The sequence below is a fragment of the Methylobacterium sp. JK268 genome, from assembly GCF_054052225.1.
Genome location: NZ_JBSVZN010000045.1, coordinates 1 through 57671, shown reverse-complemented (window position 1 = coordinate 57671; position 57671 = coordinate 1). Strand labels below are relative to the sequence as shown.

Here is a 57671-nt window from a genome sequence, read left to right as displayed (position 1 = left end):
GTCCGAGGCCGTCCGCTTGAGGTGGTCCGCCGCCGCGTCGGCGGTCTGGCGGAGCTGCTCGGCCGTGCGGCCGGCCGTGTCTTTCACCGTGGAGGCGAAATCCTGCGCCGTCCCGGCCGCCTCGGCCCCGGCCGTGCCGGCCTGTGCCCGCACCGTGTCGTGGTCCTGGTGGAGGTTGCGCTCCGGTCCGGCGCCCGGCCCCTGGCCCGGAATATGGGCGGAGGGCGCGTCGGGGGTGGCGGGCTTGATGGTGTGATCGGCCATGGCATGCATCCTTGCGAGCGAGCGGGCGGGCGCGAACCCGCGTCAGATCTGGGCGGCCTCGGGACGGGCGATCCCGTCGGCGGCCGGGTGGTCGGTGGGGCGGTCCGGGTCGTAGACCCGCGCGGCGCCGTCGTTGCGGACGAGCACGCGCGCGGCACGCTCCGCGGTCTCCTCCTGGTGCTGGCGCCGCCGCGCATCCTCCGAGACCCGGTGCAGCAGCCAGCCCACCCCGGCGACGATCAGCATCACCGGCACCGGGTTGCGCCGCACCGCCGCGAGCGCGCCGTCGTAGAGGCCGCTCATCGGCGACTGGCGCACGGTGCCGAGCATCTCGTCGACGATGCTCGCCGGCGAGAGGCGGTCCTGGATCCGGTCGATCGTCTGATCGAGCCGGGCCCGGGTCTTCTCGATGTCCTGCTCGAGATCCGAGATCGACTGGGTCATCCGGACACCCTCTCGGACAGGACGCGCGCATCCTGGCGCACCTGCCGGGTCGTGCGGGTCGGCGCCAGCGTGGAGAGCGACATCGCGCGGCTCCCCGCCAGCGCGAGGCCCACCGCCACGATCAGGAAGACGCCGCCCACGATCAGCGCGGCGAGCGCTTCCGAATGCACCACCGTGGCGAGCCACTTCACCAGCGCGTCCACCAGGACGAGGAGCGCCACCACCGCGAACACCGCCGCTCCCACCACCATGCCGAGCCCGAGGAACAGCGTCCTCAGGTTGGTCGACATCTCGGTGCGGAAGAGGGCGATCTCCTTGCGCGCGAGATCGGTGGTCTCGCGCAGGGCCTCGGCCAGGAGCCCCTGGATGCTGCCGTTGCCGGGTTCGGCCATCGCTGCCTCCTCAGAGCGGGGTGCGGCCGCCCGGGCGCCGATCGGCCTCGAAGGCCTCCCGACCGGGGATCGCGTGGGCCGGGTGCGCCGAGGAGCGGATGAACCGGGCGGCGAAGAAACCGGCCACGAACGTCGCCACCGCGAAGGCGGCCGGCCGGCGGCGGGCCACGTGCTCCAATTCACCGTAGAAATCCTCGAAGCTGCGGGCGCGGATCGAACCCGAGAGCTGCTCCAGCCCCTCGGCGGCGCTGTCGAAGAACGCCTTCACGTTCGGCTGCTGCTCCAGGCCCTTGCCGGACTCCCGCAGCGCCTTGGCGAAGTCGTCCACGGATTGCGCCGCGTCGTCCTTGCGCTGCGCGACGTAAGTGTTGACCTGCTCGCGCGCCGCCTCGACGAGGCCGTAGCCGCGCTCCACGGCGACGTCGCCGAGCTGGCGAACGTCGTCGCGCAGGTCCGACCAGCCGGCCGGATGGTCGGCGGACGGCGCGGCCCGCTCCGTGTTGTGCTGCCCGTTCTGATAACCCGCGCTCATCGATGGTCACTCCTCAAGGGCATCGCCCACGGGCATCCTCAAGGCGCGTCGAAGCCTTGCGCCCGGCATGGATCGGCTGTGCGGGTAACCGCAACCGCCCCGCCGGGTTCCGGCGCATCGCCCTCCTTCGCGCCGCCCGATGACGGAAACGCGAAAGCGGCCGGGTTTCCTGTGGAGCGCGGTGCCCCGGACTCTGATCCGCCGTGCAACCGATGGGTTCGGCGAGGGTTGACCCGAGAGCCCGGATCGCGCTTGCATCCCGGTCGTTTCACGCTCGTGCCGTGAGGAAGGGACCGGGGGCCGGAACCCTTCCCCGCTAGGGAGTCGGTAACCGCCGTGTCACGCCTGATCATCGTCTCGAACCGCGTTGCCGTTCCGGAAGCCGGGTCGAAGGCCGTCGCGGCGGGCGGCCTCGCGGTCGCGCTGAAGGAGGCCTTCACCGCGTACAGGGGTCTCTGGTTCGGGTGGAGCGGCAAGATCGCGGAGACCCCCTCCGACAGCCCGACCATCGCCGATCGCGGCCGCGTCCGCTACGCGGTGATGGACCTCTCGCCCCAGGACCATCGGGAATACTACAGCGGCTTCGCCAACCGGGCGCTGTGGCCGATCATGCATTACCGGCTCGGCCTCGCCGCCTATTCGCGAGCCGATTACGCCGGTTACCAGCGGGTGAACCGCATCTTCGCGCAGGCGCTGGCCGGCCTGATCGAGCCCGGCGACCTGATCTGGGTGCACGACTACCACCTGATCCCGCTCGCCTCGGAACTCCGCGGCCTGGGCGTCGCCAACCCGATCGGCTATTTCCACCACATCCCGTGGCCCTCGGGCGAGGTGTTCAACACGCTCCCGGCCTCGACCGAGCTGCTGCGGGCGGTGGCCGATTACGACCTGATCGGCCTCCAGACCGAGAGCGACGTCCACAACCTCTCGCGCAACCTCGTCGACGAGCTGCGGGCGATCCCGCTCGGGGCCGGCTCGCTAATGGTGGACGGGCGCCGCACCCGCATCCGCAGCTTCCCGATCGGCATCGACGTCGAGGGCTTCCGCCAGGCGGCGGACCGGGCGGGCATGAACCGCACCGTGCGCGACACGGTGGCGGGCCTGCGCACGCGCAAGCTGCTGATCGGCGTCGACCGGCTCGACTACTCGAAGGGCGTGCCCGAGCGGATGGAGGCGGTGGACCGCTTCTTCGCCTCGAATCCCGACCAGCGCGGCAACGTCGTGTTCCTGCAGATCGCCCCGAAGTCGCGCACGGAGGTGCCCGAATACGAGCAGCTCAGCCGCGACGTGAACGAGGTGCTCGGCAACATCAACGGCTCGCTCGGCGAGCCGTCCTGGACGCCGATCCAGTACGTCACCAAGGCCTACCCGCGCGCCGTGCTGGCGGGGCTGTACCGGGCGGCCCGGGTCGGGCTGGTGACGCCGATGCGCGACGGCATGAACCTCGTCGCCAAGGAGTACGTGGCGGCCCAGAGCGAGGACGATCCCGGCGTGCTCGTCCTGTCGAAATTCGCCGGCGCCGCCCGCCAGCTCCCGGAGGCGCTGCTGGTGAACCCTTACGACCGCTTCGAGGTGGCCGAGGCGATCCGGGCCGCCCTCTACATGCCCAAGGCGGAGCGCCTGGAGCGCTGGAAGCCGATGGTCGAGCGCCTCGCCCGCGAGGACGTGGATTGGTGGGCGCGCACCTACCTGACGGAGCTGGAGCAGTTCCGCACCATCGAGCGCGAGCCGCCGGCCGCCGCGGAGGCGACGTCGTAATCCCGCGGCCGCCGGGCCGGACCGGACGGGAGCCGCGCGCGGGGAGAGGCTTGACCATACCCCGCGGCCCCGTGGATGAAGGCGGCATGATCGCCCTCGACGACGGCCAGCCGGCGCCCCTCGGCGCCCATTTCGATGGGCGCGGGGTCAACTTCGCGCTGTTCTCGGCCCACGCCACCGCGGTGGATCTCTGCCTGTTCGACCCGGTCGGGCGCCAGCAGACCGCCGTCATCCGCCTGCCGCGGCGCACCGACGATGTCTGGCACGGCTACGTCGCCGGGTTGCTGCCGGGCCAGCTCTACGGCTACCGCGTGCACGGGCCCTGGGACCCGGCGCAGGGCCACCGCTTCAACCCGCACAAGCTCCTCCTCGACCCCTACGCGCGGGAACTCGCCGGCCGGCTGCGCTGGCACGACGCGCTCTACGCCTATCGGCGCGGCCTGAACCGGGACGACGTGATCGACCGGCGCGACAGCGCCGCTATGATGCCGAAGGGCGTGGTGACGTCACCCGAGGCCGCCGTGCCGGACGATCCGCCGCTGCGCCGCCCCCTCGTCGACAGCGTGATCTACGAGGCCCACGTCAAAGCGCTGACCCAGACCCATCCGGGCGTGCCGCTGCCCTGGCGGGGCACCTACGCGGCCCTCGGCCACCCGGCCGTGATCGAGCACCTCGTGCGGCTCGGCGTCACCGCCATCGAGCTGCTGCCGGTCCAGGCCTTCCTCGACGACCGCTTCCTGGTGGACAAGGGCCTGTCCAACTTCTGGGGCTACCAGCCGATCAACTACTTCGCCCCGGAGCCCCGCTACCTCGGCCCCGCCGGCATCCCGGGCCTGCGGGCGGCGATCCGCCAGCTCCACGCGGCCGGGATCGAGGTGCTGATCGACGTCGTCTACAACCACACCGGGGAGGCCGACCGGCTCGGCCCGAGCCTGTCCTTCCGCGGCATCGACAACGCCTCCTACTACAAGCTGCGTCCCGAGGACCGGCGGGAGACCCTCGACGTCACCGGCTGCGGCAACACGCTGGACGTGGCCCATCCGCGGGTGATGCAGATGGTGCTCGATTCCCTGCGCCACTGGGTCGAGGCCTACCGGGTCGACGGCTTCCGGTTCGACCTCGCGTCGAGCCTCGCGCGCAGCCCGCACGCATTCAGCCCGCGGGCGGCCGTGTTCCAGGCGATGCTGCAGGACCCGGTCCTGTCGCGGGTGAAGCTGATCGCCGAGCCCTGGGACCTCGGGATGGGCGGCTACCAGCTCGGCGGCTTCCCGATCGGCTGGAGCGACTGGAACGACCAGTTCCGCGACGCCGCCCGCGGCTTCTGGCGCGGCGACGACGGCACCCTGCCGCGGCTCACGCAGGGGCTGACCGGCTCGCGGGAGATCTTCGCGCCGTCGGGCCGGGGACCGGGCGCGAGCATCAACTTCATCACCACCCACGACGGCTACACGCTCGCCGACGTCGTCTCCTACGAGCAGAAGCACAACGAGGCGAACGGGGAGGGGAACCGCGACGGGCACGGGCACAACGTCTCGTGCAATTACGGCACCGAGGGTCCGACCACCGACCCCGCCATCCTGGCCGTGCGCGCCCGCCAGAAGCGGAACCTGCTGGCGACGATCCTGCTCGCGCAGGGGGTGCCGATGCTGCTGATGGGCGACGAGCGCTCCCGCAGCCAGGGCGGCAACAACAACGCCTATTGCCAGGACAACGCGATCTCCTGGGTCGACTGGGAGGATGATGGCAGCGATCCGGCCCTGGCCGATTTCGTCGCCAACCTGCTGGCGCTTCGCCGCGCCCACCGGGCCCTGCGCCGCCGCAAGTTCCTCACCGGCGAGGCGGTGACGCCGGCGGGCCTGAGGGACGTGCACTGGCTCTCACCCGACGGGCAGGAGATGGACGCCGCCGCCTGGGCGGACGGGGCGCGGCGGACCTTCGGCATGCAGATCGGCAACGACGCGCCGGACGGCAAGCGCCTGCTGCTTCTCGCCCATGCGGGGCCGGAGCCGGTGGTCTTCCACCTGACCCGGGTGGTCGGCGGGCCCTGGACGCCGCTCTTCGACACCACGGCGGCGGACGGGCTGCCGGTGGGGCGGGAGCCCCTGCGGACGGGCGGGAGCGTGACGCTGGCGGGCCGCTCGCTCCTGGTTCTCGGCCGGGCGATGGCGCGGCCGGGGCGCAGCGCGGGGGTATAAGAATGGGGGTAAGCCCTCCCCCCTCTGCGGGGGAGGGTGCCCCGCGGAGCGGGGTGGGAGAGGGGAACCACGGTTCCGAAGAAGGCGGAACGGTTCTGACGGCCGCTCGCTCGAGAAACGTCGCGCCAGCCCCTCTCCCGGCTCACTCCGTTCGCCACCCTCCCCCGCAGAGGGGGGAGGGTTCATGCGCGCGCCGCCCACCACGCCCGCCGTTGCCTTACGGCACCACCGCCATAGCTCCCCGCGCGAGCCCGATCCGGGCGCGGAACCGCGGCAAGCTCGGCGGATTGCCTCGTCGAGAGGCCGCGTCCCCGGCCTTCCGCCCCGGGCGGCACGAGGAATGGTGGATTCGATGCGGCGCGCGCACAGCATGCCTTTCGGCGCGGAGATGGGACCGGAGGGCGTGCGCTTCGCGCTCTGGGCGCCGAGCGCCCGCGAGGTCGCCCTCGTCCTCGACGGGACCGAGCACCCGATGCCCGACACGGGCGAGGGCTGGCGCCGCCTCACCCGGAGCGAGGCCAGGCCCGGATCCCGCTACGGCTTCCGCATCGACGGCACTCTCGTGGTGCCGGACCCCGCCTCGCGCTTCCAGCCGGAGGACGTGTCGGGCCTGAGCCAAGTGATCGATCCCGGCGCCTTCGCGTGGAGCGACGGCGCCTGGCGCGGCCTGCCCTGGGAGAAGGCGGTGGTCTACGAGGCCCATGTCGGCACCGCGACGCCGGAGGGCACCTATGCGGGGCTGACGGGCAAGCTGGAGGCCCTGCGCGACCTCGGCATCACGGCGATCGAACTCCTGCCGCTCGCCGACTTCAAGGGCAGCCGCAACTGGGGCTACGACGGGGTGCTGCCCTACGCGCCCGATTCCGCCTACGGCACGCCGGACGATCTCAAGCGCCTGATCGACCGCGCGCATGCGCTCGGGCTGATGGTCTTCCTCGACGTCGTTTACAACCACTTCGGACCGGCCGGAAACTACCTTCACGCCTACGCCAAGAGCTTCTTCACCGAGCGCCACCAGACGCCCTGGGGAGCGGGCATCAACTTCGACGGGCGCGAGTCCGGCCGGGTGGTGCGGGACTTCTTCCTGCACAACGCCCTCTACTGGCTGGAGGAGTTCCACGTCGACGGCCTGCGCTTCGACGCCGTGCACGCGATCCTGGACGATTCCGACACGCACTTCCTGGAGGAACTCGCCGCCCGCATCCGCGCCGCGACGCCGGACCGCGAGGTGCACCTGATCCTGGAGAACGAGGCCAACCAGGCCCGCTGGCTGGAGCGCGGCGAGGGCGGCCGGGCCACCCGCCACTCCGCGCAATGGGCGGACGACCTGCATCACGGCTGGCACGTGCTGCTCACCGGCGAGGAGGCCGGCTATTACGGCAGCTTCGCCGACAGGCCGGTCGAGCACCTCGCCCGCAGCCTCGCGGAGGGCTTCGCCTACCAGGGCGAGCCCTTCGCGACCCTCGACAACCACCCCCGCGGCGAGCCCTCCGGCCACCTGCCGCCCTCCGCCTTCGTGACCTTCCTCCAGAACCACGACCAGGTCGGCAATCGGGCGATGGGCGAGCGGCTGAGCCACCTCGCCGACCCGGAGCGCCTCGCGCTCGCCCGCGCCGGCCTCCTCCTCGCCCCCCAGATCCCGATGCTGTGGATGGGTGAGGAATGGTCGGCCTCCGCGCCCTTCCTGTTCTTCGTCGATTTCGCGCCCGACGAGGAGCTGAACAAGGCCGTGCGCGAGGGCCGCCGCCGGGAGTTCCGGCACTTCGCCGAATTCGCCGATGCCGAGAAGGCGAAGGCGATCCCCGATCCCACCGCCGAGGACACCTTCCGGCGCTCGAAGCTCGACTGGGCCGAGCGCGAGCGCTCGCCGCACCGCGAGGTGCTGGCCGACACCAAGGCGCTGCTGGCGTTGCGCGCCCGCGAGGTGGTGCCGCTGACCCTGTCGGGCTGGGAGGGCGGTTCCGCCACCCTGCCGCGGCCGGACGTGATCGACGTGACGTGGCGCTTCGGCGGCGGGCGGCTGCGCTTCGTCGCCAATGTGGGTGCCGACGATTTCGCCCTGCCGAACCCGGACGGGCGGACGATCTGGGTCTCGCCCGGTGCCACCTGCCGCGAGGGCGGCGAGGTCGTCCTGCCGGCCTGGACCGGCCTGTTCGCGAAAGAGGTGGCGTGATGACGGTGTCCGAGGCCATGGTCGCGCGGCTCGCGGATCTCGCGGGCGTCGCCGCCAGCTACACGGACGCCTTCGGGCAGCGGGTGGAGACGCCCGTCGAGGCGCGGAGCGGGGTGCTGACCGCCCTCGGCCTGCCCTGCGGCAGCGAGGAGGAGGCGCGGGCGAGCCTCGCGCGGGTCGAGGCCCTGCGGCACGGGCTCGTCCCGCCGCTCCTGCCCGTCGAGGCGCGACGCGCCTCCCGGATCCCGGTGCGCGCGCGGGGCGGCACCCTCAGCTGGCGCATCGTCGACGAGCGCGGCAGCGCCCGCGACGGCCGGGCGCTCCTCACGCCGGGCGATGCCGCCCCGGGCTTCGACCTGCCGCCGCTCACGCCCGGCTACCACCGGCTCACCGTCGCGCTGGGCGAGGACAGGGCCGAGGCCACGGTGATCGCCGCGCCCCAGCGCTGCTGGCGCCCGCGGGCGCTCGGCGAGGAGGGCGCCCGCGACTGGGGCCTCGCGGTGCAGCTCTACGGCATCCGCTCGGCGGAGAACCTCGGCATCGGCACCTACGCGGATGCTGGGCGGGCGGCGCGGGACGCGGGCGCGCGGGGCGCGGCCTTCCTCGGCCTCAGCCCGGTCCACGCGCTGTTCCCGAGCGACCGCCACAAGGTCTCGCCCTACTCGCCCTCCTCGCGGCTCTTCCTGGAAACGCTCTACATCGACCCGGCCGCCGTGCCGGGCTTCGCCGGCAGCCGCGCCGCCGCCCTGCTGGAGGAGCGCCGGCCGGAGATCGCGCGCCTGCGCGACGCCGCCCTCGTCGACCACGCGGGCGTCTGGGAGGTGCTCGGGCCGGTGCTCGACGCCCTCTGGCAGGAATCCCGCGCCCGGGCCGGGCAGGATCCCGAGTTCCTGGCCTTCCGGGCCGCCGGCGGGGAGAGCCTGGAGGCGCACGCGACCTTCGACGCGCTCGCCGCGCATTTCCGCGCCGAGGGCGCCCACTGGCTCGGCGACTGGCCGGAAGCCTACCGCCGCAGCGGCACGCCGGAGGTGCGGGCCTTCGCGGCGGCGCATCCGGAGCGCATCGCCTACCACGTCTGGCTCCAGTTCGTCGCCGACCGGCAGCTCGGCGAGGCCGCCGCGGCCGCCCTGGGCGCGGGCATGCGGCTCGGCCTCTACCGCGACCTCGCGGTCGGCGCCGACCGCGGCGGCTCGGAGGTGTGGTCGCACCCCGAGCGCTTCGCGACCGGGCTGTCGATCGGCGCGCCGCCGGACCTCCTCGCCCCCGCGGGCCAGGATTGGGGCCTGCCGCCCTTCGATCCCCTGGCGCTGGAGCGCGACGGGCTCGCGGCCTTCCGGGCGCTGGTCCAGGCCAACATGCGCCACGCCGGCGCGATCCGCATCGACCACGCCTTCCAGCTGGCGCGGCTCTACCTGATCCCGGTGAGCCAGGGCGCGAAGAACGGCGCCTACGTGGCCATGCCCTTCGAGCCGATGCTGGCGGTGCTGCGGCTGGAGAGCCACCGGGCGAAGTGCCTCGTCATCGCGGAGGATCTCGGCACAGCACCGGAGGGCTTCTCCGACGCCCTGATGCAGGCCGGGATCCTGAGCTACCGCATCCTCGCCTTCGAGCGCGGGGAGGGCGGGAGCTTCAAGAGCCCGGAGGCCTATCCGCGCGACGCCCTCTGCGCGATCACCACCCACGATCTGCCGACCTTCGTGGGCTGGTGGCGGGGCGTCGACACCGACCTGCGCCAGTCGCTGGGGCTCTACGACGCCGAGCGGGCGGACGGGGAGCGGGCCGAGCGCGTGAACGAGCGCCGCCGCCTCGCCGAGGCGCTGCACGGCCAGAACCTGCAGCCGGGCAGCGAGCCGCCGGACCTGCCGCCCTTCGACGCCGCCGCCCGCTACCTCGCCCGCGCGCCCTCAGTCCTCACCGCCGTGCAGTACGAGGACGTGCTCGGCGAGGTGAGCCAGGCCAACATGCCGGGCATCACCGACGGCTACCCGAACTGGCGGCGCAAGCTCGACCGCGACCTCGACGCCATCGCGGCGCCCGGCGGTCCCCTTGCCAAGCTCGCGGCCTCGCTGGCCTCGGAGGATCGCGGGCCGCGCTCGGGCGCCGCGCGCCTCGCCTCCGAGCCGCCGCGAGCGACCTACCGCCTGCAATTCCACAAGGACTTCACCTTCGACGACGCGGTCGGCATCGTGCCCTACCTCGCCGCTCTCGGCATCAGCCACGTCTACGCCTCGCCGATCCACAAGGCGCGGCCCGGCTCGACCCACGGCTACGACATCGTCGACCACCGGGAGATCAACCCGGAGCTCGGGGGCGAGGCGGCGTTCCTGCGCTTCAGCGACGCCCTGAAGGCGCACGGCCTGAAACTGCTCCTCGACATCGTGCCCAACCACATGGGGGTCGGGGGCGCCGACAATCCCTGGTGGCTCTCGGTCCTCGAATGGGGGCCGCTCTCGCCCGCCGCCCAGGCCTTCGACATCGACTGGGAGCGGCTCGGCGCCCACAACAAGCTCGTCGTGCCCTTCCTCGGCGACCGCTACGGCGAGGCGCTGGAGAAGGGCGACCTCAAGCTGACCTTCGACCCGGCGGAGGGCGGCTTCTCGGTCTGGCACTACGAGCACAAGTTCCCGATCTGCCCCTTAAGCTACCCGATCATCCTCGACCGGGCGCTGGCGGCCCTGCCGGAGGCGGAGGACGAGCCCGCGGCGGCCGTGCTGTCGATCTCCGAGCGCCTGCGCCGGATGAGCGAGGAGACGGATGCGGAGCGGCTCTCCGGCTTCCCGGCGGAGGCGGACGGGCTCAAGCAGCGCCTCGCCGAGGCGGTGGCGCATGCGCCGGGGCTGGGGCACGCGATCGAGCGCGCCGTGACGCTGGTGAACGGCTTCAAGGGCCACCCGGACAGCTTCGGGGCGCTCCACCGCATCCTGGAGGCGCAGTCCTACCGGCTCGCCCACTGGCGGGTGGCGGCGAGCGACATCAACTACCGCCGCTTCTTCGACGTGAACTCCCTCGCCGGGCTGCGCGTCGAGCGGCCGGCGGTGTTCGAGGGCGCCCACGCGATGCTGTTCCGGCACATCCGCGAGGGGCGGATCGACGGCTTGCGCATCGACCACATCGACGGGCTCGCCGATCCCGCCGGCTACGTCCGGGCGCTGCAGGCGGCGGTCGGGCCGGGCTTCTACATCGTGGTGGAGAAGATCCTGGAGCCCGGCGAGCGCTTGCGGCCCTGGCCGGTCGCCGGCACCACCGGCTACGACGTCCTCAACCAGATCGACGGGCTCTTCGTCGACCGGAGCCAGCGCGAGGCGGTGCACGCTAGCTACGCGCGGGAGACTGGCACCGACGAACCCTACGGCCTGCTCCTGCGCCAAGTTAAGGCCGAGATCCTGGAGACGAGCTTCGCGAGCGAGCTGGAGGTGCTGACCTCCGACCTCAAGCGCGTCGCCGACGCGGACCGTCGCACCCGGGACTTCTCCGTCAATGCCCTGCGCGAGGCGCTGACCGAGATCGTGGCGCGCTTCCCGGTCTACCGCAGCTACATGCCGGCCGACCTGGACGAGGGTGAGCTCGAACCCGAGGACGTCCGCCTGATCGAGGGGGCGGTGCGGCGGGCCAAGCGCCATTCCCGCCTGCCGGACCGCTCGGTGCACGACTTCGCCCAGGCCGTGCTCCTCGGGCGCATCGACACCGACAGCCCCGGCCGGCCCTCGCCGGAGATCGTGCGCCGGGTCCGCCGCCGCTTCCAGCAGCTCACCGGCCCCGTGATGGCCAAGAGCCTGGAGGACACCTTGTTCTACCGGTTCGCGGAACTCCTCGCCCTCAACGAGGTCGGCGGTGATCCGGGCGAGTACGGGCTCACGGCGGAGCATTTCCACGCGCTGCAGGCCGCCCGCGCCCGCGACTGGCCGAACGCCCAGATCACCACGGCGACCCACGACACCAAGCGCGGCGAGGATGCCCGCGCCCGGCTCCTCGCTCTGTCGGCGATGCCGGAGGCGTGGCGGGAGGCGTGGATGCGCTTCCTGGAGATCGCCGGGCCGCACCGGCGGGAGGTCGAGGGCGAGCCGGCGCCGGATGCCAACGACCTCTGGATGTTCTTCCAGGCGATCCTCGGCGCGTGGCCGCTCGATCTCCTCGACGCCGTCTCGGACGAGGCCGCGACGAGCGACTTCCGGCAACGGCTCGGGACCTACGCCGAGAAGGCCCTGCGCGAGAGCAAGCGCTGGTCGAGCTGGGTCAACGTCGACGCGGATTACGAAGCGGCGGTGGCGGGGCTGCTGGACGCGCTGATCGCGCCCGACTCGGCCTTCCTGACGGCGTTCCGTCCTCTGGCGCGGCGCCTCGCGGCGGCCGGCATGGTGACGGGACTTGCCCGCACGGTGCTCAAATGCACCCTGCCGGGCCTGCCCGACACCTACCAGGGCACGGAGTTCTGGGACTTCTCCTTCGTCGACCCCGACAACCGGCGGCCGGTCGACTACGCGGCGCGGGCACGGGCGCTCGCGGAGGAGGGCGAGATCGAAACCTTGCTGGCGCGCTGGCCGGACGGGCGGATCAAGCAGCGGGTGCTGGCGCGCCTCCTCGTCGACCGCGCGGCGGCCCCGACCTTCTACGCGGATGCGGATTACCAGCCGGTCGAGGCCGAGGGCGCCCGCGCCGGACAGGTGCTCGCCTACCTGCGCGGGGAGGCGGCGACGGATGGCGAGCTGCTGGTCGCGGTGCCGCTCCACGTGGAGGATCTCGCGGGCGACCCGGCGCAATTCGGCGCGGCCTTCGCCGGCACGGCGGTCCCGATCGAGGACGGCTCCGCCTGGCGGGATCTTCTCACCGGGGAGGAACTGAGGGCGGAGGGCGGGCGTCTTCCGGTCGACCGCCTCTTCCGGCGGTGTCCCGCCGCGGTCCTGCGGCGGGTGACCTAACAGGTTTCGACGGCTGGCGCGGGATCCCCTCTCCCGTGCGGGAGAGGGGTAGGGGTGAGGGTCCAGGTGGTTCCGCACGTTAACTGACCCGTCCCACTGCCCGCACTGCCGCTCAGCTCGATTGCGGCACGGTTCGGGACCCTCACCCCTGCCCCTCTCCCGCACGGGAGAGGGGTTCCCCGCGCAGCAGCCCGCCAAGGTCACCGGAGCGTCGCGGCCCTCGGGCAGACGACGCCCCACGAGAGGATGCAGGCAGGATCGGTCCGATGAACGCACCCCGCACCAGCACCACGCCCGCCGAGCGCGCCGTGACGCCGCTGCCCGCGACCCTCGCGCCCCCGGCCACGGGGCCCCGCATCTACAACCTGTTCCCGCTCCTCGTCGGCCGGGTGCGGGACTGGACCGCGGAACTGCCCCGCATCGCCGCGATGGGCTTCGACTGGGTCTATCTCAACCCCTTCCACCAGACCGGCGGCTCCGGCTCGCTCTATGCGGTGGGCGATCCCGACCGGCTCGACGAGCGCTTCCGCGATCCGGACGGGACGCCGGACGACGACCAGATCCGGCGCTTCGTCGCCGCGGCGGGCGAGCACGGCCTGCGGGTCATGACCGACCTCGTCGTCAACCACGCCGCCAATGACGGTCGCCTCGTGCGCGAGCGGCCGGACCTCTTTCTGCGCGGCGCGGACGGCACGCCGGTCAGTCCCTCGGCGGTTGATCCCGACGACCCGACCAAGGTCACGGTCTGGGGCGACCTCGCCGAGTTGGACTACCACGCGGAGGCGCCCCGCGCGGCGCTCACCGCGTACTGGGACGGCTATGTGGGCCGCCTCCAGGCGCTCGGCGTGAAGGGCTTCCGGGCCGACGCCGCCTACAAGGTGCCGCCCGACGTGTGGCGCGCGCTGATCGGCCGGGCCAAGGAGCGCGACCACGGCGTGCTCTTCGCGGCCGAGACGCTGGGCTGCACCTTCGAGGAGGCCCGCGCCACGGCCGGCGCCGGCTTCGATTACCTGTTCAACAGCTTCGCCTGGTGGGACCTGAAGGCGCCCTGGGCGCTGGAGCAGTACGAGCGCCTGCGCACGATCGCGCCCTCGATCGCCTTCCCGGAGAACCACGACATGGCCCGGCTCGCCGCCGGGGTGGACGGGGGTCCGGAGGCGGTGGCGCAGCGGCTGAAGACCCGCTACGCGCTCGCGGCCTTCTTCTCGGCCGGCGTGCTGATGCCGATCGGCTACGAGTGGGGCTACCGGAAATCCCTGCACGTGGTCGAGACCAGTCCCGCCTCCCGCGAGGCGCAGAGCGGCATCGACATCTCGGATTTCGTCGCCGCGGTGAACCGCCTGCGGGCGGACCTGCCCGCCGCCAATGTCGAGGGCGCGCAGTGGCGGCTCTCGGCCCCGGATGCGCCCTACGTGGCGCTGCTGCGCCTCGATACCGGCCATCCGGGCTCGGCGAACCACGCGGTGATCGTGCTGTTCAACCCCGGCGACCGGAGCGTCGCGGTCGATGCCGGGCCGCTGATCGCCCGCACCGGCGGCGAACTCGGCCCCTTCGAGGACCTGACGCCCGAGGCGGCGCCGCTCGCCTTCCGGCCGGACGTGGCGATCGACCTTCCCCCCGGCGCCGTGCACATCCTGGCGGCGCGGCGCATCGCGGCGCCCGCGCTGCCCAAGCGAAGGAAATCGGAGCCCTCCGGCGAGGGGAGGATGATCATCGAGGCGGTGACGCCGGAGATCGACGGGGGCCGCTCGGCGGTCAAGCGCGTGGTCGGCGAGCGCCTGCGGGTCGAGGCCGACATCTTCACGGACGGCCACGACGTCATCAACGCGGCGGTGCTGTCGCGCCTGGCGGGCGAGCGGGAGTGGCGCCGCGACCCGATGGTGTTCACCGACAACGACCGCTGGGGCGGGTCCTTCCCGCTCGCCCGCAACGCCCGCTACGAGTACACGGTCGAGGCGTGGCGCGACGACTTCTCCACCTGGCTGCGCGGCCTGGAGAAGAAGCGCCTCGCGGGCGTCGACGTGCATCTCGAGACCATCGAGGGCGTGGCGCTGGTCCGGCGCGCGGCCGAGCTCGCCGAGGGTGCCGACGCGGAATTGCTGAAGGGGCTCGTCGCTGCCCTGGAGGCGGACGCGCCGGGCTCGGAGACGCAGCGGGTGCGGATCCTGGAGCACCAGCGCCTGATCCACCGCAATTCCGAACGGGTGAACCTGTCGCGCTACCCCGTCGTGCTGGAGGTCTTCGCCGACCGGCTCGCGGCGCGGTTCTCGGCCTGGTACGAGATCTTCCCGCGCTCGCAATCCGGCGACCCGAACCGCCACGGCACCTTCGACGACGTGATCGCGCGGCTCCCCGCCATCCGCGAACTCGGGTTCGACGTCCTCTACTTCACGCCGATCCACCCGATCGGCCGCAAGAACCGCAAGGGCAAGAACAACTCGCTCAAGGCCCGCGAGGGCGACGTCGGCTCGGTCTACGCGGTGGGCGCGGAGGAGGGCGGCCACGACGCGGTCCATCCCGAACTCGGGACGATCGAGGATTTCCGGCGCCTCGTCGCGGCGAGCCACGCCTACGGCATGGAGATCGCCCTCGACTTCGCCATCCAGTGCTCGCCGGACCATCCCTGGATCAAGCAGCACCCGGAATGGTTCGACTGGCGGCCGGACGGCACCATCAAGTACGCCGAGAACCCCCCGAAGAAGTACGAGGACATCGTCAACGTCGACTTCTACCGGGAGGGCAGCCTGCCCGCGCTCTGGATCGCCCTGCGCGACATCGTGGTCGGCTGGGCCGACCTCGGCGTGCGGATCTTCCGGGTCGACAACCCGCACACCAAGCCGATCCCGTTCTGGGAGTGGATGATCCGCGACGTCAACGAGCGCTTCCCGGACGTGCTCTTCCTCGCCGAGGCCTTCACGCGGCCGAAGATGATGAAGAAGCTCGCCAAAGCCGGCTTCCAGCAGAGCTACACCTACTTCACCTGGCGCAACACGAAGCAGGAGCTGATCAGCTATTCCGAGGAGCTGGCCGGCGAAATGGGCGAGTACTACCGCCCGAACTTCTTCGCCAACACCCCGGACATCAACCCGTTCTACCTGCAGACCAGCGGGCGGCCGGGCTTCGTCGTGCGCGGCACGCTGGCCGCCACGCTGTCGAGCGTCTACGGGATCTACAACGGCTTCGAACTCTGCGAGGGGACCCCGATCCCGGGCAAGGAGGAGTACCTCGATTCCGAGAAGTACGAGATCAAGGCCTGGGACTACGAAAGACCCGGCAACATCCGCGACCACATCATCAAGCTCAACCGCATCCGCCGCGAGAACCCGGCGCTCTGGGACTTCCGCAACGTGGTGTTCACGCCGGCCTGGAACGACCAGATCCTGGCCTACCTGCGGGCGACGCCGGAGCGGGACAACGCGGTGTTCGTGATGGTCAACCTCGACCCGAAGAACCGGCAGGAATGCACCTACGATGTGCCGCTCTGGGAACTCGGCCTGCCCGACGACGGGGCGGTCGACGTCGAGGACCTGCTGCAGGGCTACAAGTTCCAGCTGCGCGGGAAGACGCACCGCATCGCCCTCGACCCGGCCGAGCGGTCGGTCGTGATCTGGCGGTTGCGGCGGGTTGCGGTCTGAGGCCGCCCGTGGCAGCACCACCGGCGGCCGGCGCGGGCGGCTCCCGCCTCCCGCCGGCCGCAACCCGCCGTCTCCCGAACTCCCCCCGGCATCAGGCGTTCACGCGGGACCCGACCGTCCCCAGCCCGGCGTCGGATTCCGGTCGAACGAGGCTCTGACGCGATGATCGATCGCAGCGATCCGCAATGGTACCGTGACGCCATCATCTACCAGGTCCACGTCAAATCCTTCTTCGACGCCAACAACGACGGCATCGGCGACTTCGACGGGCTGACCGCCAAGCTCGACTACATCCGCGACCTCGGGGTGACGGCGATCTGGCTGATGCCGTTCTACCCCTCGCCGCTCAGGGACGACGGCTACGACATCGCCGACTACAAGGGCATCAACCCGTCCTACGGGACGATGCGCGACTTCCGGCGCTTCGTGCGCGAGGCCCACGAGCGCGGGCTTCGCGTCATCACCGAGCTCGTCATCAACCACACCTCGGACCAGCATCCCTGGTTCCAGCGCGCCCGCAGCGCCCCCAAGGGCTCGAAGTGGCGCGACTTCTACGTCTGGTCGGACACGGACGAGAAGTACCGCGACACCCGCATCATCTTCCTCGACACCGAGGCCTCGAACTGGACCTGGGACCCGGTCGCCAAGGCGTATTACTGGCACCGATTCTACTCGCACCAGCCCGACCTGAACTTCGACAACCCGCGGGTGCTCGAAGCGGTGATCGAGGTGATGCGCTACTGGCTCGACATGGGGGTGGACGGGTTGCGCCTGGACGCGATCCCCTACCTGATCGAGCGCGAGGGCACGAACTGCGAGAACCTCCCCGAGACGCACGTCGTCATCAAGAAGATCCGCGCGGCCCTCGACGCCGGCTACCCGGACCGCATGCTGCTCGCCGAAGCCAACCAGTGGCCGGAGGAGACCGCGCAGTATTTCGGCGACGGGGACGAGTGCCACATGGCGTTCCACTTCCCGCTGATGCCGCGCATGTACATGGCGATCGCGCAGGAGGACCGGCACCCGATCACCGACATCATGCGGCAGACGCCGGAGATCCCGGAGGGCTGCCAGTGGGCGATCTTCCTGCGCAACCACGACGAGCTGACGCTCGAGATGGTCACCGACAAGGAGCGCGACTACCTCTGGAGCTTCTACGCCGCCGACCGCCGCGCCCGCATCAACCTCGGCATCCGCCGCCGCCTCGCGCCGCTCCTGGAGAACGATCGCCGCAAGATCGAGTTGATGAAGTTCCTGGTGCTGTCGATGCCGGGAACCCCCGTCCTCTACTACGGCGACGAGATCGGGATGGGCGACAACATCTATCTCGGCGACCGGGACGGGGTGCGCACCCCGATGCAATGGTCGCCCGACCGCAACGGCGGCTTCTCCCGGGCCGACCCGGCGCGCCTGTTCCTGCCCACCATCCAGGACCCGATCTACGGCTTCGACGCCGTCAACGTGGAGGCCCATAGCCGCGCCCAGACGAGCCTGCTCAACTGGACGCGGCGGATGATCGCCATCCGCAACAACCACCGCTCCCTCGGGCGCGGCACGCTGCGCTTCCTCTACCCGTCGAACCGCAAGGTGCTGGCGTGGCTGCGCGAGATCGACGACGAGCGGGTGCTCTGCGTCGCGAACCTGTCGCGGGCGCCGCAGGCGGTGCAGCTCGACCTCTCGGAGCTGCGCACCTCGGTGCCGGTGGAGCTGACCGGCGGCACCGCCTTCCCGCCGATCGGCGACCTGCCCTACCTGCTGACCCTGCCGGCCTACGGCTTCTACTGGTTCAACCTCGCGCAGGGGGCGGCGGAGACGGCGCCGCGCGCCGAGCCGCCGGAACTGTTCACGCTGGTCCTGACCGGCGGCGTCGACACGCTGATCCGAGGCCGCGAGCGCCAGGCCTTCGAGCGCACCGTGGCGCCCCGCTTCATCAATTCGCGGCGCTGGTTCGGCGCCAAGGGCTCGCGGATCCGCGCCGTGCAGGTGGTCGACAGCGCCACGCTCCCGGCGCCGTCGGGCAAGACCGGGTACCTGCTGCCACGGATCGCCGTCTCGCTGGCGAATGGCGAGCGGCAGGATTACTTCGTGCCGCTCGCCGTCGACGAGGGCCGCGAGGACGAGGCGCTGCTCGAACACGCCGTCGCCCGTGTCCGACGCGGGCCGCGGATCGGCCTCCTCTACGGGGCGGCCTCCGCGCCGGACTTCGCGCTGGCGATGGTCGATGCCATGCGGCAGGGCCGCGACCTCCCCTCCGAGGCGGGGCGGCTGGAATTCCGCACCACGTCGCTGTTCGATCCCGACCTCGACCTCGACCCGGCCGATATCCGCCGCCTCTCGGCCGAGCAGAGCAACACCTCGATCGCCTTCGGCTCGCGGCTCATGCTCAAGCTCCTGCGCCGCCTCCAGACCGGGACCCATCCGGAGGTCGAGGTCGGCCGCTTCCTCACCGAGGTGGCGGGCTTCCGCAACACGCCCGCGCTGCTGGGCACTGTCGAGCACGTGGCGCAGGACGGCACCCGTACCGCGCTCGCCCTGCTCCAGGCCTTCGTGCGCAACCAGGGCGACGCGTGGCGGCTGATGCGCGAGTACCTGCGCCGCGACCTCGACGCGCTCGTGCTCGCGCCCGAGAGCGAGGCGCCGCCGCCCGAGGAGGTGTTCGGCACGCATCTGCGCTGGGCGAGCCTGCTCGGCCAGCGCACCGCCGAGATGCACCGCGCCTTCGCCACCGAGACGGACGACCCCGCCTTCGCCACCGAGCCCTTCATGGCGGAGGACCTGGCGGCGCTGGCATCCGACACCCGCCGCCAGGCCGAGAAGGCGATGCGCGGGCTGGACGGCCTCCCCCGCACCGCCTCCGAGAGCGCCCGCGAGGCCGCCGCCGCGATCCTGGGGGCGCGCCGCGAGATCGACGGGGCGATCGAGAGCCTGTCCCGCCACGCGCCGGTCGGGGCCTTCAAGACCCGCATCCACGGCGACTACCATCTCGGCCAGGTGCTGGCCTCGCAGGACGACCTGATCATCGTCGATTTCGAGGGCGAGCCCTCGCGTCCCGTGGAGGAGCGGCGCGCCAAGGCGACGCCCCTGCGCGACGTGGCGGGGGTGCTGCGCTCCTTCGCGTATGGCGGGGAGACCGTCACCCGCGAACTCGTCTCCCGCTTCGCGGAGGCCGAGGGGCGCACCGTCGCGGCGGTGGCGGCGTGGCGGACCTTGATCGAGGGGGCGTTCCTGGAAGCCTACGGCCTCACCGTGCGCGGCAGCCGCGCCGCCGTGACGGACGACGCCACCCATGATCGCCTGCTGCGGCTCTGCCTGCTGAACAAGGCCCTCTACGAGATCGATTACGAGGCCAACAACCGCCCGGACTGGATCGAAATTCCCGCCCGCGGCGTCCTCTCCCTGCTCGACGAGATGAGAAAGGTGCCCGAATGACGGTCGACGCGACCCGCGCCCCCTCGCCGGCCCCGGCCGCCCGGACCTCCCAGAGCGCCGCGATGCCGGCCGCTCCCGAGACGTCCCGCGCCGCCGTGCCGGCCCGCCACGCCGGGCTGCACCCGGACGCCATCGAGGCGATCATGGCGGCGAACCACGGCGATCCCTTCGCGGTGCTGGGGCCGCACGAGGTGGCGCCGGGCCAGTGGGAGGTGCGGGCCGTGCTGCCGGAGGCGCGGGCCGCCGCCCTGGTGATCGGCGACACCCGCGTCGAGATGGAGCGCCGCCACCCGGCCGGGTTCTTCGTCGGCGCCGTCGCGCATAGGGGCCGCCCCGATTACCGCATCGCCGTCGAGGCCTGGGACAACACCGAGCGGGTGCGGCGCGACCCCTACGAGTTCGGCGCGACGCTGGCCCAGGACGAGATCGCCCTCCTGCGCGACGTCGGCAACGACGCGGTGCAGCGGGTGCTCGGCGCCCAGGCGGTCACGATCGGCGGCGTTGCGGGCTTCCGCTTCGCGGTCTGGGCGCCGAATGCGCGCCGGGTGAGCGTGGTCGGCGACTTCAACGACTGGGACGGGCGCCGCCACCCGATGCGCCTGTGGCAGGACGGCGGCGTCTGGGAACTGTTCATCCCCGACCTGCCGGCGGGCCGGCACTACAAGTTCGAGATCCGCGGCCCGGACGGGTCGCTGCTGCCGCTCAAGGCCGATCCGGTCGCCTTCGCGGCCCAGCAGCCCCCCGAGACCGCCTCCCGCCTCGTCGGGCGCCCGCAGCCGCACTGGCGCGACGGCGCCTGGATGGGGAGCCGCGGCAAGGCCGACCACCGCAACGCCCCGATCAGCATCTACGAGGTCCATCTCGGCTCCTGGGCGCGGGTGCCGGAGGAGGGGAACCGCTACCTCACCTATCGGGAACTGGCGGCTCGGCTGATCCCCTACGTGAAGGAGATGGGCTTCACCCATATCGAATTGCTGCCGATCACCGAGCACCCGTTCGACGGCTCCTGGGGCTACCAGCCGGTCTCGCTCTTCGCGCCGACGAGCCGCTTCGGGTCGCCCGAGGACTTCGCGGAGTTCGTGAACGCCGCCCACGAGGCGGGGATCGGCATCCTGCTCGACTGGGTGCCGGGCCACTTCCCCCTCGACGCGCACGGGCTCGGCCTCTTCGACGGCACCCACCTCTACGAGCACGCCGACCCCCGCCAGGGCTTCCACCAGGATTGGGGCACCTACATCTACAATTTCGGGCGCACGGAGGTCTCGGCCTTCCTCGCCGCCAACGCCCGCTTCTGGCTGGAGGAGTACCACCTCGACGGCCTGCGCGTGGATGCGGTCGCCTCGATGCTCTATCTCGACTACTCGCGCCGGACGGGCGAGTGGATCCCCAACCAGTACGGCGGGAACGAGAACCTCGACGCCATCAACTTCCTGCGTCGGACCAACGAGGCCACCTACAGCCACGCGCCCGGCACCATGACGGTGGCGGAGGAATCGACCTCCTGGCCGGGCGTCTCGCACCCGACCTACACCGGCGGCCTCGGCTTCGGCTTCAAGTGGAACATGGGGTGGATGCACGACACCCTGCGCTTCGTCTCGAAGGACCCGGTGCACCGCCGCTACCACCACAACGACCTGACCTTCGGGCTGCTCTACGCCTTCTCGGAGAACTTCATCCTGCCGCTCTCCCACGACGAGGTCGTGCACGGGAAGGGCTCGCTGCTTGGCAAGATGCCGGGCGACCGCTGGCAGCGCTTCGCCAACCTGCGCGCCTATTTCGGCTTCATGTGGGGCCATCCGGGCAAGAAGCTGCTCTTCATGGGCGGCGAGTTCGGCCAGGAGCGGGAGTGGAACCACAACACCAGCCTCGACTGGCACCTGCTCGACGATCCCCTGCATCGCGGCGTCAAGGACCTCGTGCGGGACCTCAACCGCCTCTACGTGTCGACACCGGCCCTGCACGCGCGGGACACGGAGGCCGCGGGCTTCCAGTGGCTGGTGTCGGACGACGCCGACAACAGCGTCATCGCCTGGGCCCGCAAGGGCCGCAACGAGGGCGAGGTGGCGATCGTGGTCTCGAACTTCACGCCGATCCCGCGCCACGGCTACCGGATCGGCGTGCCGGCGCCCGGCTTCTACCGGGAGGCGATCAACACCGACGCCGAGGCCTATGGCGGCGGCAACGTGGGCAATTACGGGGGCGTCGAGGCCTCCTGCGATCCCTCGCACGGGCAGGCCTGCTCGCTCACCCTGTCGCTGCCGCCCCTGGGGACGGTGATCCTGGTGCGGGAGGGGTAGGACCGGGGGCGCGTTCATCACGGATGAGATGTGCGCGTCCATCCCACGTGGTGTGAATGGCACTTCGCACACCGACGAGGCACGTCTCTCCTCTCCCGACTGGGCTTGCGGATTCACACTTCGGGTGGTGCGCATGCCCTCTCCCCGCGTGCGGGGAGAGGGCCGCGACGACCTCGCCGTCGGCGCGGCGAGGCGGCGCACCGATCGCGGAGCGATCGGCCCGAGGGTAAGGGGGCGCTTCAGGACAGAGCACACCCGGAACCGCCCCCTCACCCTCGCCCTGCGGGCTCGCTGCGGACCCGACGAGGGGTCCGCAGCCCTCTCCCCGCACGCGGGGAGAGGGGAAACCCGCGCCTCATCCGGCGACGTGTGAATGAGCAAGCCCGAGTGGGAGAAGGGCCGGGAATCGAAGATCCCGCGTGAGGGTGGCTCGGCTTCAGGAAGTCTCCAGAACCGTCCCGTTTCCAGCGGCACGGCGCCCTCTTCTTGCGGAAGCGTCCGTCCCTCACCCCTACCCCTCTCCCACCCGGACTTGCGGATTCACAGAACGCGAAAAATACAAACAGGGTAGATACTTACGTCGGCACACGAGGGTTCCCGGGTATGGCGTGGGGAACCCCTCTCCCGTGCGGGTGAGGGGCAGGGGTGAGGGTCCAGGTGGTTCAGCAAGTATTCTGAAGCGTTCCGCTGCCAGCACCACAGTCGCCGCTTGATGACGGGACGGTCCGGGACCCTCACCCCTACCCCTCTCCCGCACGGGAGAGGGGATCCCGCGGGTCTCCTCGGTTCCGTTCAAGCGACTGTGAAAGAAGACATTTTTCATGTCGATAGGCGAAGTGTGAACACGCTAGCCCACCCGGAAGAGGGGATCCCGCGCCCCTGGACCCTGAGGGAGCCGAGTTGCGTCGCACGCCTGGTGCCGTGTCCGCCCAGAGGCTTGAGTCGGGGCAGGGAAGCGGGCAAGGCTCGGGGACGTCCCCGAATCCCGCCGCGAGCCGCCGCCCGATGATGTCGATTCCGAAGCCCTCGCGCCTGCCGCCCATGAACCCAACGGCGGCCGGCGTCCTTCCGAGCGGCATCGGCGAGCTGATCGCGTACGGCGCCGACCGCGAGGGCCTGATCCCGCTCTGGGTCGGGGAGGGCGACCGGCCGACGCCGGCCTTCATCGGCGAGGCCGCCGCCCGGGCGATCCGCGACGGCCACACCTTCTACACCCGCATGCTCGGAATCCCGCCCCTGCGCGAGGCGATCGCCGCGTACCTGGCGGGCGTCTACGGCGGGCGGGCTGAGCCCGAACGGGTCTTCGTCACGGTCGGCGGCATGCAGGCCTTCCAGGTCGCCCTCGCGGTCGCGACAGCGCCGGGCGACGAGGTGGTGATCCCGACGCCCGCCTGGCCGAACTTCTTCGGGGCGATCGAGGCTCACGGCGCCCGCCGGGTGATGGTGCCGATGCAGTTCGATCCGGCGGCGGGGTGGGCCCTCGACGTCGAGCGCATCGCCGCCGCGGTGACGCCCGCGACGCGCGCCATCGTGCTGAACTCGCCCGCCAACCCGACCGGCTGGACGGCGAGCCACGACGACCTTCGCGCCGTCCTCGCCATGGCCCGCCGCCACGACCTCTGGATCATCGCCGACGAGATCTACGGCCGCTTCAGCTTTGACCCGGCCCACGCGGCGCTCGGGCGCGGGCCCTCCTTCCGGGACGTCTGGGAGCCGGAGGACCGCGACCGGGTGCTGTTCGTCCAGACCTTCTCGAAGAACTGGGCGATGACCGGCTGGCGCGTCGGCTGGCTGGAAGGGCCCTCCGCCATCGCACCGATCGTCGACGGGCTCGTGCTCTACGGGACCTCGGGCGTCGCGACCTTCCTGCAGCACGCCGCCGTGGCGGCGATCCGGGAGGGCGGCGCGCTGGTGGAGGCGCAGATCGCGCAGGCGCGCGAGGGGCGGCGCATCCTGGCGGAGGGGCTGGGGCGGCTGCCGGGCGTCGAGCTGCCGCCGCCGGCTGGGGCTTTCTACGCCTTCCCGCGCGTGCCCGACGAGCCCGACGCCCGCCGCCTCGCCATGCGCCTCGTGGATGAGGCGAATGTGGGCGTGGCCCCCGGCACCGCCTTCGGGCCGGGCGGCGAGCGCTTCCTGCGCCTGTGCTTTGCCCGCAGCGCCGCCGATCTCGACGAGGCGGTGCGGCGGCTCGCGCCGGTGCTCGCCGCGGGACGGTGACCGTAGGGGCCGTCAACCCTACCCCGCACAGGGCACGGCTGTCCGGGAAAAGAAGAGGCACTTCTCCCCTCTGCCGAGTGGGCTAGCGTGTTCACACTTCGCCTATCAACATGAAAAAGCTGTTTTTTTGCAGTCGCTTGAACGGAACCAAGGAGACCCGCGGGATCCCCTCTCCCGTGCGGGAGCGGGGTAGGGGTGAGGGTCCCGGACCGTGCCGTCATCAAGCGAAGACGGTCGTGCTGGCAGCGGGACGCGTCAGAATACTTGCTGAACCACCTGGACCCTCACCCCTGCCCCTCTCCCGCACGGGAGAGGGGTTCCCCGCGCCAAACCCGGGAACTTTGTGTCTTGATGTAAGTATCTGACCTGTTTGTATTTTTCGCATTCTGTGGGTCGGCTAACCCGAGTGGGTGAGGGGATCCCGCGCCCACTGGAATATTGTAGATTATTGGAAGAATAGCCTTTTCCGGAGTTCAAGGCGCATCTCAGGGGGCCTTGGAGTGTCCGGGACAGCCCTGCCCCAGAAGGAGAAGGGCCACCGGTCGCGCGCCGGCACCCTGGTCGCCCGCGTGACGCGCCGCACAGACACCCTTCGTTCACCATCCGAGAGTGCGCGCCATCCTCACCGGGCCGAACGGAGCGCCCGAACGGGAGGCAGCGATGGCGAACGCGATCTCGATTGCGAGCAGCACGATCCTGCGGCTGGTGTTTCCGGTCGGGCTGCTCGTCCTGGCGATCCTGAACTTCGAATCCGTCAACCAGGCATTCCGGGACCTGCTCGCGATGACGGCGCGGATCCAGAGCATGAAAACGACCTGGGTCGAGTTCACGCTCAAGGACAAGGAGCACCTCGCCGTCTCCCTGGAGGGCCGCGAACTCCGCCACCTGTCGGGCGAGGCCCGGAAGGCGGTCATCGCGGCGGTCAAGGGACTGAACGGCCTGCGCGTCGAGCGCCTCTTCTCGATCGAGGACGGCAGCGTCCACTGCTCCTACGCGGCGCCGACGCCCGAGATGCGCATGTACGCCGCCGTCGATTTCGATCTGGAGGGCGCGGCGCTGATCCACTCGACGGTCAGCGCGGCCAGCCGGGCGGCCGTCGGCAAGTCCTACGAGCCGATCGGGAAGGCCCTCAGCTGCTACGAGATCCACCTGACGGATCTCGGCATTAACGTGAAGTCGGCGCTGCTCGGCGTGCTGCGGGACGGTTTCGACGGCTCGACCGCGAGCGCCGAGGCGAAGCCCTGAGGAGAGCCGCACCGGAAACGGGCGGGACCAGCGGCGGGCGATCGCCCGCCGCGGGTCCCGGTGCTTGGGCGCGGTCGCCCCGCTCAGCTATGCGCCAGGATCGCCAGCAGCAGCAGCGCGATGATGTTGGTGATCTTGATCGCCGGGTTCACGGCGGGGCCGGCGGTGTCCTTGTAGGGATCGCCGACGGTGTCGCCGGTCACGGCCGCCTTGTGGGCCTCCGAGCCCTTGCCGCCGTGATGGCCGTCCTCGATGTACTTCTTGGCGTTGTCCCAGGCGCCGCCGCCCGAGGTCATCGAGATCGCCACGTAGAGGCCGGTCAGGATCACGCCGAGCAGCATCGCGCCCACCGCCGCGAAGGCCTGGGCCTTGCCGGCGATCAGGTTGATCGCGAAGAACAGCACCACCGGCGACAGCACCGGCAGCAGCGAGGGCACCACCATCTCGCGGATCGCCGCCCGGGTCAGCATGTCGACCGCCCGCCCGTAATCCGGCCGGTCGGTGCCCTGCATGATCCCGGGCTTCTCCCGGAACTGCCGCCGCACCTCCTCGACCACCGCGCCCGCGGCCCGGCCCACCGCCGTCATCGCGATGCCGCCGAACAGGTAGGGGATCAGGCCGCCGAGCAGCAGCCCCACTACCACGTAGGGGTTGGAGAGCGAGAAATCGACGGTCAGGTTCTGGAAGTAGCGGTACTGCGTCGGGCTCGCGTTCTGAATGAAGTAGTTCAGATCGGACGTATACGCGGCGAACAGCACCAGGGCGCCGAGGCCGGCCGAGCCGATCGCGTAGCCCTTGGTGACGGCCTTGGTGGTGTTGCCGACCGCGTCGAGGGCGTCGGTGGACTTGCGCACGTCCTTGGGCAGGCCCGCCATCTCGGCGATGCCGCCCGCGTTGTCGGTGACCGGGCCGAAGGCGTCGAGCGCGACGACCACGCCGGCGAGCGCCAGCATCGCCGAGACCGCGATCGCGATGCCGAACAGGCCGGCCAGGGTGTAGGTGGCGATGATGCCGCCCACGATCACGATCGCCGGCAGCGCCGTCGATTCGAGCGAGATCGCGAGGCCCTGGATCACGTTGGTGCCGTGGCCGGTCACCGACGAGTAGGCAATCGACTTCACCGGCCGGTAGTTCGTGCCGGTGTAGTACTCGGTGATGACCACGATCAGCGCGGTGATCACGAGGCCGATCACCGCGCAGAGGAACAGGCTGAGCGAGGTGAAGGTCACGCCCGTGTTGGTGGTGAAGCTGGTGTTGAAGCCGCCGAACAGCACCACGTTGAGGCCCGCGATGGCGGCGATCGAGAGCACGCCGGCCCCGATCAGGCCCTTGTAGAGGGCGCCCATGATCGACTGGTTGGCGCCCAGCGTGACGAAGAACGTGCCGATGATCGAGGTGACGATGCAGGCCGCGCCGATCGCCATCGGGTAGAGCAGCATCGTCTCGAGCACGTTGCGCCCGCCGACATTGGTCTGGCCCGAGAAGAAGATCGCGGCGAGCACCATCGTGGCGACGAGGGTCACCGCGTAGGTCTCGAACAGGTCGGCGGCCATGCCGGCGCAATCGCCGACGTTGTCGCCGACATTGTCCGCGATGGTGGCGGGGTTGCGCGGATCGTCCTCCGGGATCCCGGCCTCGACCTTGCCGACGAGGTCGCCGCCGACATCCGCGCCCTTGGTGAAGATGCCGCCGCCGAGACGGGCGAAGATCGAGATCAGCGAGGCGCCGAAGCCGAGCGCCACCAGGGCGTCGATGACCTCGCGGCTCGCGGGCGAGAGGCCGAGCTGCCGGGTGAGGAAGGTGTAGTAGAGGGCGACGCCGAGGAGCGCGAGGCCCGCCACCAGCATGCCGGTGACCGCGCCCGACTTGAAGGCGACGTCGAGGCCGCCGCCGAGCGACTGCGTGGCGGCCTGGGCGGTGCGCACGTTGGCCCGCACGGAGACGTTCATGCCGATGAATCCGGCCGCGCCCGACAGCACCGCCCCGATCAGGAACCCGACCCCGACCTTGATGCCGAGGAAGTAGGCCAGCAGCGCGAAGAGCAGGATCCCGACCACCGCGATGGTGAGGTATTGCCGCCGCAGATAGGCCTGCGCGCCCTCGGCGATCGCGCCCGCGATCTCCTGCATGCGCTGGGTGCCGGCGTCGCGCCGCATGACGTCGTTGATCGTGTAGATGCCGTAGGCAACGGCGCAGAGGCCGCCCAGGATGATGAGCAGGAGTGCGGTCATTCTACCGTCCTTGTTGTCGGGCCATGTCCCGCAACGGCCGACGGCCAAGGTGGCGAGCGGCGTCCCGTGCGGGCGTTCCTCCCCGGATGAGCGGACCGGCCTGAATTCGGTCCGCCACCTTTGAGTGCCAAACTTCAGGGGCGAGCGCAAACGCTCTTAAGCTTTCCGGATCACGCGGCGATGACGGAGAACAGGCCGCGTCCGACGAAAGTCGCGGCTCAGAAGTGGCTGAAGGAGGCCGCCGCGAAGGTGCGCCGCGTGCCGTCGGCCTCGCGGAAGGCCGGCGGCGCGTCTCCCCCGGTCACGGTGCCGATCACCGCGAGCGGCGTCCCGGCCGCGGCCGCCGCGGCCCGGATGGCCGCGACTCGGCCCGGCGCCACCGCGCAGAGGATCTCGTAATCGTCGCCGCCGGTGAGCGCCGTGGCGATGAGGCCGGGCTCCGCCTGGCAGGCCGCGCGGACGGCCGGCGAGAGGGGCACGGCCGCGACCTCGACCTCCCCGCTCGCGCCCGCGGCGCGCAGCATCTTGGCGAGGTCGCCGGCGAGCCCGTCGGAGACGTCCATGGCGGCCCGCGCATGGTCGAGGATCGCCGAGGCGAGGGCGGTCCGCGGCCGCGGGTGCAGGTAGCGGTCGGCGAGGTGGGCGCGCTCGGGCGCGGGCAGCGCGGCGGCCCAGGGCGGATCGGCGCGCAGGGCGAGGCCGAGGGCCGCGTCCCCGATCGTCCCCGAGACGAGGATCCGGTCCCCGGGCTGCGCCGTGAAGCGCCGCACCATGCGCCCCGCCGGTACCTCGCCGAGCGCCGTGATGCCGATCAGCGTCGGCCCGGCCGCCCGCACCGTGTCGCCGCCGAGGAGCGGGCAGCCGTGGCGGGAGGCCGTGGCGCCGAGGCCGGCGCAGAAGGCGGCGAGCCACTCCTCGGTCCAGGTGTCGGTCAGCGCCAGGGTCAGCAGGAAGCCGCGGGGGCGGGCGCCCTTGGCGGCGAGATCGGAGAGGTTCACGCCGAGCGCCTTCACGGCGATCGCGGCCGGCGGGTCGTCGGGGAAGTAATGCACCCCTGCCACGATCGCGTCGGTGGTGAGGACGAGGTCCTGGCCGGGGGAGGGGGTCAGTTCGGCGGCGTCGTCCCGCAGCCCGAGCCCGCCGGGGCCGGCGAGGGGCGCGAAGTAGCGGGCGATGAGGTCGTCCTCGGAGGGCCGGGGGGGCATCACGAGCCACCTCCTCCACGGGGTCAGGCTTGATCGCGGGATCCCCTCTCCCGTGCGGGAGAGGGGTAGGGGTGAGGGTCCCGGACCGTGCCGTCATCAAGCGAAGACGGTCGTGCTGGCAGCGGGACGCGTCAGAATACTTGCTGAACCACCTGGACCCTCACCCCTGCCCCTCTCCCGCACGGGAGAGGGGTTCCCCACGCCACACCCGGGAACCTTCGTGTGTCAACGTAAGTAGCTGGCTTGTTTGTGTTTTTCGCGTTCTGTTAATCCGCTAGCCCGCACGGGAGAGGGGTTCCCCGCGCCAATCTGAAACGCGGACCGCCCCAATGCTTACCCCTCCCGGTCGGCCCCGTCGAAAGCCTCGGCCCGAGCGGCGCGGGCGACCTTGTCGAGCACCGCGTTCACGAGGCCCGGCTCGTCGCCGGCGTAGAAGCTGTGCGCCACGTCCACGTATTCGGAGATCGCCACGCGAACCGGCACGTCCTTGCGGAACATGATCTCGTAGGCACCCGCGCGCAGGATCGCCCGCAGCACCGCCTCGATCCGCCGCAGCGGCCAGCCGGCCGAGAGGGCGCCGTCGAGGCGCTGGTCGATCGCGCGCTGCTCCTCCACCGCCCCGCGCAGGATGTCCCGGAAGAAGGCGGTCTCGGCGGGGGGATGCTCGATCCCGTCGACCACCTGCCCGATCCAGAAGGCCTCGAACTCGGCCAGCGCGTCGATCACGCCCTTGCCGGAGATCTCCATCTCGTAGAGGGCTTGGACGACGGCGAGGCGGGCGCCGCTGCGCTCGGCCGGTTTCATGCCTGGGACTCCGCGATGCGGCGGGGGGTGAAGCCGATGGTGCGGTCGGGCCGGCCGGCGGCCTTGGCGCGCTTGAGGGCGAGCACCGCCAAGGCCGCCTCGGCCGCGCCCCCGCCCTTGTTCATCTCCGCGACGCGGGCCCGCGCCTGCGCCTGCGCCTCGGTCTCGACCGTCAGGATGCCGTTGCCGAGGGGCAGCCGCAGCAGGACCGAGAGGTCCATCAGCGCCCGCGCGCTCTCGCCCGCGACGATGTCGTAGTGGCCGGTCTCGCCGCGGATGACGCAGCCGAGCGCCACCACCGCGTCGTAGGGGTGGCCCTCGCGCATCGCGGCCTCGACGAGGATCGCCACCGTCTGGGGGATCTCGAGCGCGCCGGGCACGGTGACGATCTCCGCCTCGGCCCCCGCCGCCGCGATCGCCGCTGTGGCGCCGCGCAGGAGTTCGTCGGCGATGTCGTCGTAGTAGCGGGCCTCGACGACGAGGACCCGGGCGTCCTTGAGCGACGGGCGGTCGCTCCCGCTGTCGCGGCGTGGCGTTACCATCTCGGAACCCGTTTCGATCGTGAGAACACGATGAGGATCTGTGTCGACCAAGCGCGGGCCGGCCGGCATGCGGCGACCCGCGGGGAGGCGCGAGCACTAGACCGAAGCGCCCGCCCGGACAAGGGCGCACCCGGAAGGCCCGGGCAAGAGCCCTTGATGGCAGCCCTTGCCAACCGCCCCGGCCCGGTCCATGGCGCGGGGAGCCGGGCCGTCAGACCCGGACCGGAGGAGGCGCCGCGCCCATGAACGAACTCGAGACCCGCACCATTCGCCGCGTCAGCGCGCGGCTCATTCCCTTCCTGATCGTCTGCTACTTCGTCGCCTATCTCGACCGGGTGAACGTCGGCTTCGCGTCCCTCCACATGAACCGGGATCTCGGGATCTCGCAGACCGTCTACGGGCTCGGCGCCGGACTGTTCTTCCTCACCTACTTCATCTTCGAGGTGCCCTCGAACCTGTTCCTGGAGAGATTCGGAGCGCGGCGCTGGATCGCCCGCATCATGCTGACCTGGGGGCTGATCTCGGGCGGCATGGCCTTCATCGGCGGCGAGACGAGCTTCTACGCCATGCGCCTGCTGCTCGGCGCGGCGGAGGCCGGCTTCTTCCCGGGCATCATCTTCTACCTGACGCTGTGGTTCCCGGCTGCCTACAGGGCACGCATCGTGAGCGCCTTCATGGTGGCGATCCCCCTGTCGAGCCTGATCGGCGCCCCGATCTCCGGCGCGCTCCTCGGCCTCGACGGCTGGCTCGGCCTCAAGGGGTGGCAATGGCTCTACCTGATCGAGGCCGCCCCGGCGGTGATCCTCTCGATCGTGACCTTCTTCTACCTCACCGACCGCCCCGCCGATGCGCGCTGGCTCGCCGCCGACGAGCGGGCGTGGCTGGAGGAGCGGATGCGGACGGAGGAGGCGTCCCGGGCCGCGCACCAGCACCGAGGGCTCTCGCGCGAGATCTTCGACCCGCGGGTGATCGCCATCGCGTTCATCTATTTCGGCGCGGTGGCGCTGCTCTACGGCTTCAGCTTCTTCCTGCCGCAGATCGTCAAGGCCTTCGGCCTCACCGACCTGGAGACGGGCTTCGTCACGCTGATCCCGTACATCGCCGGCACGGTCGGGATGATCTGGTGGGGCCGCCGCTCCGACGCCAAGCGGGAGCGCCACGGGCACCTCATCGTCGCGCTCGCCTTCGCGTCCCTCGGCACGATCGCGGCCGCGCTGGTGGCCGACCCGCTCGTCAAGATGGCGTTCTTCTCGGCGGCGGCCTTCGGCATCTTCGCGGCCCTGCCGATCGTCTGGACCCTGCCCGTGGAGGCGCTGTCGGGCGCCGCGGCGGCCGGCGCCATCGCGGTGGTGAACTCGATCGGCAACCTGTCGGGATTCGTCGCTCCCTTCGTGGTCGGCGCGATCAAGGACCGCACCGGGTCGTTCACGGGCGGTCTGATCGCGATCTCGGTGGCGGGGCTCGTCGGGATCGCGCTCGTCCTGTGGCTGGGCCAGGCGCGGGCGCGCACAATGCCGCGCCCCGCCGAGTGAGCGGGGCGACCGGGGCGAACCGGGCGGGCGGATCCTCGGTGCGGCGCAGCGAAAAACCGTTGCGCCGCCGCCCCGAACCCTGGCGCGCAGATTAGAAGCGTGGCAGAGAGCGGCCGCGCGGGCGACGCCCGGTCGCATTGCCCGCGCCCGAGCGCTGGTGCTTCGGTCCGCACGGCCCGGGGCGTCGCCTCGGGTCCATCCTCAGGAATCTGATCCGTGAGCGGCGGTTCCCGTCCGGCGGATCCCCGCCGTTCACGCTTCTCGGGAGAGCCGGAACTTGGCCACCACCGTCGCCCCCTCTGACGCCGCCCATCCGCACGGGTCGACCCGTCGGGACTTCATGTTCCTCGCCACGGGGGCGGGCGCCGTGGTGGGCGCCGCCGCCCTGGCCTGGCCGTTCATCGCCTCGATGAAGCCCGATGCCGAGACCATCGCGGCCGGCGCGCCCATCGACGTCGACCTGTCGCCGATCGGGGTCGGTCAGATCGTCAACGTGTTCTGGCGCGGCAAGCTGATCTTCGTGCGCCGGCTCTCCGACAAGGAGATCACCGACATGAAGGCGGTGCCGCTCACCGACCTCTCCGACCCCGCGCCCTTCTACGGCCGGGTCAAGCAGGGCCACGACCAGTGGCTCGTGACCTACGGCAATTGCACGCATCTCGGCTGCGTGCCGATCGGCCACCAGGGCAACTTCGAGGGTTGGGCCTGCCCCTGCCACGGCTCGCAGTTCGACGCGGTCGGCCGGGTGCGCCGCGGCCCCGCCCCGATCAACCTGCCGATCCCGCCCTACGCCTTCCAAGGCGACACCAAGGTGCGCATCGGCGAGGGCGCCACTGCCTGAACCGCCGGCCACCGGCCAGAGACTCTGCCGCATCCTCGGACCGGGCGCCGCGAGCCCGGGGGAGGGTGCCCCGAACCAAGAAGCGGGCCATCCCATGAGCGCACACGCCACGACCTACGTGCCCAAGAGCCGCCTGGCGAAGTGGTTCGAAGCGCGGCTGCCGATCGTCGGCCTCGTCCACTCCTCCTTCGTCGCCTTCCCGGTCCCCCGCAACCTGAACTACTTCTGGACCTTCGGGGCGATCCTGATCGTCATGCTGGCCTCCCAGATCCTGACCGGGGTCTGGCTCGCCATGCACTACCAACCCTCGGCCACCGAGGCCTTCAACTCCGTCGAGCATATCATGCGCGACGTGAATTTCGGCTGGCTGCTGCGCTACATGCACGCCAACGGCGCCTCGATGTTCTTCATCGCGGTCTACGTGCACATGTTCCGCAACCTCTACTACGGGTCCTATAAGGCCCCGCGCGAGGTGCTCTACATCCTCGGCGTGATCATCTACCTCCTGATGATGGCGACCGCCTTCCTCGGCTACACGCTGCCCTGGGGCCAGATGTCGTTCTGGGGCGCCACCGTGATCACCAACATCCTGGCGGCGATCCCGATCGTCGGCGACACGGTCCAGACCCTGCTCTGGGGCGGCTACTCGGTCGGCAACCCGACCATCAACCGCTTCTTCTCGCTGCACTACCTGCTGCCGTTCATGATCGCCGGCGTGGTCGTCCTGCACGTCTGGGCGCTGCACGTCACCGGCCAGAACAACCCGACCGGCATCCCGATCAAGTCCGGCAAGGACGCGGTGCCTTTCACGCCCTACGCGACGATCAAGGACGTCTTCGCGGTGGTCGTGTTCTTCATCTTCTTCGCCTACTGGATCTTCCTGCAGCCGAACTACCTCGGCCACGCCGACAACTACATCCCGGCGAATCCGGGCGTGACGCCCGCGCACATCGTGCCCGAATGGTACTTCCTGCCGTTCTACGCCATCCTGCGCGCGGTGCCGGACAAGCTCGGCGGCGTGATCCTGATGTTCGGCGCGGTGATCATCCTGGCCTTCGCGCCCTGGCTGGACACCTCGCGGGTGCGCTCGGCGAACTACCGGCCGATCTACCGGCAGTTCTTCTGGGTGTTCATCTTCTGCTGCTTCCTGCTGGGCTGGCTCGGCGGCAAGCCGCCGGAGGGGGGCTACGTGATCGCGGCGCGCATCGCCACGGTCTACTACTTCGCCCACTTCCTGCTGGTGATGCCGCTGGTGGGCCTGTTCGAGACGCCCAAGCCCCTGCCGGGCTCGATCCTGGAGAGCGTCACCGGCCCGGGCCAGCAGGTCGGCTCCTCCGGCCTGCCGGCCGGCGCCGCCGCCGCCCCGCACACCAAGGGCTGATCCTCACGGCGGGCCGCGTCGCCGCGGCCCGCCCTCACACCCACACGACGACGCCGCAAGGGGCATCGAGGGAATGACCAGAACACGCGCTCTCGTGGCGGCCGCTTTCGCCGCGCTCCTGCCCTGCACCGCCGCCCTCGCCGAGGAGCACGGCAGCCTTCCCCCGCGCGAGACATGGACCTTCTCGGGCGTGTTCGGCACCTTCGACGAGGCGCAGCTGCAGCGGGGCTACCAGGTCTACCGCGAGGTTTGCTCGAACTGCCACAGCATGAACTTCATGCACTTCCGCGACCTCGCGGAGGAGGGTGGCCCGGGCTTCTCGGAATCCCAGGTCAAGGCGCTGGCCGCCGAGTACAAGGTCAAGGACGGCCCCAACGACCAGGGCGAGATGTTCGAGCGGCCCGGCCGCCCGGCGGACAAGTTTCCGGCGCCGTTCCCCAACGAGCAGGCCGCGGCCGTCGCCAATGGCGGCAAGGCCCCGCCGGACCTCTCCCTGATGGCCAAGGCCCGCACCTTCAGCCGCGGCGGCCTGTGGTTCCTGATCGATTGGCTGCCCTTCGTGGGCTACACCGAGCAGGGTCCGGACTACATCCACGGCCTCCTCAACGGCTACGAGGAGAACCCGCCCGAGGGCGTGCAGGTGCCGGATGGCGGCCACTACAACAAGTACTACCCGGGCAACATCATCGCGATGCCCAAGCCGCTCAGCGACGGGCAAGTCACCTACGCCAAGGGTCCGGACGGCAATCCGGTGGTGCCCGAGACGCTCGACCAGTACACCCGCGACGTCACCGCCTTCCTGATGTGGACGGCCGAGCCGCACCTCGTGGCCCGCAAGGCCCTGGGTCTGCGCGCCATCCTGTTCCTGATGGTGCTGGCCGGCCTCTTCTACTACGTGAAGAAGAAGGTCTGGGCCGATGTCGGCGGCGAGGTGCACGGCCTTCAGCCCGAACTCCACAAGGCGGGCTGAGGGCGGCACGCTCCTTGAAGAGGCCCCGCGAGGGGCCTCTTTTCGTTTCGGGAACGCGCGGGAGACGACCATGGCGAAGGCGGTGCTGGGGGTGATCGGCGGGTCGGGGGTCTACGACCTGCCCGGACTAGAGGACCTTCGCGAGGAGCGGGTCGCCTCGCCCTGGGGCGAGCCCTCCGACGCCCTGCGGTTCGGGCGCATCGGCGGGACCGAGGTGGTGTTCCTCGCCCGGCACGGGCGCGGGCACCGGCTCTCGCCCTCGGGCATCAACTACCGGGCCAACATCGACGCGCTGAAGCGGGCGGGCGTCACCGACCTCGTCTCGCTCTCCGCCTGCGGCTCCTTCCGGCAGGAACTCTATCCCGGCCTGTTCGTGCTGGTGGACCAGTTCGTCGACCGGACCCACGGTCGCGCCTCGTCCTTCTTCGGGGATGGCTGCGTCGCCCACGTCTCGATGGCCCACCCGGTCGGACCGGCCCTGCAGGCCCGCATCCTGGCGGCCGCGAAGGACGAGGAGATCGCCGTGCGCAAGAACGGCACCTACGTCTGCATGGAGGGGCCGCAATTCTCCACCTACGCCGAGTCGCTCACCTACAAGAACGCCGGCTACGACGTGATCGGCATGACCAACATGCCCGAGGCCAAGCTCGCCCGGGAGGCGGAGATCACCTACGCGACCATCGCGATGGTGACGGATTTCGATTGCTGGCACCCGGAGCACGAGGTCGTCGAGGTCTCGGCGGTGATCGCGGTCGCCCGCGCCAACGCCGACCGGGCGGCCCGCCTGGTGAGCCGCCTCGCCCGCGATTTCCCGGCCGAGCACGAGCCCTGCCCGGCGCGCTCTGACCGGGCGCTCGACGGGGCCATCATCACGCCGCCCGAGCACCGCGACCGCGCCCTGATGGCCAAGCTCGACGCCGTCGCGGGTCGCGTGCTGGCGGCCTGATCCGGTTTCCGCGTCGCGACGCGATCCACCGGAAACCGGATGACTCTTCCCTGGCCTCTCTCCGGCTGCCCGGTTAAAAGGCAGCCGGCTCCTCTCTTCGAACGCGCGATGACCGACACCTCCCCCCGGACCGGCCGGGTCAGCCGGCGGACCGCCGAGACTGACGTGAGCGTCGCCCTCGATCTCGACGGCAGCGGCCGTGCATCGATCGCGACCGGCGTCGGCTTCCTCGACCACATGCTGGAACTGTTCGCCCGGCACGCGCTGTTCGACCTCGACGTCACGGTCACGGGCGACCTGCACGTGGACCAGCACCACACCACCGAGGATGCGGGCATCGCGCTCGGCCAGGCCTTCGCGCAGGCCCTGGGGTCGAAGCGCGGCATCCGCCGCTACGCCGACCTGCACATGCCGATGGACGAGACCCTGACGCGGGTCGCGGTCGACATCTCGGGGCGGCCCTTCCTGGTCTTCCGCACCGCCTTCGCCCGCGAGAAGATCGGCGCCTTCGACACCGAACTCGTGCGCGAGTGGTTCCAGGCCTTCGCGATCAATGCCGGGATCACGCTCCACGTGGAGACCCTCTACGGGGAGAACCAGCACCACATCGCCGAGAGCTGCTACAAGGGGCTGGCCCGCGCCCTGCGCCACGCGGTGTCGCTCGATCCCCGGGAGGGGGACCGGGTCCCCTCGACCAAGGGCTCGCTCTGACGGATCGCCCCGTCCGAGGACCCGAGCCCAGGAGGCCTTGATGCCGACCTACACGCTGCACCTGCCCGACGAGGTCGATCCCGGCGCGCCGGACGCCCTCGACCGCGCCAAGCTGGTGCCGGACCGCTTCATCTGGGCGGCCTTCGCCTTCACGGCCCTGTGGTTCTTCTGGCACCGGCTCTGGCTCGCCGGGCTCCTGGTGCTGGCCGCGGAGGCGGCCGCCTGGGGGGCGGGGCTGGCGCTCGGCCTCAACCCGCTCGCCGGCACCCTGGTGACGCTGCTCCTGTCGATCCTGATCGGCCTCGAAGCCTCGTCCCTGCGCCGCTGGACCTATGAGCGGCGCGGAAGGCCGATCCGCGACGCCGTCACGGCCGCCGATACCGGCGAGGCGGAGGTGAAGCTCGTCGCCCGCTGGCTGCACCGCCACGCGCCCGCGAACCCGGCCCAGCCGCCGCGGATGCCCGCCTACGCCCGCACCGACAGCCCGGCCCTGGGCCTCTTTCCCGAGGCGGATACCCGCCGCTGACCGGGCCTCGCCGACGACGACGCCGCTTTCGCGACGAGCCGGTTCGGGCCTCGTCCATCAGGAGAAGATCCGGTGACTGCCGGAACCGTTGCCATCATCGATTACGGGTCGGGGAACCTGCACTCCGCCGCCAAGGCCTTCGAGCGGGCGGCGCGGGAGGCGGGCCTCGACGACGCGCGCATCGCCGTGACCTCGGATCCCGACGTGGTCGCCCGGTCCGAGCGGGTCGTGCTGCCGGGCGTCGGCGCCTTCGCGGATTGCCGGCGCGGCCTCGACGCCGTGCCGGGCCTCGTCGCGGCCATGACCGAGGCGGCGCAGGCGCGCGGCCGCCCCTTCCTCGGCATCTGCGTCGGGATGCAACTCCTCGCCTCCCGCGGACTTGAGTACCAGGTCACCGAGGGACTCGGTTGGGTGCCGGGCGACGTGGCGCCGATCACGCCCTCCGATCCGGCGCTGAAGGTCCCGCATATGGGCTGGAACACCCTCCAGGCCCGGCGCGCGACGCCGCTCCTCGACGGCATTCCGACCGGGGAGGGCGGTCTGCACGCCTACTTCGTGCACAGCTACGCGCTCGCCCCGCGCGAGGAGGACGACGTCGTCGCGACGAGCGACTACGGGGGCCCGGTGACGGCGATCGTCACCCGCGGCAACGTGGCGGGCACGCAGTTCCACCCCGAGAAGAGCCAGCGGCTCGGCCTCGCGCTGATCGCCAATTTCCTGCGCTGGCGGCCCTGAGCCGCCGACCCCGATCCTCCAGCCCGCGGTGACGCGCGTGATCCTGTTTCCGGCCATCGATCTCAAGGAGGGGCGCTGCGTCCGCCTCGTGCAGGGCGACATGGCCCAGGCGATCGTCTTCAGCGACGATCCCGCCGCCCAGGCCGCCACCTTCGTCGAGCAGGGCTTCTCCTGGCTGCACGTGGTCGACCTCGACGGCGCCTTCGCGGGCGCGCCGATGAACGCCGCGGCGGTGGACGCGATCCTCGCGGCGGTGACGATCCCGGTGCAGCTCGGCGGCGGCATCCGCGAGATGCGCACCGTCGAGGGCTGGCTCGCCAAGGGCGTGAGCCGGGTGATCATCGGCACCGCCGCGGTGCGCGACCCGGCCTTCGTGCGCGAGGCGGCCCGGCGCTTCCCCGGCAAGATCGCGGTGGGCATCGACGCCAAGGACGGCAAGGTCGCGGTGGAGGGCTGGGCCAAGACCTCGACGGTGACGGCCGAGGAGCTCGGCCGCCGCTTCGAGGATGCGGGCGTCGCCGCGCTGATCTACACCGACATCGCCCGCGACGGCGTGCTCAAGGGCCTCAACATCCCGATGACCCTGGCGCTGGCGCAGGCCGTGAGCATCCCGGTCATCGCTTCGGGCGGCCTCGCCTCGATCGCCGACGTGCACCGCCTGCTGGAGCCCGACTGCGCGCTGCTCGCGGGCGCCATCACGGGCCGCGCCCTGTACGATGGGCGCATCGACCCCCGCGAGGCCCTGGCGGCGATCCGCCGGGCCGAGGAGGCGCGGGATCCGGGAGCGTGATAGGCTCGCCCGCGAGGAGCCGAGCATGACGGTAGCAGCCCCCCTGGCGGCGCGCGCCCGCGCCGCCTACGACGACGATCTCTACAGCTGGGCCATGGAGCAGGCGGCGCTGCTGCGCGCGGGCGACCTCTCCGCCCTCGACCGCGAGAACCTGGCCGAGGAGATCGAGAGCTTGGCCCGAACGGAATTCAATCGCCTGGTGAGCTTCTACCGATTGATCCTACTTCACATGCTGAAGTGGGAGTATCAGCCCAACCACCGCAGCCGCAGTTGGGCGATCTCGATCGCGACGCACCGCCTGCATGCCGCCGAGGTGGTGAAGGATAATCCTGGCCTGAGGCCGCGCCTCGACGAGGCCGCGGAACGGGCCTACCGCCACGCCCGCATCGAGGCGATCGCCGAGACCGGGTTGGCGGAGGCGGCCTTTCCGGCCCAATCGCCGTTCACGCGGGACGAGATGATGTCTCGCCCCTACAGCTTCGAGTGATGGTTTCGTGCTCAAGAACCGCGTCATCCCCTGCCTCGACGTCAAGGACGGCCGCGTCGTCAAGGGCGTCCAGTTCCTCGAACTGCGCGACGCCGGCGATCCGGTCGAGGCCGCCAAGGCCTACGACGCGGCCGGCGCCGACGAGCTCTGCTTCCTCGACATCACGGCGAGCCACGAGGCCCGGGGCATCCTGCTCGACGTGGTCCGGCGCACGGCGGAAGCCTGCTTCATGCCGCTCACCGTGGGCGGCGGCGTGCGCAGCGTCGAGGACATCCGCGCCCTGCTGCTGGCGGGGGCCGACAAGGTCTCGATCAACACCGCGGCGGTCAACAACCCGGACTTCGTGGCCGAGGCGGCCGAGAAGTTCGGCGCCCAGTGCATCGTGGTGGCGATCGACGCCAAGCGCGTCTCGGGCGAAGGCGAGGCCCCGCGCTGGGAGATCTTCACCCATGGCGGGCGCCGCGCCACCGGGATCGACGCCGTGGGCTTCGCCCGCAGGGTGACGGATCGGGGAGCCGGGGAACTCCTCGTCACCTCGATGGACCGGGACGGGATGCGGTCGGGCTACGACCTCGGCCTGACGCGCGCCATCGCGGATGCGGTCGGCGTGCCGGTGATCGCCTCGGGGGGCGTGGGCGGACTCGACGACCTCGTCGCCGGGGTGGCGGAGGGGCACGCCAGCGCGGTGCTGGCCGCCTCGATCTTCCATTTCGGCGAGGCGACCGTGGCGCAGGCCAAGGCCCACATGGCGGCCGCGGGGCTCGCGATGCGGCTCGATCCCTGACGGGCCGGCCGCCCGCCCCGGCGCGGGACATCTTCGCCGGCTGCGCTTGACCCCGCCGAGGCGCCGGCCCAAGGCTCGCGGACCGGCCGGTTCCGGCCGGGTTCCGACCCGATAGGCCCGATGACGACCTTCTCCCTCGCCGATCTCGACCGGATCGTCCGCAGCCGCGCCGCCGCGTCGCCCGAGGATTCCTACACCGCCAAGCTCATCGCCGCCGGTCCGGCCAAGGCGGCCAAGAAGCTCGGCGAGGAGGCGGTCGAGGCGGCGATCGCGGCTGTGCAGGGAGACCGGGCGGGGCTCGCCGCGGAGGCCGCCGACGTGCTCTATCATCTCCTGGTGGTGCTCGCCGGGGGCGGGGTCGCGCTGGAGGAGGTGATGGCGGAGCTGGAGCGGCGCACGGCGCAGGGCGGCCTCGCCGAGAAGGCGTCCCGGAGGCCGGCGTGAGCGAGGTCCGCGCCGCCCCGGACGCATCCCCGCCCGAGCGGCCCGCGCTCGCCCGGAGCCTCGACGAGGCGACCGACCACCTCTCGCCCTACCGCGTCTTCACCCGCGAGGAATGGGCGCGGCTGCGCGCCGACACGCCGCTCACGCTCACCGCCGAGGAGGTGCTGCGCCTCCAGTCGCTCAACGATCCGATCTCCCTCGAGGAGGTGATCGCGATCTACCTGCCGCTCTCGCGGCTGCTCTCGCTCTACGTCGCGGCCACGCAGGGGCTGTTCAAGGCCACGCAGCGCTTCCTGCTCGCCGAGCGCGAGGTGAAGGTGCCCTACATCATCGGGGTCGCCGGGTCGGTGGCGGTGGGCAAGTCGACGACGGCGCGCGTGCTGAAGGCGCTGCTGGCGCGCTGGCCCAACACGCCCAAGGTCGATCTCGTCACCACCGACGGCTTCCTGCTGCCGAACGCGGAACTCGACCGCCTCGGCTACATGGAGCGGAAGGGCTTCCCGGAGAGCTACGACACCCCGACCCTGCTGCGCTTCCTCGCCGACATCAAGGCCGGCAAGCGCCACGTGGCGGCCCCGCTCTACTCGCACCTCGTCTACGACGTGGTGCCCGGCGAGACGACGGTGGTCGACCGGCCCGACATCCTGATCGTCGAGGGGCTGAACGTGCTGCAGCCCGCACGGCTGCCGCGGGACGGCACCGCCATCCCGTTCGTGTCCGACTATTTCGACTTCTCGGTCTATCTCGACGCCCACGAGGACGACCTGCACCGCTGGTACGTGAACCGCTTCCTGCGCCTGCGCCACACCGCGTTCCGCGACCCGCTCTCCTACTTCCGCAAATACGCGGAGGTGACCGAGGAGGAGGCGATCGGCATCGCGGATTCCCTATGGTCGCGCATCAACCTGCCGAACCTGCGCGAGAACATCGTCCCCACCCGCCAGCGCGCCAGCCTGATCCTCGCGAAGGGCGCCAGCCACCGGATCGAGAGCGTCGCCCTGCGCCGGCTCTAGGCCGTGGCCGGGTCGCGCAACCAAGCACTGCCCTCGAACAATCGGCGATTGACCCAGCTTTCCGGGCGGTCCGGCCCGCCGCAGGACCCGCGTGGGAGCCGAGCTCGATTGTGACACGAGCGCGGTTTCATTGTCCTTTAACTTCGTTGCGCGTAGCTCGAAGCAGCGGCATGGGCCCGGAGCAGCTCCGAGACGATGGACGAAACCCCTCCTGGCGAGGCCGCCCCCGCGGCGACGGCGCGCGACGGCCGGAATGAGGCGCAGATCGCCGATCTCCTGCGGCTGGCGCGCGGCCGCTTCCGCGTGTCCGGCGCCGTCCTGACGCTCCCGGGCAGCGCGCCGGTCGCCGCCACCCGGGCGGGGAGCGGGGAGGATCTGGCCGGCGCCGCGCGGAGCCTCGCTCCGCAAGCCCTCGCGGGCGGCGGCATGCTCGTCGTGTCGGACGCCGATCGCGACCCGACCGGCGCCGCCGCGGCGGCGATGCGCGCGCGGCGGCTCGGCTTCTACGCGGGCGTGCCCCTCGGCGAACCGGCCGGCGCCGTCCTGTCCCTGCTCGGGCGCCGGGCCCGGCCCTTCGGCCGCGCCGACCGGGCGGATCTCGACGGGATCGGCCGCCTCGCCGCGGCGCTGCTGCGGCAGCGCGCCGAGACCGACGCCCTCGACCGGCAGCGCCTTCTCGACCGGGCCTGCGCGGTGGCCGGGATCGGCGTCTGGGAGTGCGACCTCGCCACCCAGGACCTGCGCTGGAGCGACGCCGTCTACGACCTGTTCGAGCTGCCGCGCGCGGATGCGGTCACGCGGGCGGAGATCGTCCGCCACTACGCGCCCGCCTCCCTGGCGGCCATGGAGACCGCCCGCGCCCGGGCCATCGCCGAGGGCGGCGAGTTCTCCCTCGACGCCGAGATCGTCACGGCCCGGGGCAACCGGCGCTGGATGCGGCTCACTGGAAGCGTGGAGTGCGACGGCCCACGGCGGGTGCGGATCTTCGGGACGAAGCAGGACATCACCGCCGAGCGGGAATTGTGGGAGCGCACGCGCTTCCTCGCCGAGACGGACGTGCTGACCGGGCTCGCCAACCGGGGCCTGTTCCAGGCCCGCCTCGAGCGCCTCGACCAGGAGGGCGAGGCCGACGTCGCGGCGCTGCTGCTCGTCGATCTCGACGGCTTCAAGCCGATCAACGACACGTTCGGGCACGCCGCGGGCGATGCCTGCCTGATCGAGGTCGCGAACCGTCTTCGCGGCCTCTGCGGGGAGGGGGACCTCGTCTCGCGGATCGGCGGGGACGAGTTCGCGGTCCTGCTCGGCCCGTCGACCGGGGCCGACACCTCCGAGCGGGTGGCCGGGCGGATCCTTCGGGCGCTCGCGGTGCCGATGGAACTCGGCGCCCACAGCTTCCATCTCGGCGCATCGGTCGGGATCGCCCGCGCGGAGGGCTGCGGGAGCGCCGAACTGTTCGTGCGGGCCGACCTCGCCCTCTACGCCGCCAAGGCCGCCGGCAAGAACACCTTCCGGAGCTTCACGCCCGAGATGCGCAGCTCGGGCGACCGGCAGGCCGCGGCCGCCGCCGAGGCCGCGGCGGCGCTCGGCGACAAGCGCATCGCGCTCCTGTACGAGCCGCGCCTGCGCCTCGGCGACGGCGGCTTCGTGAGCTTCGCGGCGGTGGCGCGGCTCGGCGGCCCGTCCGGCGCCGACCCCCTGGCGGCCGCCGCCTCCGAACCCGCGCTCAGCGCGCGGATCGCGGCCTGGATCCTCGACGGCGCGCTCCAGCAGGCCCAGCTCTGGGCGCGGGCGGGCCACCGCAACGCGCGCGTGGCGCTGCCCGCCTGCGCGCCGCAGCTGCGGGCTCCCCGTTTCGCCGAGGATCTGGCCGGACGTCTCGGGCGCCAGGGCCTCCAGCCCGGCGCCATCGAGATCGAGGTCGCCGAGGATCTCTTCCACAAGGGCGATCCCGGGCCGATCCGCGAGGTGCTGGCGCGGCTGCGCGCCTGCGGCATCCGGGTCGTCCTCGATGCCTCGGCGAGCGTGGCGGGGGTCCTCGGCCGCCTGCGCAGCGACCCGGTCGACGCGGTGAAGCTCGACCGGACGCTGGTCGGCCGCTTCCCGGCCTCGGCCCTCGACCGGGCGGTGCTCGACGCGATCCTGCGGTTCTGCGCGGGCCTCTCCATCGACGTCATCGCGGACGGGGTCGAGACCGAGGCGCAGCGGGAAGGGCTGCGGGCGCTCGGCTGCGCGCTGGGCCAGGGCCCTCTCCTCGGCGCGCCGCTCCCCGCCCCGGCGGCCGAGCGCTGGCTCGCGCGGGCCGCGCGCAGCCCGCGGGTGGCGTGATCCCGGACGCGGCGCGGACCCGCTCAGGCGAGGTCGCGGGCGTGCTTGACGGCGAAGTGGGTGAGTTCGGTCAGGGTCCCGAGGCCGAGGCGGCGGCGCAGGGCCGCGCAGGCGTTGGTCACGGTCTTGTAGCTCACCGCGAGGTCGGCCGCGATCGCCGGATAGGCGCGTCCCGCGGCGAGGAGCGCCAGGATGCGCCGCTCCCGCGCCGTGAGGTCCAGCACGGCCGCGCGCGCCGGATCCCGGCGCAGGACGGCCACCTCGGCCGCTAGGGAGGGATCGAGGTAGGGCCGCCCGGCCCGCACCCGCTCCACCGCCTGGACGAGGTCGCCGGCGGGGGCGTCCTTGAGGACGTAGCCGCGCGCCCCCGCCTCCAGCGCCCGGGCGATCACCGCCGGATCCGCGTGCATGCTGAAGACCAGGACGCGGGTGGGCAGCCGGCGCGCCGCGATCCGCCGCACCAGGGCGAGGCCGGCGAGGTCGCCCGCCGGGAAGGCGAGGTCGATCACCGCGACGGCGGGACGGTGCCGGAGCAGAGCGCGGTAGCCGGAGGTGAGATCCGCGGCGACGAGGACCTCCGCCCCGGCCTCCGCCAGCAGGCGGCGGCACCCCTGCAGCACGATCGGATGGTCGTCGATGACGAGGATGGCGGTCACGCGCTCAGCGCCTCCGGACCCGGCGAGGCGGGCGCGTTCTCCTGATCGAGCGGGATCGCGACCGCCAGGACGGTGCCGCCGGGCGCGCCCGCGGGTTCGAGCGCGAGGCTGCCGCCGAGCGCCTCGACGCGCTCGCGCATGCCCGCCAGGCCGCGCCCGGGCCCCGGCCCGGCGCCGAGGCCGATCCCGTCATCCGCGACCCGGATCCGCAGCGCCCCCGCCCCCTCGGCGGCCTCGACGGTGATGCGGGTTGCCCGCGCGTGCCGCAGCGCGTTCGTCACCCCCTCCTGGACGCAGCGATAGGCGGTGAGGTCGATGAGGTCGCCGTAGTCGGGGGCAAGTCCCTCGAATCGGCCCTCGATCGCGGTATCCGGGTTGTGGCGGCCGAGATCCCGCAGGAGCAGGTCGAGGCAGGCGCCGAGGGGCGCCTGCCCGAGCCCGGCCGGCCGCAGCCGGCTCAGCAGGCCCCGGTTGATGACCTGCACGCGCCTGACGATCGCCGCGATGTCGTCGGTGCGCTGCCGCAGACGGGCGCCCGTCGCCGCGTCGAGCGTCCCGGCGATGCGGGCGATGGAGGCCGAGTTGGCCTCCAGCGCGAACAGGCAGGGGCCGAACTCGTCGTGCAGTTCCAGGGCGGTGCGGCGCCGCTCGTCGTCCTGGGCGGTCAACAATTGCCGGTTGAGCCGGCGGTTGGCCTCCCGGGCCGCCCCCAGGGCCTCGGCGAGGCGGTTGAAGCGGGCGGCGATCACCGCCAATTCGCGGGTGTCCGGCCGGTCGAGGCGCGGGGTGTAGTCCTGCTGCTCCAGGCGGATCAGCCCTTCGGCGAGGTTCTCCAGGGGCCGCAGCAGGCGGCCGAAGGCCAGGAACAGCGTCCCCAGCATGGCGAGGCCGAGGGCGGCGCCGGTGAGGGCGAGCGCCGTGGCGTAGCCCCAGACCTCGTCGATCTCGTCGGACGGCTCGGTGACGACGATCGCCGTGCCGATGCGCTGCCCGTCATGGACGAGCGGGACTTCGTGGCGCAGGACCGGCGGGGCGATCAGCCGCGCGAACCAGCGCGGCGCCCGCCGCCCGCCCTCGCGCAGCGTGCCCGGGGCGTCCCCGACCGGCGCGTTGGCCGCGTCGAGGAGGCGGACCCTCACGTGGCGCAGGGCCTGGAAGCGCAGGCCGAGCACCCGGAAGACGCCGGGCGTGGGCGTGCCCGGCATCATCTGGAGCGTCTCCGCCACCAGGGGTTCCACCACGGCGATCGAGGCCGCGGTCTCGACCTGCGTCGCCGTCCTGGCCTTGACGATGATCACCGCGCCCGACACGGCCGCCGCCGCGAGGTGGATGAGGGCCGCCACGACCATCAGGCGCGCGCGCATCGGCCGCCCCGACCAGAGGGGCGGCCAGCGGCGGGCGGGAGCGGGGAGAGCTGCCTCGGGAAGCATGCGCGATGATACGGCGCCGGACCCGGCGCCACCAGCGAGGGCGGGGCGGCACCGGGCGAGGGACGGCGCCCCGGGTCGCGTCCTACCAGGTTACGCGCAGGCCGCCATAGACCGAGAGCGGCTGGATCAGGGTCGTCGAGCGCGGGTCGTTGAGCGCGTAGGTATTGGCGAAACTCGCGTTCGGCTGGATGAAGGTGCCGAAATTCGCCACCCGCGTGTTGGTCAGGTTGGTGATCAGCCCGAAGAGCTGGACCTCCTTGGTCAGCTGGTAGCTGGTGGTGAGGTTCACGAGCGCGTAGGGCGGCAGCTTGCGGTTCAGGTTCGACTCGTCGCCGCGGAAGTACGAGGAGGAGTAGGCGGCGACGTTCATCCCGAGCTTCCACTCGGGCGTGATCGCGACCTCGAAGCCGGCCTTGATCTGGTGCTCGGGCACCAGCGGCACCTTATTGCCGGGCCGGATGGTGATCGTCCCATCGTCGTTCGCAAGCGGGTTGTTTGGAGAGCGAAGCTGGCCGTTGAACTGGAAGGTGGCGTCGATCAGCGCGTAGTTGGCGTAGAGGCTGAGGCGGCCGTTGGTGTACTCGCCGGCGACCTCGATGCCCTGGCGCTGAGTGGCCGGCACGTTCACGTAGTAGCCGCGCGCCGCATTGCCGGGCACAGCAACCGACAGGATGTCGTTGGTGAGATCGGTGCGGAAGGCGCCGAGCTTGTAGGTGAACACCCCGCCCTCGAACACGTCCGGCACGGAGCCGCGGATGCCCGCCTCGTAGGTGCGCGCCTCGACCTGCTTGAGGGGCGGGTCGGCCACCAGCGAGTTCGGCAGCAGGCAGGGCTGGGTCGGGCTGGCGCAGGAGAGTTCGAGCGGCGTCGGCGCCCGGTTCGATTCCGAGTAGCCGCCGTAGAGGGTCAGCCAGGGAAAGAACCGGTAGGTCAGGCCCGCCACCGGGTTGATGCGGTTGTAGTAGTGGGTGCCGGTGATGTCCGGCGCCAGGCCCGACTGGTCCTGCGTGGTGATGCGCGCGAAGTTCAGGCGCGCCCCGGCCGTGAGCGAGAGCTGGTCGGTGACGTCGAAGGTGTCGAGGGCGAACAGGCCCATGTAGAGGTTGGAGCCGATGACGTTGCTCGGCGCGAGGCCGATCGCGCCGGCGGTGCGGATCGGCCCGGTGCCGAGACCCGGGATCAGCCCGTAGATCGGGTTGTTCGGGTTGGTGGTGATGCTCAGGTCGGGGTTGATCACGCCGAGCATGCTCGCCGACTTGAAGCTGTAATCGGCCGCGTCAATGCTGCCGCCGACGATGAACGTGTTGGTGTGGTCGAGGATGCGGTCACGGTTGGTGGCCTGCAGCGAGCCGCCGTAGCCCGTGGCCTCGGTCCGCACCGTGTCGAGGGTGCCGTAAGGGATGTTCGCCCTGAAGGGGATCGGTTGGCCGTTCGGCCCGACGATCGTGAACTGGTTGGCGTAGGCGCGACGCGCGGCGGTGCCGGCCGGCGGCGCGAAGGCGTTGAAGGCGTCATCCTGGAAGCACAGGAAGCCGCGGAAGTTGCCCTGACGGCTGCAATTCTCGAAGTTGCCGTCGTTGCCGTCGATGTAGGATTGGCTGAGCCGCCGGATGTAGGCGTTGCCGGAGAGGTCCCAGGTCGGCGTGACGCTCACGCGGCCGGTGAGCTGGAGCTGGCCGACCTCGGTGTCGGTGGTCTGCGGGTTGGTGAAGATCGCCCGCTCGTTGGCGTGGCTGAGGTCGACAGGCGTCGCCGCCGCCGCGCCGAAGAAGGTCTTGGCGCCCGAGGCGATGACGTGGAACTCGGAATCGGGGCTGCGATAGCCGAGATCGGCGTAGACCCGGCCGATCTCGGAGGGCGACTTAAAGCGCCAGCCGTCGTCCTTCAGCCCCTCGCCGGCGAAGTAGAAGCTCCAGGGGCCGACCACCTCGCCGTATTGCAGGGTGCCGAGGATGCGGCCGTCCGAGCCGCCCATCACCGAGACCTCCTTGCCCTGCCAGGTGAAGCCGTTCTTCATCTCGATGTTGACCGCGCCGCCGAGCGCGTTGAGGCCGAAGAGCGGGTTGCCGGTGACGATGTCGATGCGGTTGATGGCGACGGACGGGATCAGGTCCCAGTTCACCACGTCCCCGAAGGCCTCGTTGATGCGGGTGCCGTTCTGGTAGACGGCGAGGCCCTGCGGCGCGCCCTGGAGCGGCGAGGCGTCGAAGCCGCGATAGGTCAGAGTCTGGCGGAAACTGTTGCCCTGGCCGTCCGAGAGGCTGACGCCCGGCGTGGTGCGCGCGAGCGTGAAGGTCGGGTCGAGGGTGGCGCGGTCCTGTTCCAGCTTGCGGGCCGAGACGGTCTCGACCGTGAACGGCACCTTGGCGAGCGGCAGCGCGCCGCCGGACGCGACCGGGGCGCCGCCCTCGCCGCGGGCGACGCCGCCCGCGCCCGCCACCGGGGTAACCGGGACCACGTCGATCTGCTCCAGGGCGATCGTGTCGCCCTGCGCGGCCGCCCGGCCGGCGAGCGCGACCGCGGCGACCGGCACCAGGATCGTCGTGACCAGTAATCCGCGCCGCATCGCCGTCATCGTCCCCGCCCCGAGAATCGTTGCCCATCCGTGACGGGCCGTTGTCGCGACCCGGGATAGCGAACTTGGCCGTTGCGCCGCAATCCCGACCCAGGGCGACTTGCACACGATCGCCGATCCAGGGCATGATCAGCGTCGCGCGGAGACTGTTCGTGACTTTTTAGTCACGTTGGAATAACCGGGGAGATCGGGGTCCGGGATAGTTCGGCAATCGGCTTTGCTTGAATATCCCGGTTTTTGTCTTTCGCTGCGCGGAGTCGGATGGCCTGCCATGACCCCGTCCGCCCCCGGCCGTTCTCGGCGAAGGGCGCGACGGTCCGGAGACGAGGCGAGGCGCTTCACCCCTCTGCCGCGTGGGTTACGTCTGCAGACATCGTCGTCGTCAGATCATCGACGAAGGGATTTGAAAAGCAGGACATTCCTCGTGCTGAGGTGCTGCGCAGCAGCCTCGAAGCACCCCTGACCATGGATCCGAGAGGGCTGATTGGACAGGCTGTCCAGCTGTGCTTCGAGGCTCCCTCCGGTCGCACCTCAGCATGAGGAGGTGGTTCTGCTTCCATCAGCGGAGTCTGATGCTGCGGCTATCCACCGTCTGTCTAGACGGACGATGACGCGGGAGCCCTTGGCCGACATGAACTCTTGTAAAGTGCGTGCCTCGGCGGGATCGAGACACTCTCTCCGACGGTCCGGATAGCCCCCACACGTCAGTCGGCGACAGGGCCCGGCCTTCGTCGGACGACCCTCAATCTCCGACGCCGAACAGCCGCTCCAGGAAGTTGCGGTCCTCGCGGCTCGGCGCCGAGCGCGTCTGCGGCACGGGCCGCGGCGGGGGCGGGGGATCGCCGAAGAGGCCGCCCAGCACCTCGCCAAGACCCTGCTCCGGCGCGGCCGAGGCCACGGCGGCACCGCGGCGCCATCGGGCCGCCCCGGGCAGCGGGCCGGTCTTGTCATTGCGCAGGGCCGTGGTCATGAAGCGGTTCCAGATCTCGACCGGCAGGTTGCCGCCGCTGACCCGCTTCGTGGCCTCGTTGTCGTCGTTGCCGAGCCATACCCCGGTGACCAGCGTCGTGGAGAAGCCCACCATCCAGGCATCGCGGTAATCCTGCGTCGTGCCGGTCTTGCCGCCGAGGTCGACGCCCGGGATGTCGCCCTTCTTGGCGGTGCCGCTCACGAAGACCTCGTGCAGCATCGCGTTCATCATGCCGACCGCGTTCGGGTCGATCACCCGGCCGAGCCCGGCGGGGCTGCGCTTGTAGATCACCTTCCCGTCCGCGCCCTTCACGCTGGCGATCACGTAGGGGATCACCCCGGTGCCGCCATTGGCGAAAGCCGCGTAGGCGCCGACCATCTCCAGGGGGGTCACCTCGGAGGTGCCGAGCGCGATCGAGGCGTTGGCCTGGAGCGGCGAGGTGATGCCGAGCCGCTGGGCGGTCTGCACCACCGCCTTCGGCCCCACCTCCATCCCGAGCTTGACCGCGACGGTGTTGAGGGAATGGGCGAGCGCGTCGCGCAGCGTGACCGGACCCGCGTAGCTGCGGCTGTAATTCTCCGGGTTCCATCCCTTGATGTTGACGGGTGAATCCTCCCGCACGGTGTCCGGGGTGAGGCCCCGCTCCATCGCGGCGAGGTAGACGAAGGGCTTGAAGGAGGAGCCGGGCTGCCGCTTGGCGCTGGTGGCGCGGTTGAACTGGCTCTGCGCGTAGTCGCGCCCGCCGACGAGGGCGCGGATCGCCCCGTCCGGGCGCATCGCGACCACCGCCCCCTGCGAAACGTTGTAGCGGGCGCCCTTCTGGTTGAGCTCGTCCACCAGGGCCTTCTCGGCCAGGGACTGCAGGGCGGGGTCCACGGTGGTCGAGACGGTGACGTCGCTCTCGATCGTGCCGACGTAATCGTCGAGCACGTCCATCACGAGATCGGCCACGTAATTGGCCGAGCCGCCGCCCGCCGGGCGGTTGGGCTTGGCGGGCTTGTCGAGGGCGAGCTTCACGTCCTGGGGCTTGGCGAAGCCGAGCTCCTGCATGGCGGCGAGCACCTGCGCGGCGCGGGCCTGGGCCGCCGGGAGGTTGCGGTTGGGCGCCAGCCGCGAGGGTGCCTGGACCAGGCCGCCGAGCATGGCCGCCTCGGCCAGGGTCACCTCCTTGGCGGGCTTGGCGAAGTAGCGCTGCGCCGCCGCCTCCACCCCGTAGGCGCCCGCGCCGAAATAGACGCGGTTGAGGTAGAGTTCGAGGATCTCGTCCTTCGTGTACTTGTGCTCCAGCCACAGGGCGAGGATCGCCTCCTGGATCTTGCGCGAGGCGGTGCGCTCCTGGGTGAGGAAGATGTTCTTGGCGAGCTGCTGGGTCAGCGTCGAGCCGCCCTGCGCCACGCCGCGGGAGGTCAGGTTGCGCATCAGCGCCCGGGCGATGCCGACCGGGTCGATGCCCAGGTGGTGGTAGAAGCGGCGATCCTCGATCGCCACGAAGGCCCGCGGGAGGTAGGGCGGCAATTCCCGGATCGACACGGTGCGCCCGCCCGTCTCGCCGCGATTGGCCAGCAGCGAGCCGTCGCTCGCCAGGATCGCGATGTTCGGCGGGCGCTTGGGCACCGCGATCTGGTCGATCGGGGGCAGCTGCGAGGCGTGGTAGGCCACGATCCCGGCGAGCGCGATCACGCCCCAGACCCCGAGGATCACCATGCCGTAGACGAGGCGCCCGAGGAGCGAGCGCCGCCGCCGCGGCGCGGGCCCGCGCGCGGGCGCCTTCCTGGTCCCTGCGGCTCTCGGTCGTGCCACGGCTGCCCCCGCCCGGTCGCTGCGCGTCAGCCGCAGGTCGAGGGAGGCCGGATCCGGGCGCCCCTCGGGCGCGTCGAACTTCGGCTCGACCCGGCCGCCGCGTCCCTTCGCCATCTGCTCCTGCCCCCGCGACTCCCGGACCCGTCCCGATCCCGAGCGTCCGCGGCGGCCAAGGGCCCGCCCGAGGCGGCGATCGGTCTCGAGGGGTCCTGAAGAGACCCTAAATGAGGCGGGTTTAAGGGCTCTTAACCGAATTTTTCGTGATACTTCTTAGGCATTTAGCGCGAGAATCAGCGGAAGCGGGCGCCGGCGGGCCACGACGCTCGTGAGATGTCGGCCCGAATCCTCCCGGAGCGGCCCGTCCGATCGCGCAGGCCTCCCGCGACGCTCTGGCGCCGGAACGCGGCGCCTGCCCTGCGGTTGCGCCATGCCGGACGCGACCGGACCGGCGAGGGGGGACGGGGCGATGCTGCGCCTGCTGGTGGCGGACGGGAACGAGCGGGCGGGCCGGGAGCGGCACGCGGCGCGCTGCGGCAAGACCTCGGCCGAGACCTACGCGGGCGTGCTGCGCGCGCTGGCGCCGGAGGCCGCCTGCGACCTCGTCGCGCCGGCCGATGCGGATGCGGACCTGCCCGAGCCGCTCGACACCTACGACGGCGTCGTCTTCACCGGCTCGACCCTCCACGTCGCCGAGGGCGGTCCCGCCGTGGCGCGGCAGGTCGCGCTCATGCGCGCGGCTCTGGAGGCGGGGGTGCCGGTCTTCGGGTCGTGCTGGGGCGTGCAGGTGGCGGCCGCCGTGGCGGGCGGGGAGGCGGGCCGCAACCCGCGCGGGCCGGAATACGGCTTCGCCCGCAACATCGCGCCGACCGGGGAGGGGCGCGACCACCCGCTCCTGGCCGGACGCCCGGCGGCCTACGATGCGCCCGCGATCCACGACGACGCCGTGATCACGCCCCCGCCCGGCAGCACGGTGCTGGCGGGCAACGGTCGGCTCGCCGTCCAGGCGATCGTCGTGCCCTACGGCCGCAGCGCCTTCTGGGGCACGCAGTACCATCCCGAACTCGACCTCGACGAGGTCGCGGCGATGCTCGCGCTGAGCGCCGAGGGCGTCGTCGCGGCCGGTCTCGCGCGCGACGCGGGGGAGGTCGCGGCCTACGCGGATTGCCTGAAGACGCTGCATGCGGAGGGTGATTCGCGGCAGGACCTCGCGTGGCGCCTCGGGCTCGGCGAGGAGGTGCTGGAGGCGCCCCGGCGACGGCGCGAGATCCGCAACTTCCTCGACGCGCTGGTGCGCCCGGCGCGGGCGGCGCGGGGCGGGTCGGGACACCGTTAAGGACTCCTGACCCCCGCTTGCGCTATAAGGGCGATCCCCCGGACCGGACCCATCGCGTGCGCTACCCGCCCCACCTTCTGGAAGAGATCCGCGCCCGGCTGCCCGTCTCGGACGTGGTCGGCCGGAAGGTGCGGCTGAAGAAGGCCGGCCGCGAGTGGAAGGGCCTGTCGCCCTTCAACGCCGAGAAGACCCCCTCCTTCTACGTGAACGACCAGAAGCAGTTCTACCACTGCTTCTCGTCGGGCAAGCACGGCGACGTGTTCACCTTCCTGCAGGAGACGGAGGGCCTGTCCTTCCCGGAGGCGGTGGAGCGGCTGGCGGGCGAGGCCGGCGTGGTCCTCCCGGCCCCGAGCCGCGAGAGCCGCGACAGCGAGGACCGCCGCCGCGGCGCCCTGGAGGTGATGGAGATCGCGGCCAGCTTCTTCGAGGCGCAGCTCGCCGGGCGCGGCGGCGCGCGGGCGCGGGACTACCTCGCGCGGCGCGGCCTCGACGAGGAGGTGCAGCGCACCTTCCGCCTCGGCTACGCGCCGGCAGAGCGCTACGCGCTGCGCGACCACCTGGCGGCCCGCTCCGTGCCGGCCGAGCTGATGATCGAGCTCGGGCTCCTCAAGGGCGGCGAGGACATCGCCGTGCCCTACGACCATTTCCGCGACCGCATCACCTTCCCGATCCGGGACCTGCGCGGGCGGGTGATCGCCTTCGGGGGCCGGGCGCTCGCGCCCGACGCCAAGCCCAAATACCTCAACTCCCCGGAGACGCCGCTCTTTCACAAGGGCTCGGTGCTCTACAACCACCACGCCGCGCGCCGCGCCGCCCACGACACCGGCCGGGTGATCGCGGTGGAGGGCTACGTCGACGTGATCGCCATGACGATGGGCGGCCATCCGGAGAGCGTGGCGCCGCTCGGCACCGCGCTCACCGAGGACCAGCTCGGCCTCCTGTGGCGCATGGCCGACGAGCCGATCCTCTGCTTCGACGGCGACGGAGCCGGGCGCCGGGCCGCCTACCGGGCCCTCGACGTGGCGCTGCCGGGCCTCGTCCCGGGCAAGTCCCTGCGCTTCGCGCTGCTGCCGGAGGGCCAAGACCCGGACGACCTGCTGCGCTCGGGCGGCGCCGTCGCCCTCGACCGCGTGCTGGAGGGCGCCCGCCCCATGGTCGAGGTGCTGTGGTCGCGCGAGACCGAGATGGCGCCCGTGGACACGCCGGAGCGGCGGGCCGGCCTCGCCCAGCGCCTGCGCGAGCTGGTCGGCCAGATCCGCGACGAGACCCTCAAGCGCTACTACCGGGACGAGATCGAGGCGCGGCTGCGGGGCCTCGGACCGCAGGCGGGCGGCCGCGGGCGCCGCGCCGCCGCGCCGGGGTCGGGCTTCCAGGCCGGCGCGGCGGGGGGCTTCGCGCCCCGCGGGCGCGGCCAGCCCGAGCGGCCCGCCTCGCCGCGGCTCACCGCCCGGGCGAGCCCGCTGCTTGCCCGCTCGTCCCTGTTCGCGGGCGGGATCTCCCACCGCGAGGCGATGATCATCGGGATCCTGATCGTGCATCCCGAACTGCTCGCCGGTGAGGCGGAGGATCTGGCGGGCCTTGACCTGACGAGCGCGGAGGCCCAGGACCTGCGCCAGGCGCTCCTCGACCACGCGGCGGAGGGAGGCGTCGGCGATGCGGCGAGCCTCAACGCGCGGCTGGAGCGGGCGGGGCTCGCGGCGGCGGCGGGCCGGATCGCCACCCAGGTGCGGCCCGGCGACCGCTGGGCCCTCGACCCGCACGCCGACCTGATGCGTCTCGAAGACGCGCTCAGGCAGGCCGTGATCTTGCACCGCAAGGCCGGGTCTCTACATAGCGAACTCCGGGCGGCCGAGCGGGCGCTCGCCGAGGAGGACACGGAGGCCAATTTCGCGTGGCTCTGCGACGTGAAGGAGCGCCTCGCCGTGGTAGCCGCCGCCGAAGCGGAGGCGGAGGACACCGCGGACGCCGCGTCCCTCTGACGCGCGGCGCGTGACTTCGGACCCCGAACCGGGATAGTTAGCAATAAGTCAAGCGTCTCGCTTGCAGAATCGGAACGGGATCGAAGGGCGGCTGGGCCGGTGGCTCCGCTGCCCGTGCGTACATCACGGTGTCGACGAGGCGGGTCTGACCCCGTCGGGGCGGGCCGGCATCGAACCATAGGCTGATCATGGCGACGAAGGCAACGGAACGAGAAGAGACCGAAGCGGCCCCCGAGCAGACGACCGACGGACCGCTCCTCGACCTGACGGATGCCTCCGTCAAGCGGATGATCAAGCTCGCCAAGAAGCGCGGCTACGTCACCTACGACGAGCTCAACGAGGTGCTGCCGCAGGAGGAATTCACCTCCGAGCAGATCGAGGACGTGCTGGGCCAGCTCTCGGAGCTGGGCGTGAACGTCGTCGAGGCCGAGGAGGCGGACGAGAACCAGGCCGAGGGCGCGGCCGCCGCCGGGGAGGCCGGGGCCGACGACGAGGAGGCGAGCGAGGGGACCGAGGTCGCCGAGGTCGCCCCCAACCGTCCGGTCGCGCTGCGTGCCGAGACCACCAAGGAGCCGACGGACCGCACGGACGATCCCGTGCGCATGTACCTGCGCGAGATGGGCTCGGTGGAGCTCCTGTCCCGCGAGGGCGAGATCGCGATCGCCAAGCGCATCGAGGCCGGGCGCGAGGCGATGATCGCGGGGCTCTGCGAGAGCCCGCTGACCTTCCAGGCGATCATCATCTGGCGCGACGAACTCGTCGACGGCCGGGTGCTGCTGCGCGACATCATCGACCTCGAAGCGACCTATGCGGGGCCGGACGGCCGCGCCGGGCCCGCCGAGGGCGAGGGCGAGGCGGAGAGCGAGGGCGACGGACCGGAGGGCGAGGTGGCGCCGCCGGAGGGCGAGGGCGACGAGGACGACCTCGAGAACAACGTCTCGCTCTCGGCCATGGAGGCCGAGCTGAAGCCGCGCGTGCTGGAGACCTTCGACTCGATCGCCGAGAACTACCGCAAGATGCGGCAGGTGCAGGCCCAGCAGGCCGAGACCCGCCTGCAGGGGAGCGGCGCGAACGAGGGCCAGACCCGGCAGTACGGCGAGCTCAAGAGCCGCATCGTCGCCGACGTCAAGTCGCTCTCGCTCAATTCCAACCGCATCGAGGCGCTGGTCGAGCAGCTCTACGACATCAACAAGCGGCTGATCTCCCAGGAGGGCCGGCTGATGCGGCTCGCCGAGAGCCACGGCGTCTCCCGCGACGAGTTCCTGCGCCACTACCAGGGCCAGGAGCTCGACCCGCACTGGGTGGAGCGCGTCGGCAAGCTCGGCGGCAAGGGCTGGAAGAACTTCACCGAGCGCGGCGCCGACGGGATCCGGACCCTGCGCGAGCAGATCCTGTCGCTCGCCTCCGAGACCGGCCTGGAGATCCAGGAATACCGGAAGATCGTCCACATGGTCCAGAAGGGCGAGCGCGAAGCCCGTCAGGCCAAGAAGGAGATGATCGAGGCGAACCTGCGTCTCGTGATCTCGATCGCCAAGAAGTACACGAACCGCGGCCTGCAGTTTCTGGACCTGATCCAGGAGGGCAACATCGGCCTGATGAAGGCCGTGGACAAGTTCGAGTACCGGCGCGGCTACAAGTTCTCGACCTACGCCACGTGGTGGATCCGGCAAGCGATCACGCGCTCGATCGCCGACCAGGCCCGCACGATCCGCATCCCGGTGCACATGATCGAGACGATCAACAAGATCGTCCGGACCTCGCGGCAGATGCTGCACGAGATCGGCCGCGAGCCGACGCCGGAGGAGCTGGCCGAGAAGCTGGCGATGCCGCTGGAGAAGGTGCGCAAGGTCCTGAAGATCGCCAAGGAGCCGATCTCCCTCGAGACGCCGATCGGCGACGAGGAGGATTCCCACCTCGGCGACTTCATCGAGGACAAGAACGTGGTCCTGCCGATCGACGCGGCGATCCAGTCGAACCTGCGCGAGACGACGACGCGGGTGCTGGCCTCGCTGACGCCGCGCGAGGAGCGGGTGCTGCGCATGCGCTTCGGCATCGGGATGAACACCGACCACACCCTGGAGGAGGTCGGCCAGCAATTCTCGGTGACCCGCGAGCGCATCCGCCAGATCGAGGCGAAGGCCCTGCGCAAGCTCAAGCACCCGAGCCGGTCGCGGAAGCTCCGGAGCTTCCTCGACAACTGACGGGGCGCGACAGGCGTGAGGCCCCCTTCGCGGGCATGCCGATCGAAACGTCGGGGCGTGAGCATGCGGTCTCTCGGCTTGCGCATGCCTGTCCGGGAAAATGTCAGACGCTTCTCCCCTCTCCCGAGTGGGCTAGCGTGTTCACACTTCGCCTTCCGGCATCAAGAAAGTGCTTCTTTCGCAGTCGCTTGAACGGAACCGAGGAGACCCGCGGGATCCCCTCTCCCGTGCGGGAGAGGGTTAGGGGTGAGGGCCCCGGACCGTGCCGTCATCAAGCGAAGACAGTCGTGCTGGCAGCGGGACACTCCAGAATACTGGCTGAACCACCTGGACCCTCACCCCTGCCCCTCTCCCGCATGGGAGAGGGGTTCCCCGCGCCACACCCGAAACCATCGTGTGTCGACGTAAGCATCTGCCAGGTCTGTATTTTTCGCGTTCTGTGAATCCGCTAGCCCGAGTGGGAGAGGGGCCGGGGGTGAGGGTGGCTCGGGCTCAGCAAGACGTCTGTACCGAGCCGCTGGAAGCTGAACGGCTCAGATTAATCCTCAAGCCGAGCCACCCTGCGCGATCTTCGATCGCCCCTACCCCTCTCCCCGCGTGCAGGGAGAGGGCTGCGTCCCCGACAAGGGGGACGCAGCGAGCCCGCAGGGCGAGGGTGAGGGTGCGGTTCCGAAGAAGCCTGATCCAGCGCCGCCCCCTTGTATCTGGAAGCCGGCCCTTTTGGATGATGTGATGAGGGCTGCGCGGGGACCGGCGGCCGCCGGTCCCCGCGCGTGGCGGACGGCTCCCGCGCCCCCTCTGGCTGCAACCGCTGGTGAGCTTTGGGACCGTCGCCACTGTCACGCACGACCGGACAGTCGCCTGATCGCCCATCGCACGCACAAGGCAGGTTACCGTGACCCAGATCATCTGTGGAGTGGACGTCGCCGCAAAGACCCTCGACGTCCGCATCGTTCCGGGTGG

38 protein-coding genes (1 of these 38 running past the window's edge) are annotated in these 57671 nt (G+C 71.4%); 26 read left to right on the top strand and 12 right to left on the bottom strand.

What is annotated here, in order from left to right:
* The 4 genes in view from ACW9J6_RS31940 to ACW9J6_RS31925 are tightly spaced (at most 42 nt apart) and all read right to left on the bottom strand, a layout consistent with a single transcriptional unit that may run on beyond the window.
* A protein-coding gene (locus tag ACW9J6_RS31940; RefSeq protein WP_457120355.1) for a hypothetical protein crosses the window boundary here: on the bottom strand, nt 1-264 show its beginning. The gene continues 489 nt to the left of window position 1, outside the view; the window shows 264 of its 753 coding nt (coding positions 1-264); it begins with the start codon at nt 262-264; its stop codon lies off the left edge, out of view.
* Nucleotides 265-306: 42 nt separating this feature from the next.
* Nucleotides 307-708, bottom strand: coding sequence for a DUF3618 domain-containing protein (locus ACW9J6_RS31935; RefSeq protein ID WP_457120354.1), 402 nt, complete (start codon nt 706-708; stop codon nt 307-309).
* Nucleotides 705-1100 carry a phage holin family protein gene (locus ACW9J6_RS31930; RefSeq protein WP_457120353.1) on the bottom strand — a complete coding sequence of 132 codons (396 nt, stop codon included), beginning with the start codon at nt 1098-1100 and terminating at the stop codon, nt 705-707. Before ACW9J6_RS31930 ends, ACW9J6_RS31935 begins: the two co-directional genes overlap by 4 nt.
* 10 nt (nt 1101-1110) lie before the next feature.
* The gene (locus ACW9J6_RS31925; RefSeq protein ID WP_457120352.1) at nt 1111-1632 is read right to left on the bottom strand and encodes a hypothetical protein; all 522 of its coding nucleotides are present in this window, start codon (nt 1630-1632) and stop codon (nt 1111-1113) included.
* 336 nt (nt 1633-1968) lie between these two features.
* Between ACW9J6_RS31925 and ACW9J6_RS31920 the strand changes: the two genes are divergently transcribed.
* The 9 genes from ACW9J6_RS31920 to ACW9J6_RS31880 all read left to right on the top strand — a co-directional run bounded on the left by ACW9J6_RS31920 (nt 1969) and on the right by ACW9J6_RS31880 (nt 25497).
* Complete coding sequence (locus ACW9J6_RS31920; protein ID WP_457120351.1) at nt 1969-3390, top strand: alpha,alpha-trehalose-phosphate synthase (UDP-forming); 1422 nt, start codon at nt 1969-1971, stop codon at nt 3388-3390.
* Between the two features lie 86 nt (nt 3391-3476).
* Nucleotides 3477-5585 carry a glycogen debranching protein GlgX gene (gene glgX, locus ACW9J6_RS31915; RefSeq protein WP_457120350.1) on the top strand — a complete coding sequence of 703 codons (2109 nt, stop codon included), beginning with the start codon at nt 3477-3479 and terminating at the stop codon, nt 5583-5585.
* Between the two features lie 352 nt (nt 5586-5937).
* The gene (treZ, locus tag ACW9J6_RS31910; RefSeq protein ID WP_457120349.1) at nt 5938-7758 is read left to right on the top strand and encodes a malto-oligosyltrehalose trehalohydrolase; all 1821 of its coding nucleotides are present in this window, start codon (nt 5938-5940) and stop codon (nt 7756-7758) included.
* Entirely contained in the window at nt 7758-12674 is a 4917-nt protein-coding gene (locus ACW9J6_RS31905; RefSeq protein WP_457120348.1) for a malto-oligosyltrehalose synthase, read from the top strand. Before treZ ends, ACW9J6_RS31905 begins: the two co-directional genes overlap by 1 nt.
* Nucleotides 12675-12940: 266 nt before the next feature.
* Nucleotides 12941-16309, top strand: coding sequence for a maltotransferase domain-containing protein (locus ACW9J6_RS31900; protein ID WP_457120347.1), 3369 nt, complete (start codon nt 12941-12943; stop codon nt 16307-16309).
* 162 nt (nt 16310-16471) lie between these two features.
* Nucleotides 16472-19738, top strand: coding sequence for a maltose alpha-D-glucosyltransferase (gene treS / locus ACW9J6_RS31895; RefSeq protein ID WP_457120346.1), 3267 nt, complete (start codon nt 16472-16474; stop codon nt 19736-19738).
* The gene (gene glgB, locus ACW9J6_RS31890; RefSeq protein ID WP_457120345.1) at nt 19735-22035 is read left to right on the top strand and encodes a 1,4-alpha-glucan branching protein GlgB; all 2301 of its coding nucleotides are present in this window, start codon (nt 19735-19737) and stop codon (nt 22033-22035) included. Before treS ends, glgB begins: the two co-directional genes overlap by 4 nt.
* A 1005-nt stretch (nt 22036-23040) precedes the next feature.
* A complete protein-coding gene (locus tag ACW9J6_RS31885) occupies nt 23041-24252 on the top strand; it encodes a pyridoxal phosphate-dependent aminotransferase (RefSeq protein ID WP_457120344.1) in 1212 nt (403 codons plus the stop codon).
* Between the two features lie 660 nt (nt 24253-24912).
* The gene (locus tag ACW9J6_RS31880; RefSeq protein ID WP_457120343.1) at nt 24913-25497 is read left to right on the top strand and encodes a hypothetical protein; all 585 of its coding nucleotides are present in this window, start codon (nt 24913-24915) and stop codon (nt 25495-25497) included.
* A gap of 83 nt (nt 25498-25580) precedes the next feature.
* Here the strand turns inward: ACW9J6_RS31880 and ACW9J6_RS31875 are convergent, their stop codons facing one another.
* The 4 genes from ACW9J6_RS31875 to ribH all read right to left on the bottom strand — a co-directional run bounded on the left by ACW9J6_RS31875 (nt 25581) and on the right by ribH (nt 30279).
* A complete protein-coding gene (locus ACW9J6_RS31875; protein WP_457120342.1) occupies nt 25581-27728 on the bottom strand; it encodes a sodium-translocating pyrophosphatase in 2148 nt (715 codons plus the stop codon).
* A 218-nt stretch (nt 27729-27946) separates the two neighbouring features.
* Complete coding sequence (gene thiL, locus ACW9J6_RS31870; RefSeq protein ID WP_457120341.1) at nt 27947-28933, bottom strand: thiamine-phosphate kinase; 987 nt, start codon at nt 28931-28933, stop codon at nt 27947-27949.
* A 333-nt stretch (nt 28934-29266) separates the two neighbouring features.
* Entirely contained in the window at nt 29267-29737 is a 471-nt protein-coding gene (nusB, locus tag ACW9J6_RS31865; RefSeq protein ID WP_457120340.1) for a transcription antitermination factor NusB, read from the bottom strand.
* Nucleotides 29734-30279: a 6,7-dimethyl-8-ribityllumazine synthase gene (gene ribH, locus ACW9J6_RS31860; RefSeq protein ID WP_457120339.1), complete on the bottom strand. Its 546-nt coding sequence runs from the start codon at nt 30277-30279 to the stop codon at nt 29734-29736. Before ribH ends, nusB begins: the two co-directional genes overlap by 4 nt.
* Nucleotides 30280-30521: 242 nt before the next feature.
* Here ribH and ACW9J6_RS31855 point away from each other — a divergent pair, with 242 nt between their 5' ends.
* From ACW9J6_RS31855 to ACW9J6_RS31790, 14 genes are all read left to right on the top strand, one after another.
* Nucleotides 30522-31811, top strand: coding sequence for an MFS transporter (locus ACW9J6_RS31855; RefSeq protein WP_457120338.1), 1290 nt, complete (start codon nt 30522-30524; stop codon nt 31809-31811).
* 277 nt (nt 31812-32088) lie between these two features.
* Entirely contained in the window at nt 32089-32652 is a 564-nt protein-coding gene (gene petA, locus ACW9J6_RS31850; RefSeq protein WP_457120337.1) for a ubiquinol-cytochrome c reductase iron-sulfur subunit, read from the top strand.
* Nucleotides 32653-32746: 94 nt separating this feature from the next.
* On the top strand, nt 32747-34033 hold the full coding sequence (locus tag ACW9J6_RS31845) for a cytochrome b (protein ID WP_457120336.1): 1287 nt from the start codon (nt 32747-32749) through the stop codon (nt 34031-34033).
* Nucleotides 34034-34106: 73 nt separating this feature from the next.
* Nucleotides 34107-35003 (top strand): cytochrome c1, encoded by an 897-nt coding sequence (locus ACW9J6_RS31840; RefSeq protein WP_457120335.1) that lies wholly within the window; start codon nt 34107-34109, stop codon nt 35001-35003.
* A 70-nt stretch (nt 35004-35073) separates the two neighbouring features.
* Complete coding sequence (locus tag ACW9J6_RS31835; RefSeq protein WP_457120334.1) at nt 35074-35949, top strand: S-methyl-5'-thioadenosine phosphorylase; 876 nt, start codon at nt 35074-35076, stop codon at nt 35947-35949.
* 108 nt (nt 35950-36057) lie between these two features.
* Complete coding sequence (gene hisB / locus ACW9J6_RS31830) at nt 36058-36660, top strand: imidazoleglycerol-phosphate dehydratase HisB (protein ID WP_457120333.1); 603 nt, start codon at nt 36058-36060, stop codon at nt 36658-36660.
* 40 nt (nt 36661-36700) lie between these two features.
* Nucleotides 36701-37186 (top strand): DUF2628 domain-containing protein, encoded by a 486-nt coding sequence (locus ACW9J6_RS31825; protein WP_457120332.1) that lies wholly within the window; start codon nt 36701-36703, stop codon nt 37184-37186.
* 72 nt (nt 37187-37258) lie between these two features.
* Nucleotides 37259-37921 carry an imidazole glycerol phosphate synthase subunit HisH gene (gene hisH / locus ACW9J6_RS31820; RefSeq protein WP_457120331.1) on the top strand — a complete coding sequence of 221 codons (663 nt, stop codon included), beginning with the start codon at nt 37259-37261 and terminating at the stop codon, nt 37919-37921.
* Between the two features lie 28 nt (nt 37922-37949).
* Nucleotides 37950-38711: a 1-(5-phosphoribosyl)-5-[(5-phosphoribosylamino)methylideneamino]imidazole-4-carboxamide isomerase gene (gene hisA / locus ACW9J6_RS31815; protein ID WP_457120330.1), complete on the top strand. Its 762-nt coding sequence runs from the start codon at nt 37950-37952 to the stop codon at nt 38709-38711.
* 25 nt (nt 38712-38736) lie between these two features.
* A complete protein-coding gene (locus ACW9J6_RS31810; RefSeq protein ID WP_457120329.1) occupies nt 38737-39198 on the top strand; it encodes a DUF29 domain-containing protein in 462 nt (153 codons plus the stop codon).
* Nucleotides 39199-39205: 7 nt separating this feature from the next.
* Nucleotides 39206-39982 (top strand): imidazole glycerol phosphate synthase subunit HisF, encoded by a 777-nt coding sequence (hisF, locus tag ACW9J6_RS31805; RefSeq protein ID WP_457120328.1) that lies wholly within the window; start codon nt 39206-39208, stop codon nt 39980-39982.
* 120 nt (nt 39983-40102) lie between these two features.
* Nucleotides 40103-40426 (top strand): phosphoribosyl-ATP diphosphatase, encoded by a 324-nt coding sequence (locus ACW9J6_RS31800; protein WP_457120327.1) that lies wholly within the window; start codon nt 40103-40105, stop codon nt 40424-40426.
* Entirely contained in the window at nt 40423-41439 is a 1017-nt protein-coding gene (gene coaA, locus ACW9J6_RS31795; protein WP_457120326.1) for a type I pantothenate kinase, read from the top strand. Before ACW9J6_RS31800 ends, coaA begins: the two co-directional genes overlap by 4 nt.
* A 195-nt stretch (nt 41440-41634) precedes the next feature.
* On the top strand, nt 41635-43764 hold the full coding sequence (locus ACW9J6_RS31790; protein WP_457120325.1) for a putative bifunctional diguanylate cyclase/phosphodiesterase: 2130 nt from the start codon (nt 41635-41637) through the stop codon (nt 43762-43764).
* Nucleotides 43765-43787: 23 nt separating this feature from the next.
* Here the strand turns inward: ACW9J6_RS31790 and ACW9J6_RS31785 are convergent, their stop codons facing one another.
* The 4 genes from ACW9J6_RS31785 to ACW9J6_RS31770 all read right to left on the bottom strand — a co-directional run bounded on the left by ACW9J6_RS31785 (nt 43788) and on the right by ACW9J6_RS31770 (nt 51309).
* Entirely contained in the window at nt 43788-44420 is a 633-nt protein-coding gene (locus ACW9J6_RS31785; RefSeq protein ID WP_457120324.1) for a response regulator transcription factor, read from the bottom strand.
* The gene (locus ACW9J6_RS31780) at nt 44417-45784 is read right to left on the bottom strand and encodes an ATP-binding protein (RefSeq protein WP_457120323.1); all 1368 of its coding nucleotides are present in this window, start codon (nt 45782-45784) and stop codon (nt 44417-44419) included. The genes ACW9J6_RS31785 and ACW9J6_RS31780 overlap by 4 nt, the downstream gene beginning before the upstream one ends.
* Nucleotides 45785-45932: 148 nt before the next feature.
* Nucleotides 45933-48425, bottom strand: a complete 2493-nt coding sequence (locus ACW9J6_RS31775; protein WP_457120322.1) for a TonB-dependent receptor — start codon at nt 48423-48425, stop codon at nt 45933-45935.
* Between the two features lie 742 nt (nt 48426-49167).
* Nucleotides 49168-51309, bottom strand: a complete 2142-nt coding sequence (locus ACW9J6_RS31770; RefSeq protein WP_457120321.1) for a transglycosylase domain-containing protein — start codon at nt 51307-51309, stop codon at nt 49168-49170.
* Between the two features lie 352 nt (nt 51310-51661).
* Between ACW9J6_RS31770 and ACW9J6_RS31765 the strand changes: the two genes are divergently transcribed.
* The 3 genes from ACW9J6_RS31765 to rpoD all read left to right on the top strand — a co-directional run bounded on the left by ACW9J6_RS31765 (nt 51662) and on the right by rpoD (nt 56708).
* Complete coding sequence (locus ACW9J6_RS31765; RefSeq protein ID WP_457120356.1) at nt 51662-52528, top strand: type 1 glutamine amidotransferase; 867 nt, start codon at nt 51662-51664, stop codon at nt 52526-52528.
* A gap of 56 nt (nt 52529-52584) precedes the next feature.
* Nucleotides 52585-54507: a DNA primase gene (dnaG, locus tag ACW9J6_RS31760; RefSeq protein ID WP_457120320.1), complete on the top strand. Its 1923-nt coding sequence runs from the start codon at nt 52585-52587 to the stop codon at nt 54505-54507.
* A 188-nt stretch (nt 54508-54695) separates the two neighbouring features.
* Entirely contained in the window at nt 54696-56708 is a 2013-nt protein-coding gene (gene rpoD, locus ACW9J6_RS31755; protein ID WP_457120319.1) for an RNA polymerase sigma factor RpoD, read from the top strand.
* Nucleotides 56709-57671 lie beyond the last annotated feature (963 nt).

Bases quoted from the DNA above. Each gene is read 5' to 3' on its own strand.
- ACW9J6_RS31935 (WP_457120354.1), bottom strand. From the start codon at position 708: ATGACCCAGTCGATCTCGGATCTCGAGCAGGACATCGAGAAGACCCGG.
- ACW9J6_RS31930 (WP_457120353.1), bottom strand. From the start codon at position 1,100: ATGGCCGAACCCGGCAACGGCAGCATCCAGGGGCTCCTGGCCGAGGCC.
- ACW9J6_RS31925 (WP_457120352.1), bottom strand. From the start codon at position 1,632: ATGAGCGCGGGTTATCAGAACGGGCAGCACAACACGGAGCGGGCCGCG.
- glgX (WP_457120350.1), top strand. From the start codon at position 3,477: ATGATCGCCCTCGACGACGGCCAGCCGGCGCCCCTCGGCGCCCATTTC.
- treZ (WP_457120349.1), top strand. From the start codon at position 5,938: ATGCGGCGCGCGCACAGCATGCCTTTCGGCGCGGAGATGGGACCGGAG.
- ACW9J6_RS31905 (WP_457120348.1), top strand. From the start codon at position 7,758: ATGACGGTGTCCGAGGCCATGGTCGCGCGGCTCGCGGATCTCGCGGGC.
- ACW9J6_RS31900 (WP_457120347.1), top strand. From the start codon at position 12,941: ATGAACGCACCCCGCACCAGCACCACGCCCGCCGAGCGCGCCGTGACG.
- treS (WP_457120346.1), top strand. From the start codon at position 16,472: ATGATCGATCGCAGCGATCCGCAATGGTACCGTGACGCCATCATCTAC.
- glgB (WP_457120345.1), top strand. From the start codon at position 19,735: ATGACGGTCGACGCGACCCGCGCCCCCTCGCCGGCCCCGGCCGCCCGG.
- ACW9J6_RS31885 (WP_457120344.1), top strand. From the start codon at position 23,041: ATGATGTCGATTCCGAAGCCCTCGCGCCTGCCGCCCATGAACCCAACG.
- ACW9J6_RS31880 (WP_457120343.1), top strand. From the start codon at position 24,913: ATGGCGAACGCGATCTCGATTGCGAGCAGCACGATCCTGCGGCTGGTG.
- ACW9J6_RS31875 (WP_457120342.1), bottom strand. From the start codon at position 27,728: ATGACCGCACTCCTGCTCATCATCCTGGGCGGCCTCTGCGCCGTTGCC.
- thiL (WP_457120341.1), bottom strand. From the start codon at position 28,933: ATGCCCCCCCGGCCCTCCGAGGACGACCTCATCGCCCGCTACTTCGCG.
- nusB (WP_457120340.1), bottom strand. From the start codon at position 29,737: ATGAAACCGGCCGAGCGCAGCGGCGCCCGCCTCGCCGTCGTCCAAGCC.
- ribH (WP_457120339.1), bottom strand. From the start codon at position 30,279: ATGGTAACGCCACGCCGCGACAGCGGGAGCGACCGCCCGTCGCTCAAG.
- ACW9J6_RS31855 (WP_457120338.1), top strand. From the start codon at position 30,522: ATGAACGAACTCGAGACCCGCACCATTCGCCGCGTCAGCGCGCGGCTC.
- ACW9J6_RS31845 (WP_457120336.1), top strand. From the start codon at position 32,747: ATGAGCGCACACGCCACGACCTACGTGCCCAAGAGCCGCCTGGCGAAG.
- ACW9J6_RS31840 (WP_457120335.1), top strand. From the start codon at position 34,107: ATGACCAGAACACGCGCTCTCGTGGCGGCCGCTTTCGCCGCGCTCCTG.
- ACW9J6_RS31835 (WP_457120334.1), top strand. From the start codon at position 35,074: ATGGCGAAGGCGGTGCTGGGGGTGATCGGCGGGTCGGGGGTCTACGAC.
- hisB (WP_457120333.1), top strand. From the start codon at position 36,058: ATGACCGACACCTCCCCCCGGACCGGCCGGGTCAGCCGGCGGACCGCC.
- ACW9J6_RS31825 (WP_457120332.1), top strand. From the start codon at position 36,701: ATGCCGACCTACACGCTGCACCTGCCCGACGAGGTCGATCCCGGCGCG.
- ACW9J6_RS31810 (WP_457120329.1), top strand. From the start codon at position 38,737: ATGACGGTAGCAGCCCCCCTGGCGGCGCGCGCCCGCGCCGCCTACGAC.
- ACW9J6_RS31800 (WP_457120327.1), top strand. From the start codon at position 40,103: ATGACGACCTTCTCCCTCGCCGATCTCGACCGGATCGTCCGCAGCCGC.
- ACW9J6_RS31790 (WP_457120325.1), top strand. From the start codon at position 41,635: ATGGACGAAACCCCTCCTGGCGAGGCCGCCCCCGCGGCGACGGCGCGC.
- ACW9J6_RS31780 (WP_457120323.1), bottom strand. From the start codon at position 45,784: ATGCGCGCGCGCCTGATGGTCGTGGCGGCCCTCATCCACCTCGCGGCG.
- ACW9J6_RS31775 (WP_457120322.1), bottom strand. From the start codon at position 48,425: ATGACGGCGATGCGGCGCGGATTACTGGTCACGACGATCCTGGTGCCG.
- ACW9J6_RS31770 (WP_457120321.1), bottom strand. From the start codon at position 51,309: ATGGCGAAGGGACGCGGCGGCCGGGTCGAGCCGAAGTTCGACGCGCCC.
- ACW9J6_RS31765 (WP_457120356.1), top strand. From the start codon at position 51,662: ATGCTGCGCCTGCTGGTGGCGGACGGGAACGAGCGGGCGGGCCGGGAG.
- rpoD (WP_457120319.1), top strand. From the start codon at position 54,696: ATGGCGACGAAGGCAACGGAACGAGAAGAGACCGAAGCGGCCCCCGAG.